General features: G+C 71.0%; 48 protein-coding genes, 1 rRNA gene and 2 pseudogenes (1 of these 51 running past the window's edge). 10 read left to right on the top strand and 41 right to left on the bottom strand.

Annotated features, from left to right (window positions below; genetic code table 11):
- The 3 genes in view from GA0115254_RS03595 to GA0115254_RS03585 are tightly spaced (at most 60 nt apart) and all read right to left on the bottom strand, a layout consistent with a single transcriptional unit that may run on beyond the window.
- Positions 1-423: the 5' portion of an amino acid ABC transporter permease gene (locus GA0115254_RS03595; RefSeq protein ID WP_093893795.1), read on the bottom strand. 477 nt of this gene lie to the left of the window's left edge; 423 of the gene's 900 nt are visible here — the first part of the coding sequence; its start codon is at positions 421-423; the stop codon falls past the left edge of the window.
- 60 nt (positions 424-483) lie between these two features.
- The gene (locus GA0115254_RS03590; RefSeq protein WP_093893794.1) at positions 484-2,340 is read right to left on the bottom strand and encodes an FAD/NAD(P)-binding protein; all 1,857 of its coding nucleotides are present in this window, start codon (positions 2,338-2,340) and stop codon (positions 484-486) included.
- Entirely contained in the window at positions 2,337-3,203 is an 867-nt protein-coding gene (locus tag GA0115254_RS03585) for an amino acid ABC transporter permease (RefSeq protein ID WP_093893793.1), read from the bottom strand. Before GA0115254_RS03585 ends, GA0115254_RS03590 begins: the two co-directional genes overlap by 4 nt.
- A gap of 491 nt (positions 3,204-3,694) precedes the next feature.
- Between GA0115254_RS03585 and GA0115254_RS03580 the strand changes: the two genes are divergently transcribed.
- Complete coding sequence (locus GA0115254_RS03580) at positions 3,695-4,639, top strand: ABC transporter substrate-binding protein (protein WP_093893792.1); 945 nt, start codon at positions 3,695-3,697, stop codon at positions 4,637-4,639.
- Between the two features lie 67 nt (positions 4,640-4,706).
- On the opposite strand, the pseudogene GA0115254_RS45540 reads toward GA0115254_RS03580, so the two are convergent.
- A pseudogene (locus tag GA0115254_RS45540) lies at positions 4,707-5,890 on the bottom strand (DUF5685 family protein).
- A gap of 368 nt (positions 5,891-6,258) precedes the next feature.
- On the opposite strand from GA0115254_RS45540, the gene GA0115254_RS03570 reads away from it, so the two are divergent.
- Positions 6,259-6,702 carry a cell division protein SepF gene (locus GA0115254_RS03570; RefSeq protein ID WP_093893791.1) on the top strand — a complete coding sequence of 148 codons (444 nt, stop codon included), beginning with the start codon at positions 6,259-6,261 and terminating at the stop codon, positions 6,700-6,702.
- A gap of 21 nt (positions 6,703-6,723) precedes the next feature.
- On the opposite strand, the gene GA0115254_RS03565 is transcribed toward GA0115254_RS03570, so the two are convergent.
- Both GA0115254_RS03565 and GA0115254_RS03560 read right to left on the bottom strand, forming a co-directional pair.
- Positions 6,724-7,935, bottom strand: a complete 1,212-nt coding sequence (locus GA0115254_RS03565; protein WP_093893790.1) for an acyl-CoA dehydrogenase family protein — start codon at positions 7,933-7,935, stop codon at positions 6,724-6,726.
- Between the two features lie 73 nt (positions 7,936-8,008).
- Positions 8,009-9,733 (bottom strand): MFS transporter, encoded by a 1,725-nt coding sequence (locus GA0115254_RS03560; RefSeq protein WP_093893789.1) that lies wholly within the window; start codon positions 9,731-9,733, stop codon positions 8,009-8,011.
- A 554-nt stretch (positions 9,734-10,287) separates the two neighbouring features.
- Between GA0115254_RS03560 and GA0115254_RS03555 the strand changes: the two genes are divergently transcribed.
- The gene (locus GA0115254_RS03555; RefSeq protein WP_093893788.1) at positions 10,288-11,331 is read left to right on the top strand and encodes a phosphatase PAP2 family protein; all 1,044 of its coding nucleotides are present in this window, start codon (positions 10,288-10,290) and stop codon (positions 11,329-11,331) included.
- 116 nt (positions 11,332-11,447) lie between these two features.
- Here the strand turns inward: GA0115254_RS03555 and GA0115254_RS03550 are convergent, their stop codons facing one another.
- From GA0115254_RS03550 to GA0115254_RS03535, 4 genes are all read right to left on the bottom strand, one after another.
- A complete protein-coding gene (locus GA0115254_RS03550) occupies positions 11,448-11,663 on the bottom strand; it encodes an I78 family peptidase inhibitor (RefSeq protein WP_093893787.1) in 216 nt (71 codons plus the stop codon).
- Between the two features lie 413 nt (positions 11,664-12,076).
- Complete coding sequence (locus GA0115254_RS03545; RefSeq protein WP_093893786.1) at positions 12,077-13,036, bottom strand: helix-turn-helix transcriptional regulator; 960 nt, start codon at positions 13,034-13,036, stop codon at positions 12,077-12,079.
- Positions 13,037-13,093: 57 nt separating this feature from the next.
- The gene (locus tag GA0115254_RS03540) at positions 13,094-13,948 is read right to left on the bottom strand and encodes a hypothetical protein (protein WP_093893785.1); all 855 of its coding nucleotides are present in this window, start codon (positions 13,946-13,948) and stop codon (positions 13,094-13,096) included.
- Complete coding sequence (locus GA0115254_RS03535) at positions 13,945-15,228, bottom strand: glycosyltransferase (protein WP_093893784.1); 1,284 nt, start codon at positions 15,226-15,228, stop codon at positions 13,945-13,947. Before GA0115254_RS03535 ends, GA0115254_RS03540 begins: the two co-directional genes overlap by 4 nt.
- Before the next feature lie 358 nt (positions 15,229-15,586).
- On the opposite strand from GA0115254_RS03535, the gene GA0115254_RS03530 reads away from it, so the two are divergent.
- Together GA0115254_RS03530 and GA0115254_RS03525 are read left to right on the top strand one after the other, a co-directional pair.
- Positions 15,587-16,378, top strand: coding sequence for a hypothetical protein (locus GA0115254_RS03530; protein ID WP_093893818.1), 792 nt, complete (start codon positions 15,587-15,589; stop codon positions 16,376-16,378).
- A 137-nt stretch (positions 16,379-16,515) separates the two neighbouring features.
- Positions 16,516-16,857, top strand: coding sequence for a hypothetical protein (locus tag GA0115254_RS03525; RefSeq protein ID WP_093893783.1), 342 nt, complete (start codon positions 16,516-16,518; stop codon positions 16,855-16,857).
- A 69-nt stretch (positions 16,858-16,926) separates the two neighbouring features.
- On the opposite strand, the gene der is transcribed toward GA0115254_RS03525, so the two are convergent.
- The 6 genes from der to GA0115254_RS03495 form a co-directional block, all read right to left on the bottom strand.
- Positions 16,927-18,396, bottom strand: coding sequence for a ribosome biogenesis GTPase Der (gene der, locus GA0115254_RS03520; RefSeq protein ID WP_093893782.1), 1,470 nt, complete (start codon positions 18,394-18,396; stop codon positions 16,927-16,929).
- Between the two features lie 67 nt (positions 18,397-18,463).
- Positions 18,464-19,129, bottom strand: a complete 666-nt coding sequence (locus GA0115254_RS03515; protein ID WP_093893781.1) for a lysophospholipid acyltransferase family protein — start codon at positions 19,127-19,129, stop codon at positions 18,464-18,466.
- Positions 19,126-19,842 carry a (d)CMP kinase gene (gene cmk / locus GA0115254_RS03510; RefSeq protein WP_093893780.1) on the bottom strand — a complete coding sequence of 239 codons (717 nt, stop codon included), beginning with the start codon at positions 19,840-19,842 and terminating at the stop codon, positions 19,126-19,128. Before cmk ends, GA0115254_RS03515 begins: the two co-directional genes overlap by 4 nt.
- 124 nt (positions 19,843-19,966) lie before the next feature.
- On the bottom strand, positions 19,967-21,052 hold the full coding sequence (locus GA0115254_RS03505; RefSeq protein WP_093893779.1) for a prephenate dehydrogenase: 1,086 nt from the start codon (positions 21,050-21,052) through the stop codon (positions 19,967-19,969).
- Entirely contained in the window at positions 21,049-21,411 is a 363-nt protein-coding gene (gene aroH / locus GA0115254_RS03500) for a chorismate mutase (protein ID WP_093893778.1), read from the bottom strand. The genes GA0115254_RS03505 and aroH overlap by 4 nt, the downstream gene beginning before the upstream one ends.
- Before the next feature lie 388 nt (positions 21,412-21,799).
- The gene (locus GA0115254_RS03495; protein WP_141720760.1) at positions 21,800-25,129 is read right to left on the bottom strand and encodes a hypothetical protein; all 3,330 of its coding nucleotides are present in this window, start codon (positions 25,127-25,129) and stop codon (positions 21,800-21,802) included.
- Positions 25,130-25,241: 112 nt separating this feature from the next.
- Between GA0115254_RS03495 and GA0115254_RS03490 the strand changes: the two genes are divergently transcribed.
- The gene (locus GA0115254_RS03490; protein ID WP_093893776.1) at positions 25,242-25,946 is read left to right on the top strand and encodes a nucleotidyltransferase domain-containing protein; all 705 of its coding nucleotides are present in this window, start codon (positions 25,242-25,244) and stop codon (positions 25,944-25,946) included.
- Positions 25,947-25,998: 52 nt separating this feature from the next.
- On the opposite strand, the gene GA0115254_RS03485 is transcribed toward GA0115254_RS03490, so the two are convergent.
- The 14 genes and pseudogenes from GA0115254_RS03485 to GA0115254_RS03420 form a co-directional block, all read right to left on the bottom strand.
- Positions 25,999-26,808 (bottom strand): nucleotidyltransferase domain-containing protein, encoded by an 810-nt coding sequence (locus GA0115254_RS03485; protein WP_093893775.1) that lies wholly within the window; start codon positions 26,806-26,808, stop codon positions 25,999-26,001.
- Between the two features lie 3 nt (positions 26,809-26,811).
- A complete protein-coding gene (locus GA0115254_RS03480; protein ID WP_093893774.1) occupies positions 26,812-27,834 on the bottom strand; it encodes an ADP-ribosylglycohydrolase family protein in 1,023 nt (340 codons plus the stop codon).
- Positions 27,831-28,565 carry an NUDIX hydrolase gene (locus GA0115254_RS03475; RefSeq protein WP_093893773.1) on the bottom strand — a complete coding sequence of 245 codons (735 nt, stop codon included), beginning with the start codon at positions 28,563-28,565 and terminating at the stop codon, positions 27,831-27,833. The genes GA0115254_RS03480 and GA0115254_RS03475 overlap by 4 nt, the downstream gene beginning before the upstream one ends.
- Complete coding sequence (locus GA0115254_RS03470; protein ID WP_093893817.1) at positions 28,562-29,641, bottom strand: AAA family ATPase; 1,080 nt, start codon at positions 29,639-29,641, stop codon at positions 28,562-28,564. The genes GA0115254_RS03475 and GA0115254_RS03470 overlap by 4 nt, the downstream gene beginning before the upstream one ends.
- A gap of 72 nt (positions 29,642-29,713) precedes the next feature.
- Positions 29,714-30,367 (bottom strand): annotated as a pseudogene (pnuC, locus tag GA0115254_RS03465) (nicotinamide riboside transporter PnuC); the annotation flags it as partial.
- A gap of 126 nt (positions 30,368-30,493) precedes the next feature.
- Positions 30,494-31,600 (bottom strand): pseudouridine synthase, encoded by a 1,107-nt coding sequence (locus tag GA0115254_RS03460; RefSeq protein ID WP_093893772.1) that lies wholly within the window; start codon positions 31,598-31,600, stop codon positions 30,494-30,496.
- Positions 31,600-32,247 (bottom strand): SMC-Scp complex subunit ScpB, encoded by a 648-nt coding sequence (gene scpB / locus GA0115254_RS03455; protein ID WP_093893771.1) that lies wholly within the window; start codon positions 32,245-32,247, stop codon positions 31,600-31,602. Before scpB ends, GA0115254_RS03460 begins: the two co-directional genes overlap by 1 nt.
- Positions 32,244-33,356: a segregation and condensation protein A gene (locus GA0115254_RS03450; protein WP_093893770.1), complete on the bottom strand. Its 1,113-nt coding sequence runs from the start codon at positions 33,354-33,356 to the stop codon at positions 32,244-32,246. The genes scpB and GA0115254_RS03450 overlap by 4 nt, the downstream gene beginning before the upstream one ends.
- Positions 33,357-33,463: 107 nt before the next feature.
- On the bottom strand, positions 33,464-34,093 hold the full coding sequence (locus tag GA0115254_RS03445) for a hypothetical protein (RefSeq protein WP_093893769.1): 630 nt from the start codon (positions 34,091-34,093) through the stop codon (positions 33,464-33,466).
- Entirely contained in the window at positions 34,090-35,208 is a 1,119-nt protein-coding gene (locus GA0115254_RS03440) for a ParA family protein (RefSeq protein ID WP_093893768.1), read from the bottom strand. Before GA0115254_RS03440 ends, GA0115254_RS03445 begins: the two co-directional genes overlap by 4 nt.
- 369 nt (positions 35,209-35,577) lie before the next feature.
- Positions 35,578-36,693: an alanine dehydrogenase gene (gene ald / locus GA0115254_RS03435; protein WP_093893816.1), complete on the bottom strand. Its 1,116-nt coding sequence runs from the start codon at positions 36,691-36,693 to the stop codon at positions 35,578-35,580.
- Positions 36,694-36,836: 143 nt separating this feature from the next.
- Complete coding sequence (locus GA0115254_RS03430) at positions 36,837-38,900, bottom strand: tetratricopeptide repeat protein (RefSeq protein WP_093893767.1); 2,064 nt, start codon at positions 38,898-38,900, stop codon at positions 36,837-36,839.
- A gap of 248 nt (positions 38,901-39,148) precedes the next feature.
- Complete coding sequence (locus tag GA0115254_RS03425; RefSeq protein WP_093893766.1) at positions 39,149-39,775, bottom strand: NUDIX domain-containing protein; 627 nt, start codon at positions 39,773-39,775, stop codon at positions 39,149-39,151.
- Positions 39,776-39,864: 89 nt separating this feature from the next.
- Positions 39,865-41,550: a CTP synthase gene (locus tag GA0115254_RS03420; protein WP_093893765.1), complete on the bottom strand. Its 1,686-nt coding sequence runs from the start codon at positions 41,548-41,550 to the stop codon at positions 39,865-39,867.
- A gap of 406 nt (positions 41,551-41,956) precedes the next feature.
- Between GA0115254_RS03420 and GA0115254_RS03415 the strand changes: the two genes are divergently transcribed.
- On the top strand, positions 41,957-43,759 hold the full coding sequence (locus tag GA0115254_RS03415) for a glycoside hydrolase family 15 protein (RefSeq protein ID WP_093893815.1): 1,803 nt from the start codon (positions 41,957-41,959) through the stop codon (positions 43,757-43,759).
- 55 nt (positions 43,760-43,814) lie between these two features.
- On the opposite strand, the gene GA0115254_RS03410 is transcribed toward GA0115254_RS03415, so the two are convergent.
- Entirely contained in the window at positions 43,815-44,708 is an 894-nt protein-coding gene (locus GA0115254_RS03410; RefSeq protein ID WP_256102377.1) for a sulfurtransferase, read from the bottom strand.
- Positions 44,709-44,969: 261 nt separating this feature from the next.
- On the opposite strand from GA0115254_RS03410, the gene GA0115254_RS03405 reads away from it, so the two are divergent.
- The gene (locus GA0115254_RS03405; RefSeq protein ID WP_093893764.1) at positions 44,970-46,595 is read left to right on the top strand and encodes a PucR family transcriptional regulator; all 1,626 of its coding nucleotides are present in this window, start codon (positions 44,970-44,972) and stop codon (positions 46,593-46,595) included.
- Between the two features lie 27 nt (positions 46,596-46,622).
- Here GA0115254_RS03405 and GA0115254_RS03400 read toward each other — a convergent pair whose 3' ends face one another.
- The 5 genes from GA0115254_RS03400 to GA0115254_RS03380 all read right to left on the bottom strand — a co-directional run bounded on the left by GA0115254_RS03400 (position 46,623) and on the right by GA0115254_RS03380 (position 52,002).
- A complete protein-coding gene (locus tag GA0115254_RS03400) occupies positions 46,623-47,720 on the bottom strand; it encodes a glycosyltransferase family 4 protein (protein WP_093893763.1) in 1,098 nt (365 codons plus the stop codon).
- Positions 47,721-48,084: 364 nt separating this feature from the next.
- On the bottom strand, positions 48,085-49,830 hold the full coding sequence (gene recN, locus GA0115254_RS03395; protein WP_093893762.1) for a DNA repair protein RecN: 1,746 nt from the start codon (positions 49,828-49,830) through the stop codon (positions 48,085-48,087).
- A 108-nt stretch (positions 49,831-49,938) separates the two neighbouring features.
- Positions 49,939-50,844: an NAD kinase gene (locus GA0115254_RS03390; RefSeq protein WP_093893761.1), complete on the bottom strand. Its 906-nt coding sequence runs from the start codon at positions 50,842-50,844 to the stop codon at positions 49,939-49,941.
- Positions 50,841-51,656, bottom strand: coding sequence for a TlyA family RNA methyltransferase (locus tag GA0115254_RS03385; protein WP_093893760.1), 816 nt, complete (start codon positions 51,654-51,656; stop codon positions 50,841-50,843). The genes GA0115254_RS03390 and GA0115254_RS03385 overlap by 4 nt, the downstream gene beginning before the upstream one ends.
- Positions 51,657-51,663: 7 nt before the next feature.
- The gene (locus GA0115254_RS03380) at positions 51,664-52,002 is read right to left on the bottom strand and encodes a hypothetical protein (RefSeq protein ID WP_256102376.1); all 339 of its coding nucleotides are present in this window, start codon (positions 52,000-52,002) and stop codon (positions 51,664-51,666) included.
- A gap of 43 nt (positions 52,003-52,045) precedes the next feature.
- On the opposite strand from GA0115254_RS03380, the gene GA0115254_RS03375 reads away from it, so the two are divergent.
- A complete protein-coding gene (locus GA0115254_RS03375) occupies positions 52,046-52,393 on the top strand; it encodes an SCP2 sterol-binding domain-containing protein (RefSeq protein WP_093893759.1) in 348 nt (115 codons plus the stop codon).
- Between the two features lie 58 nt (positions 52,394-52,451).
- Here the strand turns inward: GA0115254_RS03375 and GA0115254_RS03370 are convergent, their stop codons facing one another.
- Both GA0115254_RS03370 and GA0115254_RS03365 read right to left on the bottom strand, forming a co-directional pair.
- Complete coding sequence (locus tag GA0115254_RS03370) at positions 52,452-53,294, bottom strand: ABC transporter ATP-binding protein (protein WP_093893758.1); 843 nt, start codon at positions 53,292-53,294, stop codon at positions 52,452-52,454.
- 178 nt (positions 53,295-53,472) lie between these two features.
- Positions 53,473-54,501, bottom strand: a complete 1,029-nt coding sequence (locus GA0115254_RS03365; RefSeq protein ID WP_093893757.1) for an HAD hydrolase-like protein — start codon at positions 54,499-54,501, stop codon at positions 53,473-53,475.
- A 71-nt stretch (positions 54,502-54,572) separates the two neighbouring features.
- Between GA0115254_RS03365 and GA0115254_RS03360 the strand changes: the two genes are divergently transcribed.
- Positions 54,573-55,850, top strand: a complete 1,278-nt coding sequence (locus GA0115254_RS03360; RefSeq protein ID WP_093893756.1) for a DUF1015 family protein — start codon at positions 54,573-54,575, stop codon at positions 55,848-55,850.
- A gap of 58 nt (positions 55,851-55,908) precedes the next feature.
- Here the strand turns inward: GA0115254_RS03360 and GA0115254_RS45155 are convergent, their stop codons facing one another.
- From GA0115254_RS45155 to rrf, 3 genes are all read right to left on the bottom strand, one after another.
- Entirely contained in the window at positions 55,909-56,637 is a 729-nt protein-coding gene (locus GA0115254_RS45155) for a tetratricopeptide repeat protein (protein ID WP_218105506.1), read from the bottom strand.
- Complete coding sequence (locus GA0115254_RS45150) at positions 56,637-57,203, bottom strand: hypothetical protein (protein WP_218105505.1); 567 nt, start codon at positions 57,201-57,203, stop codon at positions 56,637-56,639. Before GA0115254_RS45150 ends, GA0115254_RS45155 begins: the two co-directional genes overlap by 1 nt.
- Before the next feature lie 265 nt (positions 57,204-57,468).
- Positions 57,469-57,585 (bottom strand): 5S ribosomal RNA (gene rrf, locus GA0115254_RS03350).
- Positions 57,586-57,671 lie beyond the last annotated feature (86 nt).

The following is a 57,671-nucleotide window of genomic DNA, read 5'->3' as shown; positions in this document are numbered from 1 at the left end:
GAGATAGGCGAGGTTGAACCAGAAGAGCAGCTGGACGATGAGCGGGATGGAGCGGAACGCCCAGATGTACGCGTAGGCGACCGCGCTGAGGAACGGGCTGGCCGACAGCCGCATGAAGGCGAGGACGATGCCCAGGGCGAAGCCGAGGACCGTGCCGTAGAAGGTCAGCTGGAGGGTGACCCAGACGGCCTTGAGGATGGTCTCGGCGGTGAAGAACTGGACGAAGACGTCCCACTCCCAGCCGGGATTGGTGACCAGGCCGTGCAGGAACTGGGCGAGTACGACGGCGGTGGCGGCGACGGCGACCCAGCGCCAGGGGTGGCGTAGGGGGACGACGGTGAGCGCGTCGTGGTCGGCGGTGGTGGGCGCGGCGACATGTGGTCCTGCCGCCCTGCCGATGGGTGGATCGCTGGTAAGGGACATGAGGGGTCCTTGAGCTGCAAGGTGTACGGGGGTGGGGCGGGGCTTTGCGCGGAGCCGGGGTCAGGCGCCCAGGGGGCCGTCGCTACAGGCGAGGTCCCGGAGGAAGGTGAGCGCCGTGCGCGCGGTGGCATCGTTCTGCCGGAAGGCCGGGCCACCGGTGCGGGGCCGGGTGAACGCTCCGCCGGCGCGCGCGGTGGTGAACGGGCCGAGCGCGAAGCGGCGCGGGTGCGGACGGCCGTCGCGGCCCAGGACCCGGCCGTTGTCGGGGTCGACCGAGAGCAGTCCGGTGTCGGTGGCGGCGGCCCCGTCCTCGTACAGCTCCTGGAGCAGTGGGCTGCGGGTGCGTTCCAGCGAAGGGTCCGGCAGCCGGGCCTCGACCAGGGCGCGGGCCTCGATCCGCTGCCCGGGCACAGTGGCGCTGCCGGCCCGGAAGACGCCCTGGCGTTCATCGGCCTCGACGGTCATTCCGGCGCCGAGGAAGCGGACGACACCGGCCCGGGAGAGCGCGAGGAGCTGGTGCAGCCGGGGTCCCGGCGGGCCGGAGGCGAGATAGCTGAAGAAGCCGTGCCACCAGCCGCCGATGTCACCGAGCCGGATCAACTGCCCGTAGGCGGACAGCAGTCCGAGGAAGACGGCGAGGTCCGGGCTGTGGGCGGGGTCGTGGCGGCGCTCCAGGTCGGCGGCGATATAGCCCCGCAGCCCCTCCTGCAGTGCGTCGTACGAGGGGTAGCGCACCCCGTCCAGGGGGCGGTCGAGCGCTTCCAGGTCGAGCCGGTCGGCAGGGTCGGGGACGGCGGCCGACACGAGGGCGCGCAGCTCCGGGCCGGCCGGGTCCGCGGCGGCGTACTTCGCCTCGAAATCGGGCCAGTCGCCCGTCGTGCGCTCGGGGTGGGCGGTGAAGAGCCGGTGGTAGTGGGCGTAGCCGAGCTCCTTGTCGACATGTGGCCACACATCGCGCCGGAAGTCGACCGGCTCGTCCGTCTTCAGCAGCGCCTCGGTCCGGTCGGGGCCGAGGAAGCGCGGCAGTGGCGGCCGTTCGCCCTGCCAGGCGTAGCCGATCTTGGAGTGGTACGGGACACCCCGGCGCGAGCCGATGTGGAGCACGGGTTCCCTGCCGGACGGCACGTACTCGCCGTTCTCGTACCGTCCGCCACGGCCTTCGGTGAGCAGCACCATCAGATCGACGAAGGCGAGCCCGAAGCCCCGGACGATGACCGGTTCGCCCGCGGGCAGGTCGGTCAGGTCGGTGTCCGCGGTGAAGTCGGGCGGCAGGTGGACAAGTCCGTGCCGGTCCGCGAAGTCCGCCAACTCGACTTGTTCCGGCTCCGGTTCGGCGTCGAGGTGGCCGATGGTGACGGCGACGAGATCGGCGGGGATCGGCCTGTCGCGCCCCTCCAGCCAGACGCGCTGACGGCCTTCGCGCGGCCCGGTGATGCGCACGGCCCTGCCCCTGTGCCAGTGGACCGTGATGCCCTTGGGGAGTGCGGCCACGGCCTGCTCGTACACCCAACGCAGATAGACGCTCTGCAGCCGTCTGCTCGGGAAGTCGCTTCCCTCCAACGTCTTTATCTCGGCGATGAGTTCGGGCTCGATGCCGGCCTCGTCCGGGAGCGCGAGACGTCCGTCCCGGATGTCCGCCGCCCAGGTGTGGAGCGCGGGCCCCGGGCGTATCGGCCCTTCCTGCTGGACCGTTTCGTCGGTGAACATCGTGACGTCCTCGGCCATGGAGTTCATCCAGAGCAGTGGCGACTGGTCGTGCCGCCAGATCCGTCCGCCGCCCGGCGGGTACGGGTCGACGAGATGGATGTCCAGCGGGCGACCCTCGTACAGGCCGGGGGCGTTGGCGGCGATGCGCTCGATGAGGCCGGTGCCGCGCGGCCCGGCGCCGATGACGACGAGCGTCGGTGAACGGCTCATCGAGCACCTGCCGTGCCGCGCGCGTAGTGCCGCTCGATGTAGTGCTGGCCGATGCTGAGCAACGAGGTGACGACGGCGTACCAGATGGTGGCGACCAGCAGCAGCGGGATGACCTGGTAGGTGCGGTGGTACACGAGCTGCACCGAGTACAGCAGGTCCTGCACGGCAATGATGCTGACGATCGAGGTGCCCTTGAGGGTGCCGATCAGCATGTTCCCGGCGGGCGGGACGATGGAGCGCATCGCCTGCGGCAGCACGATCCGGCGGAACCGGCGCCAGGGTCCGAGGCCGAGCGACTGGGCGGCCTCGATCTGTCCGCGTTCGACGGAGAGGATGCCGCCGCGGACGACTTCGGCGGCGTAGGCGGCCTCGTGCAGGGTGAGCCCGATGACGGCGACCGTGACGGGGCCGAGAAGGTTCACCGTACGGACGCCGAGGATCTCCGGGTAGAGCGCGCCGATGTTGAACCAGAACAGCAGCTGAACCAGGATCGGGGTGGATCTGAAGAGCCAGACGTATCCCCAACTGACCGCTTGCAGCACGTGGTTGCTGGAGAGCCTGAGGACGGCGAGCAGCGTGCCGAGGGCGAAGCCGAGCACCATGACCAGTGCCGTGAGCCAGAGGGTGAGGCCGAGGCCGCGCAGGACTGCGCTGGTGGTGAAGTAATCGGCGACGACATCCCATTGGAAGGCTTCGTTGCGGATGACGGAGTTCAGCACCAGGGCGAGGAGCGCCAGGGCGGCAACGGCCGCCGCCCACTGCCCTGTCCGGCGTACCGGGACGATCCGGAGCCGGTCGGCATCATTGCTCTTCGTGAGCGGGGCGGGGGAGGACGGAGGGCGGGTATCTGTCTGCGCGGACATGCGAAGGCTCCGTGGATGCAGAGATCGAACACGGGGCGTGCCTTCAGCAGAAACACAACGTGGACCGGGCCCCTCAGCACCGGTCCGCTTCCGAGGTAAGCGCTGTTCACTGCGTGCTGTCAAGCTTGTCCACACTGTGAGTCGTACGTCTCAGTTCAGTTGACGGACCACTCGATGCCTGTTCCACTTGGGCCATGCATTCGCAGCAGTGGCTGGTCAAGCGCTCCCACATCGACTTCGGTCGCGTGTGGTCCTCCTCCTGTTGAGCTGACCCCCTGCGTCTCCTCGTGTCTCTGCCTCGCGCCGTGTGCGGCGCCTGAGCACTGTTCCCTGCGTGTCTTCACGTACACAACACCGCTCCGCCCTCCCCTCGCTCCGCCGTTTCCCGCTCCGCCGATTTCCTTCGCCACGACCGTGGTGTCGCTGCGCGCTGCCCTGCTGCCGCGCTTTCGCGCCTGTTCACGGCCGACGAACCAGGAGAACCACACCTCATGCCCCGAACCCGGCACTCCGCTGCCTTCGCGCTGATCACCGTCGCCGCTCTCGCCCTCACCGCGTGCGGGTCCGGCGATCCGGCGGCCGCACCGGCCGGCGCCGCCGGGACCGCGGCCGCCAAGGGAAGGATCCCGACGACGGATGTCGTGTCGTCGGTGCGCGAGGACGAGGCCGCGGCGAAGCTGCTGCCCGCCGATGTCCGTGCCTCCGGCACCTTCACCATCGCCTCCAGCATCGGCAATCCGCCCGGCGCCACCTACCTCGAGGACGGCAGGACGGTGGCCGGTACGGACATCGACGTCGCGGACGCGGTGGCCAGGAAGCTCGGGCTGAGGCCGAAGCGCGAAGTGGCCTCCTTCGAGGCGATCCTGCCGGCGCTGGGCAGCGGGAAGTACGACGTGGGTACCGGGAACTTCGGGGTGACCGACGAGCGTCGCAGGACGATCGACTTCGTCACGTACATCAATGACGGACAGGGCTTCGCGGTCCGCGACGACAGCAGGCTGAAGAAGGTCACCGACCTCACCCAGCTCTGCGGCCTGACCGTGGGCACCGGCGCGGGCACCACCTTCGAGGTGACACTGGAGGAGAACAGGCATCTGTGCTCCGACGCGGGCAAGAAGCCGTACGAGGTGAAGACCTACAACGACCAGGGAGCGATCTGGGGCTCGCTCCAGCAGGGCCGCAGCGATGTGGTGATGTCGACCATCAACGGGCTGCGTTACGCGGTGGAGCAGCAGGAGGGTGTGCGCTTCCTCAATGAGTTCAAGCGCCTCGACGTCGGCTTCGCCTTCAAGAAGGGCACCCCGCTGGCGCCCGCCTTCCAGGCCGCGGTGAACAGCCTCAAGGCGGACGGCACCTACGACAGGATCCTGAAGAAGTGGGGCATCGGCGCGTCGGCGATCAGGACCTCGCAGATCTCGCCGCCCGAGATCAAGTGATCCGGCCCGGGCCGGGGCGGTGTCCGCGCGGTCCCGGACCCGTCCGGCCCGCGCCGGGCTCCCCGTCTCAGCAGCTGCAGTCGCACCCGCAGTCGCAGCAGTCGCAGGATTCGCAGCAGTCCCCGCAGTTGCTGCAGCAGTCACAGGCCTCGCAGCAGTCGCCGCAGTCGCACTGACTGCACAGCCCCTCGCGGCGCTGATGGCTCCACGGGTCGTTGAAGGTGCCGCAGCACATCTGGCAGGTGCAGGCCAGCCCCGCCCCAGACCAGGCAGCCCGCGATCAGACCGCGCCGGTCGCGCGGGGGCTCGGGCGGGGGCGTGCGGCGGACCGACGGGGCTGCCGGGGCTCGGCGCGTACGGATTGCCGGGCGGCGGCCCGAAGGACCCGGTCTGTCGCACATCTGACGGAGGCACAGCTGCGTCCGGGGCCGGGCCGCCGGCCCGGTGCGAGCATGCTGTGGTGCCGAACGCCCGGTCCACCGACTGCCGCAGTTCGTGCACCAGCAGCACATGGGCCAGCTTGCCGTCGGTGAACTGAGCGTCGCGCAGCGCCAGCCGCATGCCGCTCAGCGCGTCGTCGCAGAGCCGCCGGGCCTCGGCCCGCGTGGTGCCGGTCGCGGTGAGCGGGTTCCAGGCACCCGACGCAGCGTCAGCTTCCTGGTCCTCCACGGCATCCAGCAGATGCGCCAGGCGTCCGAAGAGGCGGCCCGCCTCGGCCAGCGGCTCCGCGTTCTGCGGCTTGCCCGCGAGTATCGCGGTGTGGGCGAAGGCCGCCGCGGTGGCGGTCTCGGTGGGCTCGGTGACCGCGAGCAGCGGGGTGCCGGGCCCGGCGAGCAGTTCGATGCCGGTCTGCCGGTCGACGGCGTCGACGAGCAGCGCCGTGTCGAAGCCGAGCTGTGCGCCGGTGCGCGCGCCGGCCCGGTCCCAGCCCGCGGCGACCCGGCGCGCTGCGGCCGCGACCGGGCGGCGCTTCAACAGGCCGTCCCCGTCGGCGACGTGGTCCCGCACCTTGGCCGATGCCAGCACCAGGGAGACGGCGGCGGCCAGCCTGGCTCCCTCGCCGCGGGCGACCGGAGCGGTCCGCATGGCGCGCAGCGGGCAGGGCCCTGCGGTACGTCGCCATCCGGTGGTGCGATCGGCCTGAGCCTCCGTCAGAACCGAGACGATCAGGCCGTCATAGTTCGTGACGATCCGGGCGAATTGCCCGTGGTCGGACCGGAGCGCCAGACAGAGCCCGCAGAGATGAGCCATCCACTCGGTCCTGAGCCCCTCGGACAAGCGGTGGGCACAGGGCCTGACGATTCCGAACACGACGATCCCCCGAGAGTCGTTCACCTGCGCGCCACACTCGTGCGCGTGCGCGACGTGCATCGTATCGAGGGACCCGTTCACCCGTACGTCCCCCACATCACCCGTACGGACCGGCAGATCGTATTTTCTTTCTTTCAGGCCCCTGATGCAGGAGGAACCTTGACGAATCGCCACATCTTCTGCACCAGTACCGTCACGAATCCCCTGCGCGCCGACTATCCACTTGGCGCACGATCCGCATCATGGACGACCATAGGGATACGAAAGAGATGCGGAACACCACGGAACCGCGGTGAGAGGAGGCGTCCATGGGATCGGTGCGCAAGGCGAGTGCCTGGCTGGGCCTCGTGGAGGACAACGACGAGCGGTACTACGACGACGACGAGTACGCCGAGGGTGCACAGACCGGGACCGGTCAGGCCTGGGTGACCGACCCCCGGGTGCAGGTGGCCTCCGAGGCGGCCGAGGAAACGGGCCGCCGGATCGCCACCGTCACCCCGGACAGCTTCCGGGACGCGCGAGCGATCGGAGAGCTCTTCCGGGACGGCATCCCGGTGATCGTCAACCTCACGACCATGGATCCCACCGACGCCAAGCGCGTCGTGGACTTCGCGGCGGGGCTGACCTTCGGACTGCGCGGCTCGATCGAGCGCGTGGCCACCCGGGTCTTCCTGCTGACCCCGGCCGACACCCAGGTGGTCAACGGCGAAGCCGTCGGCCGGCCGGCCGACGGCTTCTTCAACCAGAGCTGAGCAGGGCGCTCGCCGACCGGTCTACCGGAACGCGTCGAGGCCGGTGAGCGCCTTGCCCAGCACCAGCTGGTGCATCTCCACGGTTCCTTCGTAGGTGAGCACCGACTCCAGGTTCGTCGCATGGCGCATCACCGGGTACTCCAGAGAGATCCCGTTGGCGCCGAGGATCGTGCGCGAGGTACGGCAGATCTCGATCGCCTCCCGCACATTGTTGAGTTTTCCGAAACTGACCTGTTCCGGACGGAGCCTGCCCGCGTCCATCCGTCGGCCCAGATGATGGGCGAGCAGGATGCCCTTGTGCAGTTCCACGGCCATGTCCGCGAACTTGGCCTGGGTGAGCTGGAAGCCACCGATCGGCCGGCCGAACTGCTCCCGGGTCTTCGCATAGTCGAGGGCCGACTCGAAGCTGGCGCGCGCCGCGCCCATGGCTCCCCAGACGATGCCGTAGCGGGCATGGCTGAGGCAGCTGAGCGGGCCGCGGAGACCTGTGACCCCGGGGAGTACGGCATCGGCCGGCAGCCGTACCTCGTCGAGGACCAGCTCACTGGTGACCGAGGCGCGCAGCGACCACTTGTGCCTGATCTCGGGCGCCGAGAAGCCCGGGGTGTCGGCCGGCACGACGAACCCGCGGATTCCGCCGGCCGCGCCGCCCTGGTCGGTCTGCGCCCAGACGACGGCGACCCCGGCGACCGAGCCGTTGGTGATCCACATCTTGCGGCCGGTGAGCACCCAGTCCTCGCCGTCGCGCCTGGCGTACGTCCGCATCCCGGCCGGGTCGGAGCCGTGGTCCGGCTCGGTGAGGCCGAAGCAGCCGATGATCTCGCCGGCCGCCATGCCCGGCAGCCACCGCTGCCGCTGCTCCTCGGAGCCGAAGCGGTGGATGGCGTACATGGCGAGCGACCCCTGCACGGAGACGAGGGAGCGGATTCCCGAGTCGGCCGCTTCGAGTTCCAGGCAGGCCAGTCCGTACTGGACGGCGGTGGCGCCCGCGCAGCCGTAGCCCTGCAGGGACATGCCGAGGGCACCGAGCGAACCGAGCTCGCGGGCCAGCTCACGGATGCCGGGCAGCTCGCCGTTCTCGTACCACTCGGCGATGTGCGGCAGGACGCGGTCGGTGGCCCAGTCGCGGACGGTCTCGCGGATGGCGAGGTCCTCGGCGCTGAGCAGATCGTCGATGCCGATCGGGTCGGCGGGGTCGAAGGGCGGGAGCTTCGAGGACTCAGAGGTGGACATGAGGGTGCCTCCGGTGGCTCGCACGATGCTAAAACTAGCAGTGTTAGTTATGGTGCCGCACCGACGTTACGGCTCAGCGTCCCGCCCGTCCAGAGCCGGTCGCCCCGGCGGGGCGGCGCCGGGCGGGCAGCGGGCGCGGCCGCTGCGTGCGGCCCGCGGCGGGCGTCTCGTGCGGACCGTGGAAACCCGCCGCCTCGCTCTGCCCCGGGGACTCATGGACATCCTCGGCCTCGTGGGGTTCACGGGCACCCGGTGACGGGCACTCCATCACCCGCGGCAGTCGCAGCGCGGCGAGCGCTCCGACCAGCAGCAGAGCCGCGCTGACCAGCAGCGTGACATGCAGCCCGGTGATGAAGGAGTGGCGGGCCGTGGAGCGCAGCACCTCGCCCAGCGGACCGCCCAGCCGGTCCGCCACCTGGTAGGCCTCGCCCAGCGAGTGGGAGGCGGCCGCACCGTACCCGGCGGGGACGCCCTCTTCGGGAAGCTTCGCGAGTCCGGGGGTGTAGGCGGCGTTCATGATGCTGCCGAGCAGCGCGATACCCATACCCGCGCCCAGTTGGTAGGAGGTCTCGCCGATCGCCGCCGCGCCGCCCGCCCGGTCGGCGGGGGCCTCGCTGAGCATGGATTCGTACGCCCCGAAGAGCGTGGACTGAAGCCCGAAGCCCAGTGCGACGAAGGCCGCGGTCAGCAGGCCGGGCCGGTCGTGCTGCCCCATCGCGGTCAGGACCAGTACCGAGGCGGCCGTGAGCACGAAACCCCAGCCGACCATCCGGCGCGGCCCGATGCGGCGCAGGGTGTACGAGCCGGTGGCGCCCGCGGCCATGGCCGCGAAGGTGAGCGGCAGCAGCCGCAGACCGGTCTGAAACGGGCTCAGGCCCAGGACGAGCTGGAGGTACTGCACAGCTATCAGTTCCAGCCCGACCAGAGCCAGCATGGCGAGGATGATGCAGCCCACCGCGGTCGAGAAGGCGGGCCTGGCGAACATGCCGATGTCGATCAGCGGATGCGTACGGCGCTTCTGACGGCGCACGAAGGCTATGAGCAGTACGGCACCGATCAGCAGCGGGGCCAGTGTGGCCGGGCTCAGCAGCCCCTCACCGGTGCCCGCCCGCTTCACTCCCAGGACCACACCGAGCACTCCGGCCGCGGCCATCAGCGCGCCCAGCACATCCCACGGGCCGTCATCGCTGCCGCGTGACTCGGGGAGCAGCAGGCGGCCGGCCGGCAGGATCAGCGCCATCAGCGGGATATTGATCAGAAAGACCGAGCCCCACCAGAAGTGCTCGACGAGGAAGCCGCCTATGACGGGCCCGGTGGCGGCGCCGACGGCGGCGACCGCGGTCCAGACGCCGATCGCCACGGCCCGCTCACGCCGGTCGGGGAAGACCTGCCGGAGGATCGACAACGTCGCCGGCATGATCATCGCGCCGCCGACGCCGAGCAGGGCACGCGCCGCTATCAGTACGCCGGGGCTGTCGGCCATCGCGGCGATCGCGGAGGCGACGCCGAAGAGCGCATAGCCGAGCAGCAGAACGCGGCGCCGGCCGACGCGGTCGCCGAGGGTGCCGAAGAGGATCAGCAACGAGGCGCAGACCAGCGGATAGGCGTCCACGATCCAGAGCAGACCGACGGCACTGGGCCGCAGGTCCTCGGTGACGGCGGGGACGGCGACATGGAGCACGGTCGAATCGAGCGCGACGAGCAGCAGACTGAGGCAGAGGACGACGAGGACGACCCATCGATTGGCACCGTCGGCTGCTGAGCGCAGCCGGATTCGGGCTGTGGCCGTCCCGGACATGCATGTACCTCCCAAAAGGTCCCTCGCGTTCGGCAGGCCAGCCGGGGATGCAGCGGTTCACTGTCCCTCGGGGCCCGGCATCGACGGGCGAGTGATCCGTCAGCGTACGCGAGTTCGGAGCACTCACACGTGGTCCACCTCATACCCCGATGGGCCGTGAAGTGTGGCGTACGCCACGCCGAGCCGCCGCTCGGGACCCGCTCGGACCTGCACGAACCCGCGCGGACGGCCTTCACGCCCGGCACAGAAGGTACTCGGCGTGACGCCCGGAGCACTTGCCGGGCCCACACCGAACGCGTTCGGTGACCGGACGGACACTGCCCGCTTCACCCTTACGAGAAGTCGGAGAAATTCATACCGGCACCCTTGCGCTTTTCCGTCCGCACCCAAACATCCTTCCGAAATGAGTGCGAAATCAATAGCGCAGAGACCCGTCGATACACTTCTTCGGGTCAGGAATTAAGGCCCGACTGAGACATAGTCCACATCACATCGTCATCACAAAGAGACCGGATCGACCTGTTCGCGCACTAACTCGCTGTAACGTCGATTGGGTGCGTACCGACATCTTTGCCCGCCTGGACCGGGAGCCGGAGCCGCCGAAGATAGAGCCACCGCGGATGAGCCGTCATCGCATCGCTCTCTTCGGCGGGACGTTGGCGTTCTATCTCGCCATCGTCGTTGCCGTGCTGACCTCTTCCTGGCTGGTGACCCTGGACTGGAAGGTCATGCTCTTCCGGCCGTATCAACAGTGGCCGGAAATCCATGCCTTCCTCGACTACTACATCGTGCTCGGCCAGCGCGGCCCCACCGCCACCATGGTCGCCTGCTGGCTCGGTTGGCGCTCCTGGCGGCAGCACACGCTGCGGCCCCTGCTGACGCTCGCCGCCGCATTGCTGCTGCTCAATATGACGGTCGGCGCGGTCAAGATCGGCCTGGGGCGGCTCGGCCCGCACTACGCGACCCAGATCGGCTCCGCGGAGCTCTTCGCCGGCGGCGATATATTTCCGTCGGGCCACACCGCCAACGCGGTCGTCACCTGGGGGATCCTCGCCTATCTGGCGACCACCCCGCGGGCCAGGCGCTACCTGTCGGCAACGTCGGCGATCGTCTCGCTCGGCGTCGGACTCACCACCGTCTACCTCGGCACGCACTGGCTCAGCGATGTACTGCTGGGCTGGGCCGCGGGGCTGCTGATCCTGCTGGGCCTGCCCTGGGTCGAGCCGCTGATCACCAGGGCCGAGGCCTGGATCTTCGCCCAGCGCGGGACCCTGCGGGGACGCGGCCGTCCCGTTCCTTCCGTGCCCGTCGCGGCCGGAGGACCCCGGACCGTTCTGCTCCCGCAACTGGACGGCGGCGACACCGTGGCGCAGAGCCCGGTGCTGGAGCCGGTCGCCGCGGGAGGACACACGGCGACCACCACGGGCACGGTCACGGGCGCCCGCTCGCGTGCACACCCGGCGCCCCCGTCGCATCCGGCGCATCTGATGCGCTCGGAGCGGACCCCGGTCACCCCGGCCGGCAGCCGGCGCCCGCCGCACGCGGACCGTACGCCACGCGGCGGCACCACCCCCGCCCGCCCGATGACCGGCGGCTGAACACCCCAGGAGCAGCGGGGCCGGTACGCACAGCCGCTCCCCCGCACGGCGAAGGCCCCGACTCCGGTCGGGGCCTTCGCTCATGCCCGGGCCCGGAACCCGGGGCGCAGGGATCCTCAGCCCACCCAGCAGCGGGTGACAACGGCATCGGCGACCTCGAAGTTGATCCGTCCGGTCCGGAACTCCATGGTGATGATCGCGCCCGGCGGCAGGGATCTGACGGTGCTCCAGCCATGCCTGCGGGCCCGCCGCTCGGCCGCGTCGACGAGGAGGCCGACGTACGCACCGGGTGTGTCGGCCGGCTGGGCGGAAGGAGTCGGTATGGATGCCATACCTCTCACCGTAGGCGGCCGCGGACCACGACGGAAGGCGGGGCGCCGACCACCGCACGGCACCCTCACGTCCCTCGGCGGTCACGCTTGTGTCACAGGATCACGACACGCGTGCCGCTCGAATCACGCCACCCGAGCACGTGGCCCGCGACCGGACACACAGTAATCACACGGGCCGGGAAACGATCACACGGAAGGCCCGAAAGAAAGGCGGAATATTCCGTATCGAACAGCTGGAATTTCCGAGTTGAATGGTCTGCGTAAATGAGCATGCCACCGGGAATTCACGCTTCCTTATGGCAGCCTTATCTTTTGGTCACAAATCCGTACCACGGGCCGGCGACAGCCACTCGCTGTCGCCCGTATAGCGGACAACCCGAACCATCCCGGTATGGGGACGCCGGTGGAAGCGCTCAGTCCAGGGCTCGGGACAGCCGGTCCCTGGCCACCCTGATCGCGTCGTTGAGCTCCGGGGGTTCGACGACCTCGAAGTCGATCCCCAGCATCATGACGTGGAGGACCAGCACATCGAGACTCGCTGCCCCGGCGCGCAGCAGGCAGCTGTCGGCACCTTCCGCCTCCAGCACCCCTGAGGACGGCGATACCCGTTCGGCCGCGCGCTCGATCCCCGCCTTCAGCCGGATCACTGCGTGCGTCGCGTACACGGTGGTCGAGATTCCCTTCGCGACATAGGCGGCCAGATCCTCGGCCGGTGCGTCGCGGGGGACGAATCTCGGGCCGTGCGGCGGCGTGGGCGTGATCCGGTCCGTGCGGAACGTGCGCCAGTCCGCGCGGTCCAGGTCCCAGGCGACGAGATACCAGCGGCGCTCGGTGCACACCAGCCGATGTGGTTCGACGGTCCGGCGCGATACGGAGCCGGAATGGTCCCGGTACTCGAAGTGCAGCCGCTCGCTGTCCCGGCAGGCTCCGGCCAGTTCGGTGAGGACACCCGGATCGGCGGTGGACGCGCCGGGTCCGCGGAGCAGCGGCACGGTGAAGGTGTTCAGCGCGTTCACCCGGCGCCGGAGCCGGTTCGGCAGCACTTGTTCGAGCTTGGCCAGGGCGCGTACCGAGGTCTCGCCAATGCCTTCGACGCCATGGCCCGCCGCGGTGCGCAGCCCGACGGCGACGGCGACGGCCTCCTCGTCGTCGAGGAGCAGCGGCGGCAGCTGGGCACCGGCGCCGAGCTGGTATCCGCCGCCGGTGCCGGGGCTGGCGTTGACCGGGTAGCCCAGTTCGCGCAGCTTGTCGACGTCACGGCGGACGGTCCGCGGGGTGACCCCGAGCCGTTCCGCAAGATCGGCGCCCGACCAGTCCCGGTGGGCCTGGAGCAGCGAGAGCAGGCGCAGCAGTCGTGCCGAGGTCTCCAACATGGGGCGAGTCTTCCAGGGGTTGCGGACAGCCTGCGTCCGCAACCGGCTGCCGACGGTCTACCGGGCTTGCGCCGGGTCCGGTACGAGCCGTACGCAGAGATCGTTGTCGGCCGAGTAGCAGGGGATGGCGCGGACGCCCTCCCCTGCGCTGCGGGCCGGGTAGACAAAGCTGTTCTTGCGGTCCCAGACGTCATCGAGGATGCGGGAGATCCGTACGCCGTCGGCCGACTCCCCGGCGCCCGTCCCGGGGAGCAGCCAGAGCGTCCACAGCTGTTGCTCGGTGACCGGCCCGGTGCCCAGCCGATCGAGCGGAAGCGTGAAGGAGAACGTGCCTTCCTTCCCGGCGACCGGCACCCGGCAGACCCGGTCGGGGGCGCCGGTCAGTCGCGCCTCGACGCGGGCGTCGTCGCCGAGGCGGGTCCCGTACAGCGTGCCCTCGACGGTCATCCCGCCCCCGTCGAAGGTGACCGGCCCGGCCTCGGCGTGCGGTGAGCGGACCCAGCAGCGCACGGCGAGCCGGCCGTCGACGGTCGGGTACGGGATACGGACCGCGATCCGCCCGGTCTCCGGTGTGCGGTCCATGAGGAGCCGCACATCCCTGATTCCGGGCTCGACGGCCACCGCTCCGTCGTCGTCCGCGCCCGGCTCACGCACATAGACGTCCCAACGGCCTTCGGCAGGCGCCACGGTGCCCGGCAGCACCGCTCGCAGCCGCCCCCCGCCGAGCGGGCTCAGGGGCAGGCGTACGGTGTCGCCGTCGCCGCCCGTGCCTTTGCCCCCGCGCAGCCGCAGAAGCAGTTCGGGCGTCTCCCCGGCCTCGCGGCGACGGAGGTCGAGGTCGAAGGTGATCCCGCCGTCGGGGCCTGCGACGCAGTCGGCTCGTGGCGTCTGTCGCTCTGCGGAGACGGTCATGCGGGCTTCCCCTTGCGGATGACATCGGCGGCCTTGTAGCGCAGGGCGTACGCCCCGTCCAGCACGGTGCCGCGGGCTCGGTGCAGTGTGGTGCGCAGAGCGCCGTGCGAACGGTCGCGCGGGGCTCGGGAGGCTAGTTCGGTGAAGAGCCGCTCATGGCGTTCGGCGATCCGTGACGGGTCGAACCGCTGCGACGCGGCCAGCGCGGCGCGGCCCGAGCGGTGCCGCGCTTCGTCGTCGCCGATCAGACCGAGCAGGGCGTCCGCCACCGCCGCCGCGTCACCGACCGGCACCAGTCGTCCGTCGGTGCCGTCCTCGATGATCTCGCGCGGGCCGTGCGGGCAGTCGGTGGCCACGACCGGCAGGCCGCAGCGCATCGCCTCGACGATGGTCATGCCGAAGGACTCGCGGTCCGAAGTGACTGCGGCGATCGCCCCCTTGGGCCACTCGGCCTCCAGCGGGTTGACCGACCCCATCAGGAACACATGGTTGTGCAGGCCGAGTTCACCGATGAGCGCGAGCAGCGTCCGGCGTTCGTTCCCGGTCGCGTCGCCGCCGCCGTAGATGCGCAGCCGCCAGTCCGGACGGACGGCGACCACGTCGGCGAACGCCCTGACAAGCAGGTCGTACCGCTTGACCTTGTGCAGCCGGCCTGCGGCGATCACCCACTTGCTGTCGCCGTCGGCGGGCGCGATCCCCGGCTCGGGCACGCTGTTGGGAATGGCCTCGATCCGTACGCCGGGCAGTTTGAGCCCGGTCCGGTAGGCGCGGGCGTCGGCCTCGGTGACGGTGGTGACCGCGTCGAGCAGGGCGTAGCGATGCCCGATCTCGCGGCGCAGCCGGTAGCTGTGGCTGTCGAAGGTGAGGTGCTCCTGCCCGATCCGGACCGGACCGCGCCGGGTCTGCCTGCTGATCTGGACATTGAGCCCCGGACGGGTTCCGACCACGACATCCGCGTCCAGGGAACGCAGATGGTCCGCCACCCGCACGTCGGTCAGCCTGCTGTACTGGTGGTACCTGCTGTCACCGCGCGGGAACACGGTTGCGGGACGGGCGTGCTCGGCCGCGTCGCCGTCGTAGGACGGGCTCTTCTTCCGCAGGTCGACGAGATGGCTCATGCGCACGCCTTCGGGGGCGCCCAGTGCGGGGACGTCGCGGTGCCGGAAGACCGACACGATCTCGATGTCGTGGTGCCCGGCCAGCGCCCCGGCGAGGTTGAACGTCGTACGGATCGTGCCCCCGACCCCGTAGGCATTGTGGAGCAGGAAAGAAATGTGCATGAAACGCCATATCTCCTGGTTCGGCTGATCGGCGGGGGGACGGCACTTGCCATGACGGCACAGACGGGCCGGCGGTTCACTCCGGGCATCGGCCAGTTTCAGTCCCTCTCACGCTCACCCGTTTTCCTGATTTGTCGATGTATCGGCGAACCGGCCCATGGCCGAGTCGACCACATCTCCGTATGACGAATCAGGAGAAACTGGTCGCAATCGGCCTCTCAGATCCTGAGATTCACCCTCTGCGCCGGATGGTTCGATTACGTTCCCTTTCTCGCGTGACCCCGGCCGCAGATCGCCCGTTGTCTTCTGCATGAGCCGGGAACCGCCCGGCGCACGCACCGAGTTCGAGGAGCCACCCGTGCCGCGCATGCTCGACGTCAGCGAGGACGTACGCGCCGAGATCGGCGACGCCGAAGCCGACCGGCTGCTCGTCGGCGACAACACCCCGGGCAGTTACGACTGCACCTCCTGCCGCACCCCCGGCGACTCCGAACAGGAACGCACCAGCACGGTGCTCTTCGTCGGTGACGAAACCGCTGTCCTCGCCTTCGCCCACGCGACCTGCATCCCCTCGCAGGTCGTCCAGGTCGCCGAGGAGCAACTACAGGGCGCCGTACGCAGCATCACCGGCAGCGAAGCGGAGCGCCCTGGGAGCCCGGAGGGTCTCAGCCCCGAACAGGCCGTCCTCGGGATCACCAGCGGCCTCGTCCTGATCGACGACGAGCTCCATCCGGCCCTCGTTGTCGAGCCGACCGGCGCGATCGCCCGCCCGGGCACGGACGGCAGCCGGGGCGACGAATTCCTCCAGCTGCTGCTGGAGCAGGGCTTCCACCCGGTCCACCGGATGGACCGGATGCCCGCGGTGCTGCACGGCTGGTCGGTCCTGCTCGCCATGGGCCAGCTGCACGCCGTGCTCCAGCCCGGCACCGGCGGCGGCGCCCCGGTCGCCTGGTGGCAGGCGCATGCGCCGCTCCAGGTCACCGAGGGCTGGCGGACCGCGGCCAACAAGTCGCAGACCGTGCTCGTCTTCGCCGCTCCGGCGGGGGCGATCGGCCAGCAGCCCCGCGAGGACCTGCTGCGCGACGCTCTGGACAGGGCCGCCGCCGGCGGGCTCCTGGTCGCCGCGGCCATGCCGCTGGCCGGGACCTGATCATGGCCGTCGGCTCCTCGCACCCGCGGCGAACAGCTATTTCTCCGCCGGGCCCGCATCCGACGGACAGCGGGGTCGTTGGCACATACGTGCACCCATACGACTCCTCCCGTCAACGCCCGAGCCCGATCCCTGCCATGCGCCCCTCGCAGGAACCCTCGGGCGGTCAGTCCCACACCCCGATCTACGACGCGCTGTACTCCGAGTACCGCCGGTCGTTCCGGGCGCTGCCGGGTGATCGTAGCGGCGAGGAGCATCTCGGCTTCGTGGCCTTCGGCAGCCGCATCCCGCTCAGCAGCCACTCCGGTCTCTCCACGGGGCTCTCCAGCGGTCTCTCCGTACCCAGCGGGGCCACCGGACACGGCAGCGGCCCGAGCACGCACACCGGCAGCCTCGGCTCCTGGCAGCGGGTGGGCCGGCACTCCGGACGGGCCCAGCCTGCGGCGTTGCCCCCGGGATCGGGATCGCGAGGGGCCTGACCGTACGACGGAGCCCCGGACCCTTTCGTATGCGAAAGGGTCCGGGGCTTCGCCATGGGGCCTTGCGTACTACTTGTTGCGGCCGCGCTTCTCGCGGACCCGCACCGAGATGTGGATCGGGGTGCCCTCGAAACCGAACTCCTCGCGCAGCCGGCGCTCGACGAAGCGCCGATAGCCGTGCTCCAGGAAGCCCGAGGAGAACAGCACGAAGCGCGGCGGCTTGGTGCCCGCCTGGGTGCCGAAGAGGATGCGGGGCTGCTTGCCGCCGCGGACGGGGTGCGGGTGGGAGGCGACGATCTCACCGAGGAAGGCGTTCAGCCGGCCGGTGGGGACGCGGGTCTCCCAGCCGGCGAGGGCGGTCTCGATCGCCGGAACCAGCTTCTCCATGTGCCTGCCGGTGACGGCGGAGACGTTGACCCGCGGGGCCCACGCGATCTGCGCGAGCTCCGTCTCGATCTCGCGCTCCAGGTAGTAGCGACGCTCCTCGTCGAGGGTGTCCCACTTGTTGTACGCGATCACCAGGGCACGCCCGGCCTCCACGGCCATGGTGATGATGCGCTGGTCCTGGACGCTGATGGACTCGCTGGCGTCGATCAGGACGACGGCGACCTCGGCCTTCTCCACGGCGGCGGCGGTACGCAGCGAGGCGTAGTAGTCCGCGCCCTCCTGGAGGTGGACGCGGCGGCGGATACCGGCCGTGTCGATGAACTTCCACGTGATGCCGCCGAGCTCGATCAGCTCGTCGACCGGGTCACGGGTGGTGCCCGCGAGCTCGTTGACGACGACGCGGTCCTCCTTCGCCACCTTGTTCAGCAGCGAGGACTTGCCGACGTTGGGGCGGCCGATGAGGGCGATCCGGCGCGGTCCGCCGATCGCGGTGCCGAAGCGCTGCGCCGGAGCCTCGGGAAGTGCTTCGAGTACGGCGTCGAGCAGGTCGCCGGTACCGCGGCCGTGCAGCGAGGAAACCGGGTGCGGCTCGCCGAGGCCCAGCGACCAGAGCGCGGTGGCGTCCGCCTCACCGCTCTGTCCGTCGACCTTGTTGGCGCACAGCACGACGGGCTTGCCGGCCCGGCGCAGCAGCTTGACGACGGCTTCGTCGGTGTCGGTCGCGCCGACGGTCGAGTCGACCACGAAGACGACCGCGTCGGCGGCCTCGATCGCGTACTCGGCCTGGGCGGCGACGGAGGCGTCGATGCCCAGCACGTCCTGCTCCCAGCCGCCGGTGTCGACGACCTTGAAGCGGCGGCCCGCCCACTCGGCCTCGTAGGTGACGCGGTCGCGGGTGACGCCGGGCTTGTCCTCGACGACCGCCTCACGGCGGCCGATGATCCGGTTCACCAGCGTCGACTTGCCGACATTGGGGCGGCCGACGACGGCGAGCACGGGAAGCGGCCCGTGACCGGCCTCGTCGATCGCGCCCTCGACCTCTTCGGCGTCGAAGCCCTCCTCCGCTGCGAGCTCCATGAACTCCGCGTACTCGGCTTCGCCAAGCGCTCCGTGCTCGTGGTCCGAGCCGTCGGAGTGAATCTGGTCGTTCATGAAGTCCGTTCCTCTTTGCATCATCATCGATGGGCCACGACCACGCGGCCCACTACTCAAGTCTTACCTAGCGCCCGGTGAAACGTCTGGCCTCGTCCAAGTGGGCGGTCAGCCGCCCCTGGATCCGTACAGTCGCCTCGTCCAGCGCCTTGCGCGTCCGCCGCCCACTGCTGCGCGCCCCCTCTTGCGCGTCGAAGGCATCACCGAAGACGACGTCGACCCGGCTGCGCAACGGCGGCAGTGCCGATATCAACCGTCCGCGGCGCTCGGTGCTTCCCAGTACGGCCACGGGCACGATCGGCGCCCCGCTGCGTACCGCGAAGTATGCGAGCCCGGCACGCAGGGAGGCGAAGTCGCCCTCGCCCCTGGTGCCCTCGGGGAAGATCCCGAGCACCCCGCCGTCCTTCAGCACGCCGAGGGCGTGGGTGATGGCGGTGCGGTCGGCGGTCGTGCGGTCCACTTTCAGCTGACCGATTCCGCGCAGGAACGGGTCGAGGGGGCCGACGAACGCCTCTTTCTTGATCAGGAAGTGGACGGGCCGGGGCGCGGTGCCCATCAGCATCGGACCGTCGATATTGTGTGAGTGGTTCACCGCGAGTATGACGGGTCCGGAGGCGGGAACCCGCCACGCACCGAGGACGCGGGGCTTCCACAGCCCGTACATCAGCCCGATGCCGATCCCGCGCCCGACCGCTGCGCCGCGCAGCGTGGGCGAGCCCGTGGCTTGGGTCACTTCCCGGCCCGCTTCTCCTCGACGAGGGTGACGACGCACTCGATGACCTGCGGGAGGGTCAGCTCGGTGGTGTCCACCTCGACGGCGTCGTCCGCCTTGGCCAGCGGGGAGGTCTTGCGGCCGGAATCGGCCGCGTCCCGCTTGATCAGCGCCTCCTTGGTGGTGGCGAGATCGGAGCCCTTGACCTCTCCGCTGCGGCGGGCTGCGCGCGCCTCCGGCGATGCGGTGAGGAAGATCTTCAGGTCGGCGTCGGGCAGCACCGTGGTGCCGATGTCGCGACCCTCGACCACTATGCCGCCCTCGGCGGCGGCGGCGATGGAACGCTGTAGCTCGGTGATCCGCGCACGCACCTCGGGGACCGCGCTGACCGCGCTGACCCGGGAGGTGACCTCCTGCGTACGGATCGGCCCCGAGGCGTCCTCGCCGTCGACGGTGATCGTCGGAGCGGCCGGATCCGTGCCGGAGACGATGACCGGCTTGGCGGCGGCGGTCGCCACCTCCATCGCGTCCTGCACGTCGATGCCGTTGTTCAGCATCCACCAGGTGATCGCCCGGTACTGGGCGCCGGTGTCCAGGTAGCTCAGGCCGAGCTGGGCGGCGACGGCCTTGGACGTGCTCGACTTGCCGGTGCCGGAGGGCCCGTCGATGGCGACGATCACTGCGGCCGGGGCCGTCCGGGCGGCGGCGCTTGCGGTTTCCACGGTGGTGGACACCTTCCTGGTACACGGGGTGGGCGGGACGGGGACGCGCGAACCCGCCCCGCACAAGGTTACCGAGTGTCGGAGCGGTCCTCTGCACCCCTGTGGACAACCGCCTCCCGGGCCCGCCGCCCCGGGCCTACTGGCGCAGCGACCAGCCCCGGTCGCGCAGCGCCGCGCTCAGTTCGGGGGCCGCGCTCGGCTCGACCATCAGCTGGACCAGGCCCGCCTGCTGCCCGGTGGCGTGCTCGATGCGGACGTCCTCGACGTTGACCCCGGCCCGGCCGGCGTCGGCGAAGATCCCGGCCAGTTCGCCCGGCCGGTCACTGATGAGCACGGACACGATCTCGTAGGAGGCGGGGGCCGTCCCGTGCTTGCCGGGCACCCGGACCCGGCCCGCGTTGCCGCGGCGCAGTACGTCCTCGATGCCTTCGGTGCCCTCGCGGCGCTTGTCGTCGTCACCGGACTGCAGACCACGCAGCGCCCGTACCGTCTCGTCCAGATCGGCGGCGACCCCGGCCAGCACGTCGGCGACCGGGCCGGGGTTGGCGGAGAGGATCTCCACCCACATCCGGGGGTCGGAGGCGGCGATCCGGGTGACATCCCTGATGCCCTGGCCGCAGAGGCGGACGGCGGTCTCGTCGGCCTCCTCCAGGCGGGCGGCGACCATCGACGAGATCAGCTGCGGGGTATGGGAGACCAGGGCGACGGCCCGGTCGTGCGCGTCCGCGTCCATGACGACCGGTACGGCGCGGCAGAGCGCGACCAGTTCCAGGGCGAGGTTGAGGACCTCGGTGTCGGTGTCACGGGTCGGGGTGAGGACCCAGGGGCGGCCCTCGAAGAGGTCCGCGGTGGCGGCGAGGGGGCCCGATCGCTCCTTGCCGGCCATGGGGTGCGTACCGATGTACGGCGTGAGGTCGACGCCGCGGGCCTCCAGCTCGCGGCGCGGGCCGCCCTTGACACTGGCGACGTCGAGGTAGCCGCGGGCCACGCCGTCCCGCATGGCGGTGGCCAGCACCGAGGCCACATGGGCGGGCGGCACGGCGATGATCGCCAGGTCGACGCGGCCCTCGGGTGCCTCGTCCGTACCGGCGCCGAGCGCGGCCGCGGTGCGGGCCGATTCGGGGTCGTGGTCGACGAGGTGGACATGGATGCCGCGCCCGGCCAGGGCGAGGGCTGCGGAAGTGCCGACGAGGCCCGTTCCGATGACGAGGGCGGTTCTCACTGGGCGATGTCCTTGCGGAGGGCGGCGGTGGCGCCGAGGTACACGTGCGCGATCTCGGACTTGGGAAGGTACGTCTCGACATGCGCGAGGATGCGCACCACACGGGGCATGGCCCCCACGATGTCCAGTTCCTGGGCGCAGATCAGCGGTACGTCGACGATACCGATCCCGCGTGCCGCGGCGGCCGGGAAGTCGCTGTGCAGATCGGGGGTGGCCGTGAACCAGATGCTGATCAGATCGTCCGCGACGAGGTTGTTGCGCTCCAGGACGGCGGTGAGCAGGGCGCTGACCCGCTCGTCCATGTGTCCGGCCTCGTCCTGATCCAGCTGGACGGCTCCACGGACCGCTCGTACCGCCACGTCGTGCTCCTCGCTCTTTCGTACGTGTCGCGCCTGCTGTCCGCCTGCGTGATCTCTCTGCACGATCAGCCTAGAGGGGAGGCGCGCCCGGTGGCCGGTGTGCTCCCCCAGTGAGACGGGGCGGTGACGTGCACGGACGGGACCGCGGGGTTCACGGTGCTCACCGCGTTCACCGGAACGTGTGCGGCCGGTGCGTGTCGGGCTCATCGGCGAACGTCCCACGCGGCCGGAGGGCTTCGCCACCACGGCGGAGTCCTCCGGCCGCGTGGGACGTTCCGAAGGCACATTTCCTTCCGCTCTTTCTGCGCGGTGACGGCCCGCGGGGCCGCCCTCGGGCCATGTCGATGAGAACCCGGGCTTCTGCCACTTGAGCGGGGCCGGGCCGCCGTCAACCGGCGGTCGCCGGACTGCTCCGCCGGACATCGGCCAGAAGTGCCACCTCCGCGACGTCCGGATGTTCGCTGCCCCTCAGCGCGGCCAGTTCGCCGGGCCAGGGATCCGCCCACCGGGTGGTCCCGCCCGCCCGGGCCACCAGCTCCACCGCGGCCAGTTCCGCAACGGCCGATCCCCGCGCCCGCAGGGCGGCCACCACCGTACCGATCGCCGCGATCGGCACCGCCGGCCGCGGCCCCCGCCACTCGTACCGGATGGCATCGAGGGATCCTGGCCGCTCCCCTGCCAGAACCAGCCACCGGTCCCACCGTTCGACGGTCGCACCGTCCCTCCCCTCGTCCGCCTCGGTCAGCGACGCCAGAGCCGCCGACAGCGCCACTCCGGACGCGGTACGGCCGAGCCCCGCAGCCCGGAGCGCCTCGGTGACGGCGTCCAGGGCGGCAACCGGGCGCGACCCGTACTCCCGCGTCAGCGAGTCGAGGACCAGCAGCGCGTCCCGCCTCTCCCCCTCGCCCGCGGAACGGACCTGGCCCACCACCGCATCGAGCGCACCCGTCAGCGCCGACCGCCCCTCCCGGGTGCCGGCCCATGCGCACAGCAGGCGCGCCGCGTCACCGCGGACCCCGCTCGGGCGGCCGCTGTCGCTCACCGCGGCGGCGACGACTTCGCGGACAGCGGCGGTTCCCGTCATGCCGAGGAGCGCGCGGGCGGCGGCCGTCGCGGCCGCCTTCTCCCCCGTGGCAACCGTCTGCGCGAGGAACCTGCCCAGGGCGTCGGCGGCCGACGGCCGGTCGGGCCGCGCCGCCATCACCCGGTCACGCACCGCCTCATGGTGAAGCTGCGCCGTGAACCGCTCGGCGACACCGGGAGCGTCCATGCGGGTCACGAGCGCCCCGACCATCGTGGCGTGCACGTCACGGTGCTGACCGGGTACGTCCCATCCGGCCAGCACGGCCGCGAAGGCCATCGGCGAGGACAGCGCGGACAGCCCGCGCACGGCCGCCTTCCGGCTGCCGACGGACCCGGTGACATCCAGGACGACCCGGCTGAACCGCGCGACGGCCTCGTCGTCCGGCACCGTGTCGAGCAGGGCCCGCACACCGGTCATCGCGGCCCGCCCCCGTACCCCTCCTCTCCCGGCGTGTCCGAGCAGGAAGTCCAGGGTCCGGGGATGGGCCGGTACTCCGCCGCTGTCGGCAGCGCGCTCCCCCAGCGCGGTGAGGGCGGCCGCGGCAACGGGCTGCGGCGCCGTCCCGGCCAGCGTGCGCAGGCCGTCCGTCTCCCCCATCAGGGCGGCGGCGTCGGTCCGTTCCAGCAGTGGCGCCTCGTCGTCGGCGGCGATACGGGACAGGTGCGCATCGAGTGCGGCACGCTGACGCGGCAGCCAGCGTCCGAGGACGCTCCGGCTCATTCGCGGCACCCAGTGGGGTGGCAGTCCCCAGTCCATGACCGTGTCGAGCAGGTCTGTCCGGCGACGGGCGATCGTTCGCCAGACGACCGGCGCGACGACCGACGAGGGAACGGCAGCGAGGAGTTCGGCGCAGCGTCGCTCCCGGGTGAGCGGGTCCGCGAGCCACAGTTCGGTCGCCTGCCGGGCCTGTTCTCCCTGCGACATGTCCCGTGCCACCCGGCCGATCTCCTCGTCCAGATCGGGGATGTGCGGCAGATGACGTACGAACAGGGCCGCGAACAGCACGCGCGATCGCGCGGCCCACGGGCCGCCGCGCTCCCACATGTGGACGGCCACGTCCCTGCCCGACGGCAGCGGCCGGACGGTTCCGGAGCCGCGCGGGTCGGCGAGGACCTGGACCAGCAGACCGACGACCGCGACGGCCCGGTCCAGGTCACCGTTGCCGGCGGCGCTCACCGCCGTGCGCCGCAGCCACTCCTCGGCGGCCAGGAGCGACGCCCTCGTCGAATCACGGGACTGCACCGTGGTCATCGCGGCGTCCCGCAGAACCGCGTACGGTGCCGCGTCCAGCAACGCCTCCGGGGCGGCGCCGGCCGCGGCCAGGGCCGCGCGGCGCACCTCCTCCTGATCGTGCCAGGCCCGTTCGCAGGAGGTGAGGACACGCGCGTACTCCTGCGGATCGCCGTGCAGTGCGGCGCAGTCCAGCAGCGCGGGCCAGGCGGCCGCCCGTTCGAACGGGCGGTGCGCGGCGGCGAGTTCCCGCAGCCGCGGCTCGCCGTCGGGCAGCGGGAGCAGGGCCGTGACGAAGCTGCGCGCGTACGTCCGGCGCCCGACCCGTCCGTTCAGCCAGCGTGTGGCGATCTCGGCCCTGTCGGCCGGTGCGAGGGCGGCGACGCCGCCGAGTTCGCCCCGCCAGGCGGTGAGCCCGTCGGCGGACCTCGATTCGACCGCTCGCCGCCGTCGCTCCGGCGGCAGCAGAGCGAGCAGCGGCTGCGGCGCCACGTACGACCCGAAGGGCCGCTGCCCCATGGGGGATTCGATGCGCAGGACAGTCGCGAGCAGGACGATGTCCTCCTGCGTGCAGGCCGCGAGGGCGCTCAGCACCCGCCGCGGCAAGAGCCCCGCGGGCAGGGGCAGGCGTTCGGCGCCGGTACGCCGCAATGAGGCCAGTACGGCGGCGGGGTCGTACAGCAGCGCGGCCATCGTCGTGCCGGTGACCAGATGAGGGGCCCGGTCGAGCAGCAGCATCCCGGCCGCCGGATCGCGGGTGCAGAGACGGGGCACGAGGTACCTGCTGCGTGCGCGCAGTCCCCTGGGTTCGGACCGTTCGGCGCTCTTCGTGGGCAGCCGGTCGGCGAGATGGGCGGCGAGCGCGGCCGGCGCGGTCCGGGCGAGGGCGTGCAGAACGCCGAGCGGCAGCCGGACCAGGCGTGGCAGCCATTGTTCGGCCGCTTCGGGCGTGCAGGCGGGCAGCAGTCGGGCCGTGTCCTCGTCGCCGTGGCGTTCGTGGACCTGTGGGAGCAGCCGGTCGGCGAGCGCGGACCGGCCCGACAGCCGGAGAATTCGGTACGTGTGATGACGCACGTCCCTCAGATCACCCAACGCCAGCTCCGCCAGGGTCTGTTCGTCGACCGGAAGCCTGATCGCGGCGGCCAGGGCGCGCGGTCTGAGCAGCGGATCGCCCAGTGCCCGGGAGACGGCGTCGAGGTCGCGGCGGACGACGGCCAGGAACAGCGCCAGTCGGCGTTCATCGGGATTCCCGGCGTCCAGGGCCGTGTGCGCGGCGCGGTAGGCGGTGCCGTCCAGGGAGCGGGTGTGTTCGGCGATGGCCCGCATACGGGCCGGGTACGGCAGGTGTTCGAACCTGGTGTACAGAGCGGTTGCTTCTTCTCTGGGGTACGGAGGTGTCGTCATCGCGCTCACCGGAGGGCGGCGCGGCGAGCCTTTCCGATCATCGTCATGGTGGTGATCGTGACACCGAGGGTCTTCCGGTGCAACACGTTTTCGCCCACGTAACCTCGCCGGCATGATCACCCCTGACTCCGAGGCTCTCGTACGCGACCACACGGTCTACTCCTGCGTGATGGGCTCACGCGCCTTCGGGCTCGCCACGGACGGCAGCGACACCGACCGGCGCGGCGTCTTCCTCGCGCCGACCCCGCTGTTCTGGCGGTTCGACAAGCCACCGACGCATGTCGACGGCCCGGCGAAGGAGCAGTTCTCCTGGGAGCTGGAACGCTTCTGCGAGCTGGCCCTGCGGGCCAACCCCAATGTGCTGGAGTGCCTGCACTCGCCGCTGGTGGAACACGTCGACACGGTGGGCCGTGAACTCCTTTCCCTGCGCGGGGCGTTCCTGTCGCGACTGGCCCATCAGACCTTCGTCCGGTACGCGTTGGGCCAGCACAGGAAGCTGGAGGCGGACGTACGGCAGTACGGGGCGCCGCGCTGGAAGCACGCCATGCATCTGCTGCGGCTGCTGACCAGCGGCCGGGATCTGCTGCGCACGGGCGAGCTCGTGATCGAGGTGGGGCCGGCCCGGGAGGAGCTGCTGGCGGTGAAGCGCGGCGAGGTGCCGTGGCCGGAGGTCGAACGCCGCATGACCCGCCTGGCCGAGGAGAACGACGAGGCGGCCGGGTGCTCCCCGCTCCCCCCACGGCCGGACCGGGCCCGCGTGGAAGACTTCCTGATCCGCACCCGCCGGTCGTCCGCTCTCCGGCCCGACGAGGGGTGAACGGCCCGCCCCCGCCGGTGGGCGGACCGTTCACCCCTGGTCGGGCGGACGTTCAAGCCCGTCCGGCGCTCGAGGACAACGACGCCCACCCCGTCGACCGCGCACGCACCACGAGATCGTGCAGCCCGTCGAACCCACCGGCCACCTCGGGAAGCCTGGATTCCGCCTGCGCCTCGTCAAGCACCCCGTGCAGCATCCCGACGTCCCGGGACACCACTGCGCCGTCCGCGTCCTCCGCTCCCTTGTGCTCGGCCTCGCCCTTCGCGGCGATCAGCTCGGGCAGATACGCCGGAGCGGCCACCTCCCCGAGGAGCGTCGGCAGATGCGCCCGCACCTCACCGCTGCGCATCAGATGGATACCGGTGAGCAGCGCCCGGAACGTGTACAGCAGCGGCTTCAGTTCGCCCGTCCTCTCGAAGAGCCGCCACTGGGTGCGGGCAAAGCCCCGGTAGTGGTGCGCGTGATTGCGGGTGAGCACATCGGGTGCCAGATCCACCAGTTCCGCGTGCAGCTCACTCGTGTGCACAACGAGCGGAGACAGCAACTGTTCCAGCACGTAGCCGTTCGGTTTCAGCATCAACCGCACGAACTTCCGCAGATCATGGGTGACCAGGTCCATCTCGACCCCGCCCCTGTCCCAGATCCGCGAGCGTGTCTCCTCGGGCTTGCGCAGCCCGAGGAGTTCGTCCGCGGGCAGGAGATGGACCCCCCGAAGGTCCACATCCGAGTCCCTGGACGGGAACCCGTACAGATGCGCTCCGGAGACCGTGGCGAACACCAGCGGGTCGCGCTCTTCGGCGAGCACCGGGCCGAAGTCCGTGACCGGCAGCCCGGCCTCTTGCAGGTGCGTTTCCGTACTCATGGATCAAGCGTCCCAGAGCGCCCCCAGCGACAGCAGATCGCTCCGGTACTCGATCCGTTCCGACCACTCCTTGGGCCAGGCCCCCGCCCCCAGGTGCGCACCGGCGAGAGCGCCGGTCAGGCAGCCGAGGGAGTCCGAGTCGCCCCGGGTGCAGGCGGCCCGGCGCAGCGCGGTGACGGGTTCTTCGGGGAAGAGCAGGAAGCAGTGCAGGGCAGTGGCGAGGGCTTCCTCGGCGATCCAGCCGTCGCCGGTGGTCTCGCAGGGGTCGGTCTCCGGGGACGGGTCGCGCAGGGCGTCCTGGACGCGGGCCAGCGCGGTGAGGCATTCGTCCCAGCCGCGCTGGATGTACAGCTCCGGGGAGGAGTCGCCCGCGTACCGCCAGAGGTCGCCGAGCCAGCGCGTGAGGTAGCGGCTGCTGTTCTCGTACGCGTAACTGCGCAGTTGCCCGATCAGACCCATCGGCTCCGCTCCCTGCGCCAGCAGGTACACCGCGCGGGCCATCAGGTCGGACGCGGCGAGGGCGGTCGGGTGGCCGTGGGTGAGGGCGGCCTGCAACTGGGCGGCGCCGGAGCGCTGTTCTTCGCTCAGCCCCGGCACGAGCCCGACCGGCGCGACCCGCATATTGGCGCCGCAGCCCTTGGAGCCGGTCTGGCTGGCCTCCTGCCAGAGCCGGTCGCTGTCGAGCAGGCGGCAGGCGGTCATGCAGGTGCGGCCGGGGGCGCGGTTGTTGTCGGGCGAGTGGTACCAGTCGACGAACTCCTCGCGCACCGGGCGGACCAGCCGCAGCGGGGTGAGCAGCCCGCGGTCCATGGCGGTACGGATGCCCCGCCCCAGGGCCAGCGTCATCTGGGTGTCGTCGGTGACGATCGCCGGCTTCGGCAGTCGCATCTGACGCCACGGCCCGCACTTGGCAAGGATCGACGGCACGTTGTTGAACTCGGTCGGGAAGCCCAGTGCATCGCCGAGCGCGAGCCCGGTCAGTGCGCCGGTGGCGGCCTGTTTGGTGATGGTCCTGGTCACGATCACGTGGTTCTTCCTTCCGGTCTCAGGAGTGGAGGGTGCAGGGCGGTAGCGGCACCCGCCCGGTAGAGCGCGGCCGGTTTCCCCCGTCCGCCGGTGCGGCGCGGCGATCCCTCCACGGCCTGGACGAAGCCGGGCGTGGTGAGGACCTTGCGCCGGAAGTTGGGCCGGTCCAGTTCGACGCCCCAGACCGTCTCGTACACCTGCTGGAGTTCCCCCAGGGTGAATTCGGGCGGGCAGAAGGCGGTGGCCAGACAGCTGTACTCGAGTTTGGCGCCGATCCGGTCGTGTGCGTCGGCGAGGATGCGGTCGTGGTCGAAGGCGAGGGATCCGGGTGCTCCGGCGTCCCACCACCGGGCGCTGGCCGCATCGCCGCCGCTGTGCGGTTCGGGCAGGTCGGGTACGAGTGCGGCGTAGGCGACGGAGACGACCCGCATCCTCGGGTCGCGGTCCGGATCGCTGTAGGTACGCAGCTGTTCCAGGTGGAGGGCCGAGACGGTGTGCTCGGTCAGTCCGGTCTCCTCGGCGAGCTCCCGGCGGGCGGCGTCCTCTGCGGACTCCCGGGGCAGGACGAAGCCGCCGGGCAGCGCCCAGTGGCCCTTGTACGGGTCCTCGCCCCTTTCGACGAGCAGGACATGCAGCCGGGTGCCACGGACCGTGAAGACGGCGAGGTCGACCGTGACCGCGAAGGGTGCGAAGGCGTACGGGTCGTAGCCTGCGGGGACACCGGTGCTCATCGGTGCTCCGGGAGGGGTGCGGCGAAGTTCCAGCCGGCGGCGAGCAGGGTGTCGACGGCGGCGACCGCGGTGGCCAGGCGTTCCTGACGGGTTCCGGTGAGTTCGATGAACTCCCTTCCGGTGCGGGTCAGTTCGGCCCGGAACCGGTCGGTCATCCAGGGCCGCAGCTCCTCGCCGTCGCGCAGCCCGTCGTCCTCGAAGGCGACGCCCTCGTGGTCGGTGAGCAGCCACAGATGGTGGGCGACCCGGTCGGCGGTCTCCTCGACGAGCGGGTTGCGGCCGCCGATGTACCGCTCGTGCCAGACGGTGGTCGCGAAGGAGTCGGTGTCGCAGAAGAGCACCGGCGACCCGGTGCGCGCGGCCGCTTCCTCCTTGGCGTTCTGCACCTCGGCGATCTGCGGGAAGTCGTCAGTGGTGAAGGTGACGTCCTCCCACTGGGCCGCGGGCCACCGGGTGCGCAGCGCGGCCAGCTTCTGTTCGCTGAACTCCCGCCCGTACTCGGCGACGTAACGGGTCTGCGCCCAGACGCCGCCGCGCCGCCGGTAGTGGTCGGCGAGGGCCCGGGCCATCGTGGTGGTGCCGGTGGACTCGGCGCCGAGGACGACGATCCGGCGGGTGAGCGCGGCCCGTACGGGCGGTTCGAGGAAGTCCCAGCAGCCGACCGGGTCCTTGCGGACGGCGGTGCCGGAGACCGGGAAGACCGTGCGGTCGGGGTCGACGCAGACGGACTCGGCACCGAACCGGCGGGCCAGTTCGTCCCCGTACGACTCCGAGGTGAAGACGGCGTCCACCGGCTCGGGCACGGCCCCGGTGAAGACGGCCATGTGCGCGTCCCAGATCACCGGGTCGTGGAGATCCATGCGGATGTCGTCGACGGCGCCCACGACCCTTACGTCCGGGTGCACCTCCCGCATCCAGGCCACCCGGTCGGCGAGCGGTACGGACTCGACGGAGGCGGCGCAGACCAGGACGGTCAGCCGCTCGCAGCGGTCCTGCGCGGTGCGGACGAGGTGGTGGTGACCGGCGTGCGGCGGGTAGAACTTGCCGAGGACGAGCCCGTGTGCGAAGCGCTTCACGCCGCTGCCCCGTGGAAACCGACCACTCACAGCGACCCCCACGCCCCGGCCCACGCCGACCTCGCACCCGGGTGCCGCCGCCGTCTCCACGGGCTGCCGCTGCTGCGCGGCGAGATCGCGCTGCCAGTTGCGCAGGCCGATCAGGCACAGCGTCAGGAAACCGACGTACAGCAGGGAGGTCAGATAGAGCTCCTTGTACGCGTACAGCGGGATGTACACCACGTCGGCGGCGATCCAGAGCCACCACGACTCGACGAGCTTCCTGCACTGCCCGTACGTAGCCGTCAGGGACAGCGCGGTCGTCAGGGCGTCCCAGAAGGGCACGGTCGAGTCGGTGGCGTGGTCGAGCAGGACGGTGAGGGCGAAGGCCCCCACCACCCCTGCCGCGAGCAGCCAGGCCCATTCGGTGCGTGTGGTGCGCCGCACCGGCAGGTCCGGTGTCCCCGGTCCACCCCCGTGGGTCCAGGTCCACCAGCCGTACGCGGCAAGGGCGATGAAGACGATCTGGAGGCCGGCGTCGGCGTACAGACCGGACTGGGCGAACAGCAGGATGAAAAAGATGTTGTTGGCGATGCCGATCGGCCAGTTGGCGAGGTGCTGGCGGGCCACGAGCCAGACGCACAGCGCTCCGCTGCCGAAGCCGAGCACCTCGGTCCAGCTGACCGGAGTGTCGAGGACCGTCACCAGAGGTTGCTGCAGGGGATCGAGGAAATCCGCGAGACTCACTCCGCCTCCTTAATAGTCAGTCTGACTATAAAGGTGGAACGGCCGCAGCAAAAGGCCCGCGGCCGATTCCTGTTCGAAAATCGAAAGCAGGAACCGGCCGCGGGTCTCGGAACGGACGGAGCCGGGTTACAGACCGACCTCGCGCATCAGCATGCCCACCTCGGTGTTGGTGAGGCGGCGCAGCCAGCCGGACTTCTGGTCGCCCAGCGGGATCGGCCCGAAGGACGTCCGCACGAGCCGCTCGACCGGGAAGCCCGCCTCGGCCAGCATCCGGCGGACGATGTGCTTGCGGCCCTCGTGGAGGGTCACCTCGACCAGGTAGTTCTTGCCGGTGTTCTCGACGACCCGGAAGTGGTCGGCGCGGGCGTACCCGTCCTCCAACTGGATGCCGTCCTTGAGCCGCTTGCCCAGATCGCGCGGGAGCGGTCCCTGGATGGCGGCCAGGTAGGTCTTCTTCACCCCGTACTTGGGGTGGGTCAGCCGGTGGGCCAGCTCGCCGTGGTTGGTGAGCATGATGATGCCCTCGGTCTCGGTGTCCAGCCGGCCGACGTGGAAGAGCCGCGTCTCACGGTTGGTGACGTAGTCGCCGAGGCACTGGCGGCCGTCCGGGTCCTCCATGGAGGAGACGACACCGGCGGGCTTGTTCAGCGCGAAGAAGAGGTACGACTGGGCGGCGACGGTCAGACCGTCGACCTTGATCTCGTCCTTGTGCACATCGACGCGCATGCCCTGCTCGACGACGATCTCGCCGTTGACCTCGACACGCGACTGCTCGATCAGTTCCTCGCACGCACGGCGCGAGCCCATGCCGGCCCGGGCGAGGACCTTCTGCAGCCGCTCGCCCTCCTGCTCGGCGCCCGGGTGGGTCTTGGGCGTCCTGATGTCGGGCTTGCCCGCGTACCTGTCCCGGTTGCGCTGCTCGATCTTGGCGTCGAGCTCACGCGGACGGGACGGGGCGCCCTGGCGACGCGGGCCGCCGCTCCGGCCGCTACCGGCCTGCGCGGGCTTCGGGCCGCCCTTCGCACCGCCGCGGGCCGCCGCGCCGCGGCCCTTGCGGGGTCCTTCGCCGCTCTTCTCCCCGGTGGAGCCCACGTCGTAGCGACGCTCCTCGGGCCGGGGCCGGCGGGGACGCTGCTCCTGCTTGCCGTCGCGCCCGGCGCCGGCACCCCGGGGATTCCGGTTGCCGCCGCTCTTGCCGCTGCCGCTTCCGCTGTTCCTGCCACTGCTTCGCATCAAAATTCCGTCTTGTCGTCTGCGTGAGTATCCGGGGTGTCCGGTGCGTCCGGATCGAACGACGGCACACCCTCTAGCGTCTCAGCCTCGATCGCGTCCGCCTCGGGAAGGAAGGGCGCGAGCTCCGGGAGCTCATCCAGGCCACGCAGGCCCATCCGCTCCAGAAAGTAGTTCGTCGTCCTGTACAGGATCGCACCTGTTTCGGGTTCCGCGCCCGCCTCCTCGACGAGACCCCTCTGCAGCAGGGTCCGCATGACCCCGTCACAGTTCACACCGCGGACCGCGGAGACCCTCGACCGGCTGACCGGCTGGCGGTACGCGACCACCGCCAGAGTCTCCAGAGCCGCCTGCGTGAGACGGGCCTGCTGGCCGTCCAGGACGAAGCCCTCGACGGCCGCCGCGTACTCCGGGCGGGTATAGAAGCGCCAGCCGCCCGCGACCAGCCTCAGATCGAAACCGCGACGCTGCACGGTGTACTCGTCGGCCAGCTCCCGCAGCGCGTCGGCGACGGCTCTGCGGGGCCGCTCCAGCACCTTGGCGAGGTGCTCCTCGGTGGCGGGCTCGTCGACGACCATGAGGACGGCCTCCAGGGCGGGCTTGAGATCAAGATCCGCGACGGTGGAGCCGGTGGTGTCCTGCTGACTCATGCCTTCACATCCTCGGAGACGTCCTGCACCTCGGTGTCGAACTCGTCCGTCACGACGGGCTCGGCCCCCTCTCCCCCGGACCAGCGCACCAGGAGCTCCCCGAGCGCCTCGTCCTGGTCGAGCGCGACGGCCTTCTCCCGGTACAGCTCCAGCAGCGCGAGGAACCTGGCGACGACGGTGAGGGTGTCCGGGGCGTCCTCGGTGAGCACCCGGAAACTGATCTCCCCGGCCTCCCGCAGCCGCGCCACCACGATCTCGGCCTGTTCCCGCACGCTGACCAGCGGCGCGTGGATGTGGTCGACGTACACCTGCGGCTCGGGCTTCGGCTGCATCGCCTTCACGGCCAGCGCGGCGAACCCCTCGGCCCCGATGCTGATGACGACCTCGGGCAGCAGCTCGGCATGGTGCGGCTCCAGCCCCACGGTCCGCGGAAAGCGCCGCCCCTCCGACTCCAGCCGATCGCTGAAGATCTCCGCGATGCGTTTGTACGCGCGGTACTGGAGCAGCCGGGCGAAGAGCAGATCCCGCGCTTCGAGCAGCGCCAGATCCGCCTCGTCCTCCACCTCGGCTGCGGGCAGCAGCCGGGCGGCCTTCAGATCGAGCAGGGTCGCGGCGACCACGAGGAACTCGGTGGCCTGGTCCAGATCCCAGTCCGGCCCCATGGCGCGGATGTGCCCCATGAACTCGTCGGTGACCTTGGACAGTGCGACTTCGGTCACATCCAGCTTGTGCTTGGAGATGAGCTGCAGAAGCAGATCGAACGGCCCCTCGAAGTTCGCCAGCCGAACAGTGAACCGCCCGTCGTCGGCGGGCCCGGGGTGCGAGCCGGCGGTCCCTGCCGGTACGACGGGCTCGGAGGGTGAGCCGGGTGGTGTCGGTACGGCGGGCTCGGGAGGCGTTGCGGGCACCTCGGGGGCGGCGGTCCCGGCGGACGCTGCCGCATCGGCCACCGATGGTTCAGGGGACGCTTCCGCGGCTTCGGGAAGAGACGGGGCGGCGGATTCACCGTCGATGCCCCCGTCCCCCGCCGGCCCCGGCGCAGGCCGACCGCCCGGGCCGCGGCCCAAGGGGCGGCGCGGGGTACGGGCGGACTCGTCGGTCGTCGGCATGAAGGTCCAGGGGCAGCGGGATACGGGCGGCGGGCAGTGGCCCGTACGGGGCAGGCCGGACACCCGCCGGCGTCGGCACTCCGGGCAGGCTACCGGCGCCCCGCCGGTCAGCGGCCGCGCAGCCGCCGTACGAGGATGCTCGCGTCGCCCCGCGACTCCAGGTCCGCGAGAACCACCGCGACCGCCTCGCGGACGATCCGCCCTCGGTCGACCGCGAGCCCGTGCTCACCGCGGAGCACGAGACGGGCGTGTTCGAGGTCCATCAGTTCCTCGGCCGAGACATAGACGGTGATCTTCTCGTCGTGACGCTCCCGGCCGCTGGGCCGCCGGTTCGCCCCGCGCCCGCCTCCGCGCCTGCGCTGCTGCTGAACGGCGGGGGCGGCAACCGTCTCCTGCGCGGACGACGGCGCGGGCGACTGCGTGGACGGCGAGGACTGCTGAGCCCTGCGACCCGGCTGCCCTGCCACCACGCCCCGGTCACCGTCTGCGCCGCGGCTGCGCGATCCCCCCGCGTCGGCGTCGGCCGCGGAGTGCTCCTCCCGCGCAGGGGCCGCGGTGCCGGCTGCGGCCTCCGCCGCGCCCGCCCCGGATCCGTCGGCCGCGGGATCGCTCTCCCCGGCAGGGCCGGGCACCCGGGCCTCGCCGTTCGCCTTGCGCCGCCGGTCCGCGGGGGACGAGGCCTGCAGCCCCATCCCCCCGGTGGTACGGAACAGTTCGTCGGCCCCGGGCAGACTCACTCGGCGTGACACCGGGCGAGCACCTCCCTGGCGAGCTGGCGATAGGCGGCGGCACCGACCGAGTTGGAGGCGTACGTGGTGATGGGCTCGCCGGCGACCGTGGTCTCCGGGAAGCGCACCGTGCGCCCGATGACCGTGTGGTAGACGTGATCGTCGAAGGCCTCGACGACGCGCGCGAGGACCTCGCGGCTGTGCACCGTACGGGAGTCGTACATCGTGGCGAGGATGCCGTCGAGCTCCAGATCCGGGTTGAGCCGCTCCTGGACCTTCTCGATGGTCTCGGTGAGCAGCGCCACACCTCGCAGCGCGAAGAATTCGCACTCGAGCGGCACTATCACCTTGTGGGCCGCCGTCAGGGCGTTCACGGTGAGCAGCCCCAGCGAGGGCTGACAGTCGATCACGATGTAGTCGTAGTCGGCCATCAGCGGCTTCAGGGCGCGCTGCAGCGTGGACTCCCGGGCCACCTCGCTCACCAGCTGCACCTCGGCAGCCGACAGGTCGATGTTGCTGGGCAGCAGGTCCATGTTCGGGACCGCGGTCTTCAGCAGGACCTCGTCGGCGGACATGCCCCGCTCCATGAGCAGGTTGTAGACCGTGAGGTCGAGCTCCATCGGGTTGACGCCGAGCCCGACCGACAGGGCTCCCTGCGGGTCGAAGTCGACGAGCAGGACGCGGCGCCCGTACTCCGCGAGTGCGGCACCCAGGTTGATGGTCGACGTGGTCTTGCCGACGCCGCCCTTCTGGTTGCACATCGCGATGATCTTCGCGGGACCGTGATCGGTCAGCGGGCCCGGGATCGGGAAGTAGGGCAGGGGCCGACCGGTCGGGCCGATCCGCTCGCGGCGCTGGCGGGCAGCGTCGGGCGCGAGGGTGGCCGCGTACTCCGGATCGGGCTCGTACTCGGCGTCGGGGTCGTAGAAGTGCCCCTGGGGCACCTCGTCGAAGTCGGCGAAGTGGGCGGTCTCTCGGCCACTCTCGTTGCCGGCCATGGCGTTCACGTTTAGGCCGTCCATCATCTGGGGGGCTGTCGTCATGTGCTGGTGGGTGGCGAAGGTGCGGACAGCGACGGAGCCGACAGCCTCCAGCCCGTTCGGGCTCTGGCCCCGTGCAGGCATCCCTGGTTGAACACCCCCGGGAGTAAATGTCGACTCATTCACAAGTCGTCTTACCTCCTTGGACGTGACCAGGAAACTTATCGATAGGTCAGCGTGGCACCATGCCGACGATTGGCGACTCTATGGCGTGTCACCGCTCCGCAGCAACACAATCCGCCGGACCCGGCCCGATGTGTCGGCAATCGAACACCTCCCTGTCAAGGGCAGGCAGCCACCGAGGCGCACTTTCAGCGGGTGCACGAATCGGTTGAAGGGTTACGTTCGAGACGAGTTGGACGAGGGCCTCACAGGGGCCCGGCATGCGTCCGGCCGGACCTTGCTGAGCAAGGTCCGGCCGGACGCATGAGGTTGACGGGAGATGTTGACCCGTCAGCCGAGAAGCGAGCTCAGCTCGACGTGCTCGAGGCCGTGAGCCTCGGCCACCTCGCGGTAAACGACCTGCCCGTCATGGGTGTTGAGGCCCTTGGCGAGCGCGGCATCGCGGCGCAGCGCCTCGACCCAGCCGCGGTTGGCGAGCTCCAGGATGTACGGCAGCGTGGCGTTGGTGAGCGCGTACGTGGAGGTGTTGGGCACGGCGCCCGGCATGTTGGCGACGCAGTAGAAGACCGAGTTGTGGACCATGAAGGTCGGCTCGGCGTGCGTCGTCGGGTGCGAGTCCTCGAAGCAGCCACCCTGGTCGATCGCAATGTCGACAAGTACACTTCCGGGCTTCATCTTGGCGACGAGCTCGTTGGTGACCAGCTTCGGGGCCTTCGCACCGGGGATCAGCACGGCGCCCACGACGAGGTCGGCCTCGAGGACGGCCTTCTCCAGCTCGAAGGCGTTGGAGACGACGGTCTTCACCTTGGTGCCGAAGACCTTGTCGGCCTCGCGCAGCTTGTTGATGTCCCGGTCGAGCAGCGTGACGTGGAAGCCGAGACCGACGGCGATCTGCGTGGCGTTCCAGCCGGAGACACCGCCACCGATGACGACGGCCTCGGCGGGCGCCGTGCCCGGGACGCCGCCCGGCAGCACGCCGCGGCCGCCGACCGAGCGCATCAGGTGGTAGGCGCCGACCTGCGGGGCCAGCCGGCCCGCGACCTCGGACATCGGGGCGAGCAGCGGCAGCGCGCGGTTCGCGGTCTCCACGGTCTCGTACGCGATCGCGGTGGTGCCGGACTCCAGCAGCGCGTCCGTGCACTCGCGGGAGGCGGCGAGGTGCAGGTAGGTGAAGAGCGTCTGGTCCTTGCGGAGGCGGTGGTACTCCTCAGCGACCGGCTCCTTGACCTTGAGCAGCAGGTCGGCGGTGGCCCAGACCTCGTCGGCGGTGGGGAGGATCTGCGCCCCGGCGGCGACGTACTCCTCATCCGTGATGGAGGAGCCGGCCCCGGCATTCTCCTCGACGACGACCTGGTGGCCGTGGCGTACGAGCTCGTTCACACCGGCGGGCGTGATCGCCACGCGGAACTCGTTGTTCTTGACTTCGCGGGGGATGCCGACCTTCACGTCGATCACGGTCCTTGGCTCAGAGGGTTACCCGGGCATAGCTATACATACCCGGATAGACACAGCGTAAATGGAGACACCGCGAACACACGCGGCAAAGCCAGTCTAATGAAGGGCTTCGCGCTGTCTAGCCTTACAAAGCATTAATTTTCACTCACCGCACTACGGATTTCGTAGGCTGCACCCTGCTTGTCCAGCAATCTGTCGGCCAGGCCCCGGTGCAGCCGGGCCGCAGTCGAGTCGCCCAGCCGGTCGAGCGTGTCGGCCAGCCGCAGCTCCAGCGCCGCCTGCAGCCGTACGTCCCCGGCCCGCCTGGCCCACTCGACGGCCTCCTGACAGGTGTGCAGCGACTCCTGCGGCCGGCCCGCGTACTCCTGCACCCGGGCCGCCTCGCTCAGCGCCCGCGCCTGGGCCGGCACATCGCCGAGCCTGCGGTACCCGGCTGCGGCGGCCCGCCAGTTCCGCAGCGCCTCGCCGTACCGGCCGGCATAGGTGTGGACGGCGCCGAGCCGCCCGTACAGCCGCGCCTCGTCGGCCCGCTCGCCCTGGGTGAGCCGCTGCGCCAACGCCCGGCCGTACCAGTCGGAGGCCCGCTGGAAGTCCCCCAGCTCGGCGTAGGCACCGCCTACGGATTCCATCGCACGGCCGGTGGCATACGGATCCTTCGCGGCCCGTCCGGCGTCCAGCGCGGCCCGGTAGCGGGTCAGCGCCTCCTGCGTACGGCCGGTCCTGGCATCGAGGTCGGCGAGGTTGAGCAGCGCGGCAGCCCGTTCGCGCGGCAGGTCGCGCCGCTCGGCGACTGCCAGAACCAGACCGTGCAGTCCGTACAGTTCGGGCGCGGCCGCATCGGTGCCCTGGTGCACTGCCAGCGCCCGCACCAGTGCGGCCACCAACCTCCTTGCCAGAGTGTCGAGTTCACCGTCCTCGACAGCGAGCCTGGCCGAGGCCAGCAGGGCGGGACGGCGGATCCGCAGCCATTCGGCGGCCGCATCTGGGTTGGGGAAACGCAGCGAGCGCGGCAGCCCGGCGAGCTTGCGACGGGCCGGGGAACCCTCGGGGTCGGTGACCGCACGGCAGGATTGCAGCAGCCGTACGGTCCGCTCCAGCATCCGGGCCCTGGCGAGCTGGATCTCCGTCGGCCGGTCCCTGTCCTCCAGCAGCGCCCGCAGCAGCGGAGCGAGGCAGCCGGGCACCTCGTACTGCGGCTGGCCGGCCCCATCGGTGTGCAGCAGCCCCAGGGCCACGAAGTCGTCGAGGGTCGTCTGGGCTGCGGAGACGGAGCAGCCGGCCAGGGCGGAGGCCGTGTGGGCGTCGGCGAGTCCGGCGGGGGCGAGCGCGAGCAGTCGCAGTATCCGGGCGGCGGTCGGCGGCAGGGAGTCGTGGACCAGCCGGAAGGCGCGCGCCAACGGGCGGGCGCCGGTGGACTGCTCCGTGTCGTCCGGCAGCTCGCGCAGCTGTTTGGTGACATCGGCGACCGACGCCATGGGGTTGGCGGCGAGCCAGCCGCCGACCATGACCAGGGCGGCCGGCAGGCCGGCGCATTCCTCGGCGAGGGTCTCGGCCGTCCGCGGGTCGACGGTGATCCTGACCTGGCCGATGATGCGGGCGAGCAGCCGGACGGCGGAGCCCGCGTCCAGGCCGCCGATGGTGCAGGGGCGGACACCGGGGATACCGGTCAGCGGGCCCCCGGAGGTGGCGACGACCAGGCAGTCGGGGTTGTCCGGCAGCAGCGGGTCGACCTGTTCCGCGTCCACGGCGTCGTCGAGGAGCAGCAGGGCGCGGCGCCCGGCGAGCGCCTCGCGGACCATTTCGGAGAGCTCGTCCCCGTCCGCGCCGGGCGGCCCCGTCACACCCAGCTGGTCGAGCAGCCTGCGGGCGGTGCGTTCGGTGGGGACGGGTGTGCCGCCGGGGTCGGTGAGCCGGGCCCGGAGCAGGCCGTCGGGATGGTCGCCGGTGGAGAGCAGCAGGCGGGTGAGCTCGCCGGCGAGTGCGGTGCGTCCGGAGCCCGGGCGTCCGGCGATCAGCAGGACCCTGGCACGGGCGGCCTTACGACCGGCCAGGGTGTCGAGTCCGGCCCGCTCGATGTCCGCTCGCAGCGCCTTCAACTCGCGGTCGCGGCCGAAGAATTGGGGTGGAACGGCGCCGGACGGCTCCTCGGTTCCCGCTGCCTTGGCCGGGCCGCTGGTGTCCACCGCCTGATCCGTCACGGGCCACGCTCCACTTCGCTGCACGCGTTGCCCGCCGGGACTCCGGTCAGGGCATTCCGAGCGTAGTTCAGGCGTGCGGACGAATTCCGTGGAGCGTGGCACAGAGGTCCCCCGATCGGATCAGCATCTTTTCCGATCGGAGGATGTCGGTGAACCGTTCAGCGGCCCCCACGGGCTGCTGGACCTCGAACGATGCCCGCGAACGCCGGACCTCGAACCATCCTTACGAACCGTCAGGCCGTCGGCCGTCAGGCCTCGAACGGGCGGGCCGGCCACGGCGCCTCGGCCGGACGCAGCGACTCGATCCCGTCACCGGCGAGCACCGTCGCGAGCGAAAGGACGCCCACCACGAGGCAGTTGTTGTGCAGATCCCCGGCGAGCACCCCCCTCACCAGCTCCTGGAGCGGCACCCGGGCCAGCTCCATGTCGGCCTCCTCCTCGGAGACCGCGAAGCGCTCCCCGTCGGCCTCGGAGAGATTCCGGGCCAGGAAGATCCGTACGGCTTCGTCGCAGCCGCCCGGCGTGGTGTAGACGTCGGTGAGCACCCGCCAGTCCTCGGCCTTGACGTACGCCTCCTCGTAGAGCTCTCGCTGGGCAGCGTGCAGCGGGTTCTCGCCGGGGATGTCGAGCAGTCCCGCCGGGATCTCCCAGAGCTTGTGGCGCACCGGGTGGCGGTACTGCCGCAGCACGACGACCCGGCCCTCCTCGTCGAGCGCGAGCACGGCGACCGAGCCCGGGTGGACCTGGTAGTCACGGCGTACGGCCGTGCCGTCGGGCATCACCACTTCGTCGGTGCGGACGCTGGTCTTGTTGCCGGTGAAGGGCGTCTCGGTCGCGGTGACCTGCCACTCCTCGGGCGTGTCCTGGAAACCCATCTACGTCCTCCCACAAAAAACCGAAACCGGGGCACGCATCCTCAGTGGATCCGTACCCCGGTCAACGTTAATGCCTGCGTACCGCCGGACTACTTGCCCGACGTGGTGCCCTGCTTGCCACCGGCCCCGGCACCCGTCTTGCGTTCGACGGCCGCCTTCACCAGGCCCGCGAAGAGCGGGTGCGGGCGGGTCGGGCGGGAGCGGAGCTCCGGGTGCGCCTGGGTGGCGACCAGGTAGGGGTGGATCTCGCGCGGGTACTCGACGTACTCGACGAGCTTGTTGTCCGGGGACGTGCCGGAGAAGACCAGACCGGCCTTCTTCTCCAGCTCGGCGCGGTAGGCGTTGTTGACCTCGTAGCGGTGGCGGTGACGCTCCTCCACGTACGGCTGGTCGTCGTACGCCTCACGGACCAGCGAACCCTCGGCGAGCTTCGCCGGGTACAGGCCGAGCCGCATGGTGCCGCCCAGGTCGCCGGCGCCCTCGACGTACGCGAGCTGCTCCTCCATCGTCGAGATGACGGGGTGGGAGGTGGCGGCGTCGAACTCGGTGGAGTTGGCGTCGGGGATCTCGGCGAGGTTGCGCGCCGCCTCGATCACGATGCACTGCAGGCCGAGACAGAGGCCGAGCAGCGGCACTTTGTTCTCGCGGGCGTACTGGATGGCGCCGATCTTGCCGTTGACACCGCGGTCGCCGAACCCGCCGGGGACGCAGATCGCGTCGACGTCGGAGAGCTGCCTGGCGGCACCGGCCGACGTCTTGCAGTCGTCGGAGGCGACCCACTTGACCTTGACGCGGGCCTTGTTCGCGAAGCCGCCGGCCCGGATGGCCTCGGTGACCGAGAGATACGCGTCGGGCAGGTCGATGTACTTGCCGACGAGCGCGACGGTGATCTCGTGGTCGGGGTTGTGGACGCGGTCCAGCAGGTCGTCCCAGGTGGTCCAGTCGACGTCACGGAACGGCAGGTCGAGCTTGCGCACGACGTACGCGTCCAGGCCCTCGGTGTGCAGCACCTTCGGGATGTCGTAGATCGACTTGGCGTCCACGCAGGCCACTACGGCGGCCTCGTCGACGTCGCACATCAGCGAGATCTTGCGCTTGATGGCGGTCGGTACGTCACGGTCGGCGCGCAGCACGATCGCGTCGGGCTGGATGCCGATGTTGCGCAGCGCGGCGACGGAGTGCTGGGTCGGCTTGGTCTTGAGCTCGCCGGACGGGCCGATGTAGGGCAGCAGCGAGATGTGCACGACGAAGACGTTGTCCCGGCCGACCTCGTGGCGGACCTGGCGGACGGTCTCCAGGAACGGCAGCGACTCGATGTCACCGACCGTGCCGCCGACCTCGGTGATGACGACGTCGACGTCGTCGGTGGCCATGCGGCGGATGCGGTGCTTGATCTCGTTGGTGATGTGCGGGATGACCTGCACGGTGTCACCGAGGTACTCGCCGCGCCGCTCCTTGGCGATCACCTGCGAGTAGACCTGTCCGGTGGTGACGTTGGCGGACCCGTCGAGGTCGACGTCGAGGAAGCGCTCATAGTGGCCGATGTCCAGGTCGGTCTCGGCTCCGTCGTTGGTGACGAACACCTCACCGTGCTGGAAGGGGTTCATCGTGCCCGGGTCGACGTTCAGATACGGGTCGAGCTTCTGCATGGTGACCCGAAGGCCGCGCGCCTTGAGCAGGGCACCGAGGCTGGAGGCAGTCAGACCCTTGCCGAGGGAAGAGGCGACACCCCCGGTGACGAAGATGTGCTTGGTCGTCGTGGATGTGGGCTGCATAGCCAAAGGGGGCTCCCGTGGTCGCGATCGTGAGGTGCGTACCGGCGTTGCCGTCCGGAGATTCCGGAGGTGCCGTCGCTGCGGTTCGGGGGCCTCGTCTGCTGTTGCGGACGACCACCGGTCCACGGGCTACCAGGGTATCAGCGACAAAGGGAGCCTGCTTCCGGCCACACCCCGCACGCCGACCGCACAAGATCAACGCCGCCCCCTCCCGTCGCACCCGTTCGGCTCAGACGCTTTGATGAGACCGTCGCGCAGATCATCCGGGTGCGTCGTATCCTGCTCGGACACTCGCTCCGGGCGAGGTACCGAGTTCGCAGGTTCCCCCACAACGCCCCCTTGCGACGACCTCATTACCCGCAGTAATGCCCCACGGGGCGACATGGCCGTTCGACTGGAGATGCACGTGGCCGGGCGCATCGAGGATTACGCACTCATCGGAGACATGCAGACCGCCGCCCTGGTCTGCCGGGACGGCACAGTGGACTGGCTGTGCCTTCCCCGCTTCGATTCACACGCTATTTTCGCGGGACTGCTGGGTACCGAGGAGCACGGCTTCTGGCGCCTGGGACCGGCACGGGAGGACGGCGCGGAGCCGCCCTCCGCGGACCGCCGCCGTTACCGCGGGGACTCCCTCATCCTGGAATCGGAATGGGACACACCGCGGGGAACGGTCAGAGTGACCGATTTCATGCCGCCTCGTGACGGAGCACCGCAGGTGATCCGGATCGTGGAGGGGATCAGCGGCCGGGTGCCGATGCGCTCCGAGCTGCGGATGCGGTTCAGCTACGGGCGGGTCACACCGTGGGTGCACAAGGTCGACGGCCGTACGGTCGCCGTCGCCGGCCCGGACTCCGTCTGGCTGGACACCCCCGCCGACACCTTTGGCGAGAACCTGACGACGTACTCCGATTTCACGGTCGCGCCCGGGGACCGGATCGCTTTCACGATCAGCTGGCAGCCTTCGCACCACGAGCCGCCCGGTCTTCCGGACCCCGAGAGTTCGCTGGACGCAACCGCGGACTTCTGGCGTGAATGGGTCGAGCAGTGCACGTACCACGGGCCCTATCGCGAGGCCGTGGTCCGTTCCCTGATCACCCTCAAGGCCCTGACCTACGCGCCGACCGGCGGCATCGTCGCCGCGCCGACCACCTCCCTGCCCGAGGACATCGGCGGCTCCCGGAACTGGGACTACCGCTACACCTGGCTGCGTGACGCCGCGATCACCCTCTCCTCCCTGCTGCGCACCGGCTACCGCGAGGAGGCCCGCGCCTGGCGCGAGTGGCTGCTGAGGGCGGTCGCCGGCGACCCGGAGAACCTGCAGATCATGTACGGCATCGCGGGCGAGCGCGAGCTGGGCGAGGCCGAGCTCGACTGGCTGCCCGGTTACGAGAACTCCGGCCCGGTCCGGGTCGGCAACGGCGCCGCGGGCCAGCTCCAGCTGGACGTGTACGGCGAGGTCACCGAGGCACTGCACCTCGCCCATATGACGGGCCTGACCCGCAACGACTACGCGACGGGCCTCCAGCTGAAGCTGATCGAGTACCTGGAGAAGCACTGGGACGAGCCGGACGAGGGCATCTGGGAGGTGCGCGGCCCGCGCCGCCACTTCGTCCACTCGAAGGTGATGGCCTGGGTCGCCGTCGACCGCACCATCAAGCTGATCGAGTCCGGGGACGCGGAAGGGCCGCTGGAGCGCCTGCGGGAACTGCGCGACCACATCCATCGCGATGTCTGCGACCGGGGCTACGACAAGGAACGCAACACCTTCACCCAGTCCTACGGATCGCAGGAGCTGGACGCCTCCCTCCTGCTGATCCCCCAGATGGGATTCCTCCCGCCGGACGACAAGCGCGTGATCGGCACGATCGAGGCGATCCAGCGCGAACTGTCCACGGAGGACGGCTTCGTGCTTCGCTACCCCACCAAGGGCGAGGACGCGGGCGTCGACGGACTGGAGGGCGACGAGGGCGCGTTCCTGGCCTGCTCGTTCTGGCTGGCCGACGACCTGGCGATGATCGGCCGGGTCGACGAGGCACGCCAGCTCTTCGAGCGGCTGCTGTCCCTGCGCAACGATCTGGGCCTGCTCGCGGAGGAGTGGGATCCCCGGCTGCAGCGCCAGGTGGGGAACTTCCCCCAGGCGTTCAGCCATGTGCCGCTGATCGACACGGCACTGCGCCTGACGGCGAGCGGGGCATACGTCGGCTGACCTCGGGCAGGGGGCGGGCGGCGTGTGCCGGGCCCGCCCCCTGCGGCGAGCGGCATCATCGCAGCGGCCCCCCGCTCTCCGCTCCGGTCACGACGGGCAGCCCCGAAGGCAGCCCCCACTCGCTCCAGGACCCGTCGTACACGGCCAGCTCGCGGTACCCCGCCAGCTCGGCCCCCAGCGTCAGCACGCAGGCGGTGACGCCCGATCCGCAGCTGAAGAACAGCCGTTCCCGCTCCCCGGCGAGGGCGGCGAATGCGGCGCGCAGTTCCTCCACCGGGCGCATCCGGCCGTCGCGCTGGATCTCGCCGAAGGGCAGATTGACCGCCCCCGGCATATGGCCGGCGCGCAGCCCCGGTCGTGGCTCGGCGACCGCGCCGGAGAACCGCCCCCTGGAGCGGGCGTCGAAGACGGCCGCGGCGGGGTCGGCCAGGGCCGCCACCACCTCGTCGCTGCCGACGACCAGCCCCGCGCGCGGCCGAGCTGTGAAGTCGCCGCGCGCCACGGCAGGCGCGGGTCCGGCGTCCTCCAGCGGCAGTCCGGCGGCGGACCAGGCGGGCAGACCACCATCGAGCACCGCGGCCCGGTCGAAGCCCATGGCCCGCAGCATCCACCAGGCACGCGCACTGGAGTAGATGCCCGCGGCGTCGTAGACGACGACGGTGTCGGTGTCGTCGACGCCGAGGGAGCGCATCTCCTCGGTGAACCGGTCGGCGTCGGGCAGCGTGTGGGGCAGTGGTCCGGAGTGGTCGGACAGCGCCCCGTCGATATCGAAGGGCCGCGCTCCCGGAATCCGCTGCTCGGAACCCCGGTACGCGCCCACCGAGGCATCGAGGACCACCGGCCCGCGCTCGCCCAGCCGCGCCGCGAGCCAGTCGGCCCCGACCAACGGGCCGGGCAGATGGCCCGAAAGGCCTTCTTGGCCCGAGTACGCCGATATGTCGTCGCTCACATCTGCTCCAGCTCCAGGTCCGGGTACGAGGGCCACTCGGCCCGAACCGCGCGGCGGTCACAAGATCGCAGCGGCCTCGGCCCGTGTCAACAGCGGCTCGATGCCCTCGGGCATGCCGAAAGCGGCTGATCGATGCCACGGCCCCCGGTCGGCGGACTCCGCCGACGGCTCCCCGACGACGCCTCCGGCGCCCGGGGCCGGTACCTTCCTGAATCAGGGCGACTGTCCGCCCGACCCGAGTGGAAACGCGAGGCCAGAGCAGTGGAGACCCAAGGCGGAATCACCGTGCAGCGAGCCCTTGAGCTGCCGGGGCTGCGCAGCGGGCTCCCGGAGGTGGTGGCCGGCGCGGACCGGCTGAACCGTACGGTGCGCTGGGTGCACGCGGGCGAGGTCCCGAACATCGCTTCGCTGCTCAAGGGTGGTGAGCTGCTGCTCACCACCGGTCTGGGGCTCGGCACCCGCCCCGCCGAGCAGCGCGCCTTCGTCCGCAGGCTCGCCGACCGCGGCATCGCCGCCCTGGTGGTGGAGCTCGGACCGCGCTTCAGCAGGCTGCCCGCGTCGATCGTGGACGCCGCCCGCGCGGCCGGTCTGCCGCTGGTGCAGCTGCACCGCGAGGTGCCGTTCGTGACGGTGACCGAGGAGATCCACACCGAGATCGTCAACGGTCACTACGCGCTGCTTCGGCAGGCGGAGGACGTGCACCGGCGGTGTACGGAGGCGCTGCTCGGCGGCGGCGGGGTGCCCCAGGTGCTGGGCATCCTGGCGGACTTCACGGCCAACCCGGTCTTCCTGGAGACGGCGGACGGCCAGTTGCTGTACGCGGCGGGCCCCGGGTCCGGCCCGGTGTCCGCCGATCCGCTCCAGGTGTGGGACGGGATGCGCGGCGACCGGGCGGCCCGTGAGACACCGCCCACCGGTTCGGTGCTGGTGGATGTGCCGGGCGGTGGCCCTGGAACCGGTTCGGTACGGGCCAGGCTGGTGCTGCTGGCCGTGGCCGGTCCGCTGGTGACGGTGCACCGGATGGCGGCGGAGCGGGCGGCCGGCATCCTCGCCGTCGTGCTGATGCAGGCCCGCCAGGAGGAGGAGCTCGCCGCGCGCGGCCGGGGCGACTTCCTGACGGATCTCGCCGAGGGCCGGATCACTCCGGAGGACGCGCCGGCGCAAGCCCGCGTACTGGGTTTCAAACCGGGTGAGATGCCGCTGCTGCCGGTGGTCATGCGGCTGGCCCCCGAGCTGTCCGTGTCGGGGAACTGGGCGCTGCTGGCGCGGGCGGTGCTGGAGGAGCTCTCGTCGGTGGGTGTTCCGGTGCTGCTCGGTGTACGGCCCGTGGAGGGCCGGGTTCCGGTGCTGCTGGGGCTGAGGTCCGAGACGGAGCGCACGGCGGTCGCGGACCGGGTCGCGGCGGCGCTGCGGGCGGGTGTGGAGCGGGCCGGTCTGGAGCGTGCGGGATCGCATCCGCCGGTCGTGGTGGTAGGCGTGGCGGGTGGCTGGGCGGCGGCCGGTGCGGGGCTGCGGCACGCCGCGGAGACGGCGACGGCCGCGCACGGTCTCAGCGACCGGCCCTGGTACGACGCCCGGCGTCTGGACATCGATCTGCTGCTGTGGCGGCTGCGGGACCATCCGGATCTGGCTGCGTTCGTGGACCGGGCGATCGGCCCGCTGCGCGATCACGACCGCACCTCTCGCCCTCCGCTGCTGCCGACGCTGGAGACGTATCTGGCCCACGCGGGCCGCAAGGCGGAGACGGCGCGCGAACTGCATCTGAACCGTCAGACGCTGTACAACCGGCTGGCCCGCATCGGTGAGCTGCTCGGCACCGACCTGGACGACCCCCAGGCGGTCCTGGCGCTGAGCCTGGCCCTCCGGGCCCGCCGCCACACTTCGTAGTTCCGGACCCGTCCGACGAGCAGCCGCTCACCGCGTCCGCGCCACCGCCAACGGCTTCGTCAACTCGTCGTAGATGCTGAGAACTTGAGCGATCGTGTCGTCCTCCGTCGGCCAACCCGCAGCCTGCACACGCCCCGCGGCCACCAGCTCCGCGCGCCGCTCCGGATCGCCGAGCAGCCTGACCACCGCCCGCGCGAGCGCCTCCGCATTCCCGTAAGGCACGAGCTCCGCCCCGTCCCCCACGAGTTCGGGCACCCCTCCGACCGCGGTGGCGACCAGCGGAACGCCGAGCCGCAGCGCTTCCTGGGCCAGCACCGAGCGAGCCTCCCACCGGCTGGACAGCACGGCCAGATCGGCGGCGGCGAGAAGTTCCCCGATGTCGTCGCGGCTGCCGATGAGCCGGACGGGCAGCCCCTCGTTCCTGATCCGGCGCTGCAGGGCGGCCCGCTCCCGCCCCTCCCCCACGATGATCAGCAGCGGTACGGGGTCGAGTTCGCGCCATACTCGTGCGGCATCGAGCAGCATGTCGTACCCGTGATGCGGTACGAGACTCCCGTACGTGACGATCAACGACCTTTCCACCACGCCGAGTTCGGCCCGCGCCTTGCCTTCGTGGGCACCGGTGGACACGCGCGGAACGGGGGCGGAGACCGGCGAGAGCCGGGCGTCGCGCGCTCCTCGGTGGCGCGCCCGGTCGACCAGGTCCGATGTCGTACCGAGCACAACTGCCGCCGCGCGGGCCGCTCTTCGCTCCATCAGATGAAGCAGCCGGCTGCTGGCGCCCTCGGCGTGGGCGCGAGCGTGCCAGGTGACGACCAGCGGGATTCGGCGGCCGCCGAGCGCAAGAGCGGCGCGCACGGCGGCGTGCAGACCGTGCGCGTGGACCACGTCCGCCGTCAGGCAGGCGGTACGCAGCGCGGCGACGGCGGCGGGATCACTGCGCCGCGGCACGGGGGCGAACCGGGCACCCGCGCCGGAGAAGTCGTAGGCGTGGTCCAGTTCGGCCGGGGCACAGACGGTGACGTGCACGCCTCTCGCCACCAGTCCTGCGGCCAGCGAGCTGACGTGGGCGCTGCTGCCCGCGCTGCCGCCGCCCAGGACTTGGACCGTACGCAGCTGTGACACGTTGAATGGCTCCCGGGGCTCCCGAGTGGGCGGTGATGGCACCGCCAAGGATGCCAGTCCGTACGCACGTTCCGGCACAGTCGAGCCACTGGCCCGCTGCGTACATCAGCAACCGGCCCCGACGCACCACTCGCACGGGTGATGAGGCGGCGCGATGTTGCCGCGTCCGCGGCCCCCGCGACGGCGGCTGCGACGGCACCGGACACTGCGGCTCTGCTGAACGCTCCCATGCGGGCCAGGCTACGCAGCGGCCGGCCGGGTCCGTCCGGCGGGCGCTGCGTCCGTACATCTCCGGGCGGGCTCGAATGACAAGCCCGCCCGGAGGCGGAGCACGAACGCGCGCCCCTCGGCCGCGAGGCCCCTGTTACCCGTCCGCCCGCGCCGCGGCCAGCAGCTCCTCCGCATGGGCCCGGGCCGTCTGCGAGTTCTCCTGTCCCGCGAGCATCCGGGACAGCTCCCGCACCCGGTCCTCGCCCTCCAGGACCGTGACCCCGCTGCTGGTCACCGACCCGTCCACCGTCTTCTCGACCAGCAGCTGCCGGTCCGCGAAGGCCGCCACCTGCGGCAGGTGCGTGACGACGACCACCTGCGCGGACCTGGCGAGCTTTGCCAGCCGCCGCCCCACCTCGACGGCCGCCTTGCCACCGACGCCCGCGTCGACTTCGTCGAAGAGGTACGTGGGTACGGGATCGGAGCCGGCGAACACCACCTCGACGGCGAGCATCACCCGGGACAGCTCACCGCCCGACGCGCCCTTGGCGATCGGCCGCGGCTGGGCACCGGGGTGCGGGGCCAGCAGAAGCTCGACCTCGTCGGCGCCGGACGGCCCGTAGACCACACTCCGCCCGCCGATCTCGATACCGGATGCCTCGTCCGCCGCCTCGGTCTGCCGGATGTCGAAGGAGACCCGGGCGTGCGGCATGGCAAGGGATGCCAGCTCCGCGGTCACCGCCTCGGCGAAGCGCTCCGCCGCCCCTGTACGCGCATCGGTCAACGCCTGCCCGAGGCCCGAGAGTTCGGCGCGCAGCGCATCGCGCTCCGCCGTCAGCTCGCCGATGCGGTCGTCGTCGCCCTCCAGCTCGGTGAGCCGGGCGGCCCCTTCCTCGGCCCAGGCGAGTACGGCGGTGATGTCCTCGCCGTACTTGCGGGTGAGTCCGGTGAGTGCGGCTCGCCGCTCCTCCACCGCGGCGAGCCGCAGCGGATCGGCGTCCAGCTGGTCGGCGTACCCGGCCAGTTCGCCCGCCACATCGGCGAGCAGGATCGAGATCTCGCCGATCCGGTCGGCGAGCGCGGCCAGCGCCGGATCGTGGGCCCGTACAGCGTCCAGGGACCGTCCGGCGGCCGCGACCACGGTCGTCGCGTCGACGCCCTCCGGGTCCTCCGGGTTGCCCGCGAGCGCGGTGTGGGCGAGGGCCGCCGCGGAGGCGAGCGCTTCGGCATGGCCGAGCCGCTCGGCCTCGGCGGCCAGATCGCCGTCCTCACCCGCGAGTGGTTCGACCGCAGCGATCTCGCCCAGCCCGAAGCGCAGCAGATCCGCTTCCTGAGCGCGTTCGCGGGCGCGCGTCGTCAGCTCGTCGAGCTCCGTGACGACGGCCCGCAGCCGCCGGTAGGCCGCCGCGTACTTGGCGTGCGGCACGGTGACACCGTCACCCGCGTACCGGTCGAGGGCCTGCCGCTGCCGCGCGGGCTTGAGCAGCCCCTGCTGGTCGGTCTGGCCGTGCACGGCGACGAGTTCGTCGGCGAGTTCGGCGAGCACCCCCACCGGCACGGACCTGCCGCCGAGATGCGCCCGGGAGCGCCCCTCCGCGGAGACGGTGCGGCTGATCAACAGCGCGCCGTCGTCGAATTCGGCCCCGGCCTCCTCGGCCCGCAGGGCCACGGCGTCGCGGTCGGACACCGTGATCCGCCCCTCGACGACCGCGGCCTTGGCCCCGATCCGTACCAGGGCAGGATCGGCACGCCCACCGAGCAACAGCCCCAGGCTGGTGACGACCATGGTCTTGCCCGCGCCGGTCTCACCCGTCACCGCGGTGAAACCGGGCGACAGCTCGACCACCGCGTCGTCGATGACTCCGAGCGACCGTATCCGCATCTCCTCCAACACGGACATGACCTTACGAGGTCCGGGCCCCGATGTGCGACGGGCCCCGCCCCCCGGGGTTCACTCTCCCGTGTGCTCCTGAAGCATTCGCACCGCCTCCGGGGTAATGTCCGCCGGTCAGTGCGGCGCGCCCCGCCACCCCGAGACGGGCAGTGCGAACTTCGCCACCAGCCGGTCCGTGAACGAGGCGTGGTGCAGCCGGGCGAGCCGTACGGGCACCGCACCGCGCCGCACCTCGACCCGCGCCCCCGCGGGCAGCTCCACGGTCCTGCGCCCGTCGCACCACAGCACTCCGTGCGGAGTGTGCTGCTGGACCTCGACGGCGAGCACCGAGGTCGGCGAGGTCACCAGTGGCTTGGCGAACAGCGCGTGGGCGCTGATCGGCACCATCAGCAGCGCCTCGACCTCGGGCCAGACGACGGGGCCGCCCGCCGAGAAGGCGTATGCGGTCGATCCGGTCGGGGTCGCGCAGACGATCCCGTCGCAGCCGAACCCGGTCACCGGCCGGCCGTCGATCTCCAGGACCACTTCCAGCATCCGCTCGGGCGACACCTTCTGCACGGCCGCTTCGTTGAGCGCCCAGTCGGTGTGGACGATGTCGCCGTTGCTGTGCACGACGACGTCGAGCGTCATCCGTTCCTCGACCTGGTACGCCCGGGTGACGACCCGGTCGACGACCTTGTCCAGGTCGTCCCGCTCGGCCTCGGCGAGGAAGCCGACCCGGCCGAGGTTGACGCCGAGCATCGGCACCCCGGAGGCGCGGGAGAGTTCGGCGCCGCGCAGCAGCGTCCCGTCCCCGCCGAGCACGATCAGCAGCTCACAGCCGTCCACGGCCTTGGGCGTGGTATCCGTGACCGTCTCGACGGACGGCGGCAGCGGGAGATCGGCCGCCTCGGTGGCCAGCACCCGTACGCCGAGACCGCTGCGCAGCAGTCCCTGTACGACCAGCTCGGCGCTGCGGATCGCGGCCGGGCGGCCGGTGTGTGCCATAAGAAAGACAGTTCGTGCCGCATTCGTCGTCAACGAGGCCCCTCCGCCACTGCACGGTCGACATCTGCGGGATCCAGCTCAGGTGCTCCGGCCCGCAGCCACAGAAAGTACTCGACATTTCCCGAGGGCCCCGGCAGTGGACTCGCCGTCACCCCCCTCACTCCGAGACCCAGCGCCCAGGCCCGGCGCGCCACCTCCCGTACCGCTTCGGCGCGCAGCTCGGGGCTGCGCACCACGCCACCGCTGCCGAGCCGCTCCTTGCCGACCTCGAACTGCGGCTTGACCATGAGGACCAGGTCCGCGTCCGGGGCGGCGCAGCGTGCCAGAGCGGGCAGGACCAGCCCCAGCGGGATGAACGACAGATCGCCGACGACCAGGTCCACCGGCTTCCCGTCGATGGCCTCCAGTGTCAACTCCCGTACGTTGGTGCGGTCCTTGACGGTGACGCGCTCATCGGACTGGAGCGACCAGGCGAGCTGCCCGTAGCCGACGTCGACGGCGACGACATGACCGGCGCCGGCCCGCAGCAGGACATCGGTGAAGCCACCCGTCGACGCCCCGGCGTCCAGCGCCCGCCGCCCCTCGACCTTGAGCCCGAGGGGCACGAAGGCGGCGAGGGCACCGGCAAGCTTGTGCCCGCCGCGCGAGACGTACTCGGGGTCGCTGTCGTCCTTGATCACGACGACAGCGGCGCTGGTCTCGACCTGAGTGGCGGGTTTGGTCGCGGTGTTTCCGCCGACGGTCACCCGCCCTGCGGCGATCAGCTGGCTCGCATGCTCGCGCGAGCGGGCGAGCTTACGGCGTACCAGCTCGGCGTCGAGGCGGCGACGTGCCACTCCTGCCACGTTCGGTTCAGCTCCTGTTGTTGTACGAGGGCATCGGTGCGGGTGCGGGCCTGGCGTCCAGCGCGGTCAGCGCTTCGCGCAGCCCACGGTGTACATCCTCGTACACCTCGATGTGTCCGTCCGCCGGGAGGTGGTCCGCATCGGCGAGACGCTCCAGCCGTGCGTCGACCTCGGCGTTGCCGGTGGGGGTGCGTACGACCCCGAGGGGCGCGGGTGCGGCAGGGTCGGCAGGGGTGACGGCTGCCGGGGCCACGCCCTCGCCGGACGGGTCCTCCGCCACGGCCACGGGTTCCGCTCCGGGCGCTGTTCCGGCTGCCGTCCCGAACCCGGGCATCGAGTCGCTCATGCGGGAAACGCTACCGCGAAGGGCTGCGGTACCGTCGGTCACGATGGCGACCATGGCGGAGTGCCGCAGCGCACTCGAGAAACTTTCCGACAACCTCGCAAGGGCCGACGGCGACGTGCGCAGCGCGGCTGCCCTCGACCGCTCGCTGAGCTGTCACATCAAGGACCTTGACATCACCTTCACCGGCCGGCTGACCAACGGCCGGATCCAGGTCCTGGACACGGCCGACGGCCCGCCCGGGGAGAAGGCCGAGATCCGGCTCGCGATGACCGGCGACGACCTGGTGGCCATGGTGAACGGCGAAATGAACTTCGCCAGGGCATGGGGCGCGGGCCGGGTCCGCCTGGAGGCCGGCTTCCGCGACCTGCTGAGACTCAGGTCGCTGCTGTAGCCGCGGGGCGGGCCCGCTTCCCGGCCGGTCCCGCCACTGAGGACAGGTCCCCGTCCGGTCAGCCGGCTGCCGGCACCCCGGCAGCCGGCTTGCCCTGCACGCCCACCGCCCCGCGGCGCGGCTTGCGCGCGGCCGGCACCACCAACGGCGTCCCGGTCTCCGGATCGTCGATGACCTGGCAGCGCAGCCCGAAGACCCGCTCCACCAACTCCGCGGTGACGACCTCGCCGGGTGCCCCCTCGGCGATCACCTCGCCTTCCCTCATCGCGATGAGGTGCGTGGCGTACCGCGCGGCGTGATTCAGATCGTGCAGGACGGCCACCAGGGTGCGCCCCTGCGTCTCGTGCAGCTCCGCACAGAGGTCGAGAACGTCGATCTGGTGCTGGATGTCGAGGTACGTCGTCGGCTCGTCGAGCAGCAGCAGCGGCGTCTGCTGGGCGAGCGCCATGGCGATCCAGACACGCTGCCGCTGCCCGCCGGACAATTCATCGACATGTCGATCGGCAAGCGCATCGACTCCGGTGGCCGCCATCGATTCCTCGACGATGCGTTCGTCGTCCGGCGACCACTGGCGCAGCAGCCCCTGGTGCGGATACCGGCCGCGCCCGACGAGGTCGGCGACGGTGATGCCGTCCGGCGCAATGGAGGACTGCGGCAGCAGCCCGAGCGTCTTGGCGACCTTCTTGGCCGGCATTCCGTGGATCGTCTGCCCGTCCAGGAGTACTCGCCCGCTGTTCGGCTTCAGCATCCGCGAGAGCGCGCGCAACAGGGTCGACTTCCCACAGGCGTTGGGGCCGACGATCACCGTGAACGAGTTGTCGGGGATCTCGACCGAGAGATTCTCCGCGATGACCCGCTGGTCGTAGCCGAGGGTCACCGAGTCCGCGGTGAGGCGCTGCATGGTCGTACTCCCGGAGTCGGAGGTGATCGGGTGCGCAGGGTTTCCCCCCGCCACGAGCAGAGGCCGCGGCCGACGCCCGGTCGCCCGGCGGGTCGGCCATCCGGACGGCGACACACCGAGCAGAACAAAGTTAGGTTAGCCTACCCTCCTTTTGGTTCGAATCGCCGGGAGTCGCCCTTCACAGCCCCAGCCTGGCGACCGCCTTCCCCGCGTCCAGCCGGCACGAGCCGTCTCCGGCGTACGACCACGCCGCCCCACAGAGCGCCCGCAGCCCGTCGAGCACGTCCCCGTCCCCTTCGAGCACCAGGTCACCACCGCGCACCGAGGCCGTCCAGCCACCGCAGCCGAACCCGTCGCCCGCCCGCACCACCTCGGGCTGCCCGGTCAGCAGACCCCGCAGATCCGCGTCCACGTACGTCGGCCGGTGCTTGGGCTCGGCGGCCACCAACTGCGCCGCGTCCGTCACCCCGGTGAGCACCAGCAGCGAGTCCACACCGCCGTTGAACGCGCCCTCGATGTCCGTGTCCAGCCGGTCCCCGACCACCAGTGGGCGCTCGGCCCCGGTCCGCAGCACCGTCTCCCGGTGCATCGGAGGCAACGGCTTCCCGGCGACCTGCGGCTCGGCCCCGGTCGCGATCCGTACGACCTCCACCGCCGCACCGTTCCCGGGCGCGATCCCCCGGGCACTGGGAATCGTCAGATCCGTGTTGGACGCGAACCACGGCACCCCCCGCGCAATCGCGTACGCGGCCTCGGCGAACCGACCCCACGTCATGTCGGGCCCGCCGTACCCCTGCGCCACCGCGGCCGGCTCGTCGTCAGCCGATTCCACCGGCACGAGACCGCGCTCCCGCAGCGCGACGCGCAGCCCCTCGCCACCCACCACCAGCACCCGCGCCCCGGCCGGCAGCTGATCGGCCATCAGCCTGGCCACTGCCTGCGCCGAGGTGATCACATCGGCAGGCTCGGCGGGAACCCCGAGTTCGGTCAGATGCTCGGCCACCGCGGTCGGGGGCCGCAGGGCATTGTTCGTCACATACGCCAGGTGCATCCCACCGTCCCGCGCCTCTCCCAGCGACTCGACGGCGTGGACGATCGCGTGACCGCCCGCGTACACCACCCCGTCGAGATCGAGCAGCGCCGTGTCGTACGCCTCGTTCAACGCGGTGCTGCTGCCGCTCGGCCTGGTCCTGCTCGCCTGACTCATTCTTTGCGCTCCTCATTCCATGCTTCTGTCCCGATCATCGCGCATCCCGGCCGCGCACATACCATGCAGAAATGAACACATCAGGTCCGGCCGGGCAGGGACTGCGTCTGCTTCCGTTCCGTGGACTGCGATACGTCCCCGAGCGGGTCGGCAGCCTTGCCGCGGTGACCTCACCGCCGTACGACGTCGTCGTGCGCCCCGACGGGTTGCACCACCTGGAGTCGGCGGATCCGCACAACATCGTCCGGCTGATCCTGCCGCAGGCCGACACGGCCGCTGCCCGCCACACGCAGGCCGCCGAGACCCTGAACAGCTGGCTGGCCGAGGGCATACTCGCTCCCGATCCCGAGCCCGCGCTGTACGTCTACGAACAGAGCAGCGCCGAGATCCTGCAACGCGGCATCGTCGGCGCGCTGGCGCTCTCCTCCCCCGCCGACGGCATCGTGCTGCCGCACGAGGACGTGATGGCCCATGTCGTCGAGGACCGGGCCAACCTGATGCGCACCACCGCGGCCCATCTCGAACCGCTGCTCCTCACCTATCGCAGCGAAGGCCACCCGACCGGCGCCACCGCCGTCATCGAACGCACCATCCATCGGCCGCCGCTCCTCTCCACCACCACCGAGGACGGCTACAGCCACCGGCTCTGGGCGGTCACCCACCCGGCCGACCGGGCCGAGATCGAGGCCGATCTCGCCCAGCACCAGGCCCTGATCGCCGACGGCCACCACCGCTGGGCCACCTACCTCCGCCTCCAGCAGGAGCACACGGCTCCCGGCCCCTGGGACTTCGGCCTGGTCCTCCTCGTCGACACGGCCCGCTACCCGCTCCGGGTCCGCGCCATCCACCGGCTGCTGCACCGCTTCCCGGTCGCCGACGCACTCGCCGCGCTGAACGGCCTCTTCCGCATCCGCGACATGGAAGGTCCGCTCCCCCGGGCCCTGGACGCTCTCGCCGAGGCGGCCGCGCGAGGCAACGCGTTCCTGCTTGCGGGCGACGGTGGCTTCCACCTCATCGACCGTCCCGACGCCGGCCTGCTGTCCCGAACAATTCCGGCCGACCGTCCGACCGCCTGGCAGACCCTCGACGCGACGGTCCTGCACGCGGCTCTGCTCGACCACGTCTGGGAGATCCCCGACGCGCCGGAGCACATCGCGTACATACACGACACCGCGGCCGTCGTCGAACAGGCCGAACGTCACAATGCCACGGCGGTCCTGATGCATCCGGTACGTGAGGAAGTCGTCCGGGATCTCGCCCGACAGGGCGTCACCATGCCCCGCAAGTCGACTTCCTTCGGCCCCAAGCCGGCGACCGGTCTGGTCCTGCGAAGCCTCACCCTCGACTGACCCCCACGGCAACAAAAAAGGGCGGCACCCCTTCCGGAGTGCCGCCCTTGCTCATGCCTTACGACTCGGACGTACCGTCCTCGTCGTTGTCCTTGCCGTCGCTCTTGTCGTCATCCGCAGCGTCGGCCGGCGCCGGAGCGGCGTCGTCCTCGTCCTCGTCCTCGTCCTCACCGAGGGCATCGACGAACTCGACACCGTCCAGCTCGGCAAGCCGGTCCGAGGCATCGGTGGCGCCGTCCTTGTCGGCCTCCAGCGCCTTCCCGAACCACTCACGCGCCTCGTCCTCGCGCCCCGCCGCCAGCAGCGCGTCCGCGTACGCATAGCGCAGCCGCGGAGTCCACGGGTGCACGGCGTTCGAGGCGAGCTCGGAGCTCTGCAGCGTGACGATGGCGGCATCGATCTGCCCCATGTCCCTACGGGCCCCGGCAGCCACCAGACGCATCTCGACCTGACCGGCCTTGTCCAGCTTCTGCACCTCGGGCTCGCCGGCCATGGCCATCGCCCGCTCGGGCCGCCCGAGTCCACGCTCGCAGTCGGCCATGACGGGCCACAGCTCCACGGAACCGGTCATCCGCTTGGCCGCCCGGAACTCCGCCAGCGCCTCCGAGTACTTCTGCGTCGCGTACGCGGCAAACCCGGCCGCCTCACGGACAGCAGCAACTCGCGAGGCCAGCCGCAACGCGATCCGCGAGTACGCGTACGCCTGCTCAGGGTCCTCGTCGATCAGCCGGGCCACCATCACAAGGTTCCTGGCTACATCCTCGGCCAGGGTCTTCGGCAGGCTCATCAGCTCCTGCCGCACGTCCTTGTCGATCTCGTCACCGGTGACGTCGTCAGGAATCGGAAGCCGCTTGATGGGCTCACGGTCCCGGTCATCACGCCGCTCGTACCCACCACGGTCGTCGCGCCCGCGGTAACCATCCCGGCCTCCGCGGTCGTCCCGCTGCCCGCGGTAACCCCCGCCTCGGCTGTCGTCCCGACGGAACCCACCGCCGGAGCCACCACCACGGCTGTCATCCCGGCGGTAGCCGCCACCACGGCTGTCGTCGTCGCGGCGGGGGCCACGCGGCCGGTCATCGCGCCGCTCGAACCCGCCCGCAGGACGCCCACCACGGTCGTCATCACGCCGCGGACCACGGTAGCCACCACGGTCATCGTCCCGACGCGGACCACGGTCACGATCCCGGTCATCACGACGGAACCCACCACCGGCACCACCCCGGCTGTCATCACGACGGAAACCGCCGCCGGAGCCACCACCACGATTGTCGTCCCGCCGCGGTGCACGATCCCGGTCACGGTCGTCGCGGCGGAAACCGCCGCCGCTTCCGCCTGTGGGCCGGCTGTCGTCACGCCGGTAGCCACCACGGTCGTTGTCCCGGCGCGGTCCGCCGGAGCGGTCGTCACGACGGCCGCTGAAGCCGCCTCGGTCACCACCGTCCCGGCGACGCGGCTCGCGCTCCGAACGATCGTCGGGAGAGTTGGTGGACATCGTGTGACTCCTGTCATCAGGTACTACAAGACATTCTCGCGCAGCCGGACACCCGACGCGCTTTGACAAAACAAAAGGACCCTTGGTCCCAGCGTGAACGCTGGGACCAAGGGTCCTTGAAAGATTGTTCGGCGGCGTCCTACTCTCCCACAGGGTCCCCCCTGCAGTACCATCGGCGCTGAAAGGCTTAGCTTCCGGGTTCGGAATGTAACCGGGCGTTTCCCTAACGCAATGACCACCGAAACCCTATCGGGTTCTAGCGAACAAGCACACTTTTCAATTAAGTAGTGAAGCTGTTCAACCGGTGCGACTGTTCGCAACCCGGGAAC

Origin of the sequence: Streptomyces sp. Ncost-T10-10d (assembly GCF_900091955.1) — a bacterium.
In the GTDB taxonomy this organism is placed as follows: Bacteria; Actinomycetota; Actinomycetes; order Streptomycetales; family Streptomycetaceae; genus Streptomyces.
The sequence above is the reverse complement of the archived record's forward strand: the minus strand, read 5'-3'. Positions and strand labels throughout refer to the sequence as shown.

Excerpts from the sequence above, each read along its gene's own strand:
- GA0115254_RS03460 (WP_093893772.1), bottom strand. The coding sequence starts at position 31,600 with ATGCGAAGCAGTGGCAGGAACAGCGGAAGCGGCAGCGGCAAGAGCGGC.
- GA0115254_RS03440 (WP_093893768.1), bottom strand. The coding sequence starts at position 35,208 with ATGCCTGCACGGGGCCAGAGCCCGAACGGGCTGGAGGCTGTCGGCTCC.
- GA0115254_RS03495 (WP_141720760.1), bottom strand. The coding sequence starts at position 25,129 with ATGACGACACCTCCGTACCCCAGAGAAGAAGCAACCGCTCTGTACACC.
- GA0115254_RS03585 (WP_093893793.1), bottom strand. The coding sequence starts at position 3,203 with ATGTCCGCGCAGACAGATACCCGCCCTCCGTCCTCCCCCGCCCCGCTC.
- GA0115254_RS03475 (WP_093893773.1), bottom strand. The coding sequence starts at position 28,565 with ATGAGCACCGGTGTCCCCGCAGGCTACGACCCGTACGCCTTCGCACCC.
- GA0115254_RS03490 (WP_093893776.1), top strand. The coding sequence starts at position 25,242 with ATGATCACCCCTGACTCCGAGGCTCTCGTACGCGACCACACGGTCTAC.
- GA0115254_RS03525 (WP_093893783.1), top strand. The coding sequence starts at position 16,516 with ATGCGCCCCTCGCAGGAACCCTCGGGCGGTCAGTCCCACACCCCGATC.
- der (WP_093893782.1), bottom strand. The coding sequence starts at position 18,396 with ATGAACGACCAGATTCACTCCGACGGCTCGGACCACGAGCACGGAGCG.
- GA0115254_RS03550 (WP_093893787.1), bottom strand. The coding sequence starts at position 11,663 with ATGGCATCCATACCGACTCCTTCCGCCCAGCCGGCCGACACACCCGGT.
- GA0115254_RS03365 (WP_093893757.1), bottom strand. The coding sequence starts at position 54,501 with ATGAGTCAGGCGAGCAGGACCAGGCCGAGCGGCAGCAGCACCGCGTTG.
- GA0115254_RS03590 (WP_093893794.1), bottom strand. The coding sequence starts at position 2,340 with ATGAGCCGTTCACCGACGCTCGTCGTCATCGGCGCCGGGCCGCGCGGC.
- GA0115254_RS03420 (WP_093893765.1), bottom strand. The coding sequence starts at position 41,550 with ATGCAGCCCACATCCACGACGACCAAGCACATCTTCGTCACCGGGGGT.
- GA0115254_RS03545 (WP_093893786.1), bottom strand. The coding sequence starts at position 13,036 with ATGTTGGAGACCTCGGCACGACTGCTGCGCCTGCTCTCGCTGCTCCAG.
- GA0115254_RS03450 (WP_093893770.1), bottom strand. The coding sequence starts at position 33,356 with ATGCCGACGACCGACGAGTCCGCCCGTACCCCGCGCCGCCCCTTGGGC.
- GA0115254_RS03565 (WP_093893790.1), bottom strand. The coding sequence starts at position 7,935 with ATGTCCACCTCTGAGTCCTCGAAGCTCCCGCCCTTCGACCCCGCCGAC.
- GA0115254_RS03540 (WP_093893785.1), bottom strand. The coding sequence starts at position 13,948 with ATGACCGTCTCCGCAGAGCGACAGACGCCACGAGCCGACTGCGTCGCA.
- GA0115254_RS45155 (WP_218105506.1), bottom strand. The coding sequence starts at position 56,637 with ATGAGCCTGCCGAAGACCCTGGCCGAGGATGTAGCCAGGAACCTTGTG.
- GA0115254_RS03560 (WP_093893789.1), bottom strand. The coding sequence starts at position 9,733 with ATGTCCGGGACGGCCACAGCCCGAATCCGGCTGCGCTCAGCAGCCGAC.
- GA0115254_RS03370 (WP_093893758.1), bottom strand. The coding sequence starts at position 53,294 with ATGCAGCGCCTCACCGCGGACTCGGTGACCCTCGGCTACGACCAGCGG.
- scpB (WP_093893771.1), bottom strand. The coding sequence starts at position 32,247 with ATGAGTCAGCAGGACACCACCGGCTCCACCGTCGCGGATCTTGATCTC.
- GA0115254_RS03380 (WP_256102376.1), bottom strand. The coding sequence starts at position 52,002 with ATGAGCGACTCGATGCCCGGGTTCGGGACGGCAGCCGGAACAGCGCCC.
- GA0115254_RS03375 (WP_093893759.1), top strand. The coding sequence starts at position 52,046 with ATGGCGACCATGGCGGAGTGCCGCAGCGCACTCGAGAAACTTTCCGAC.
- GA0115254_RS03360 (WP_093893756.1), top strand. The coding sequence starts at position 54,573 with ATGAACACATCAGGTCCGGCCGGGCAGGGACTGCGTCTGCTTCCGTTC.
- GA0115254_RS03485 (WP_093893775.1), bottom strand. The coding sequence starts at position 26,808 with ATGAGTACGGAAACGCACCTGCAAGAGGCCGGGCTGCCGGTCACGGAC.
- GA0115254_RS03570 (WP_093893791.1), top strand. The coding sequence starts at position 6,259 with ATGGGATCGGTGCGCAAGGCGAGTGCCTGGCTGGGCCTCGTGGAGGAC.
- GA0115254_RS03425 (WP_093893766.1), bottom strand. The coding sequence starts at position 39,775 with ATGGGTTTCCAGGACACGCCCGAGGAGTGGCAGGTCACCGCGACCGAG.
- recN (WP_093893762.1), bottom strand. The coding sequence starts at position 49,830 with ATGTCCGTGTTGGAGGAGATGCGGATACGGTCGCTCGGAGTCATCGAC.
- GA0115254_RS03580 (WP_093893792.1), top strand. The coding sequence starts at position 3,695 with ATGCCCCGAACCCGGCACTCCGCTGCCTTCGCGCTGATCACCGTCGCC.
- GA0115254_RS03535 (WP_093893784.1), bottom strand. The coding sequence starts at position 15,228 with ATGCACATTTCTTTCCTGCTCCACAATGCCTACGGGGTCGGGGGCACG.